This is a genomic window from Saccharothrix ecbatanensis (assembly GCF_014205015.1).
Classification (GTDB): domain Bacteria; phylum Actinomycetota; class Actinomycetes; order Mycobacteriales; family Pseudonocardiaceae; genus Actinosynnema; species Actinosynnema ecbatanense.
Window position 1 is genome coordinate 1,431,609 of sequence record NZ_JACHMO010000001.1, and the last position, 57,671, is coordinate 1,489,279.

The 57,671-nt window shown below is 70.4% G+C and carries 47 protein-coding genes (2 of these 47 cut by a window edge); 33 read left to right on the forward strand and 14 right to left on the reverse strand.

The features are described from left to right. A protein-coding gene (locus F4560_RS06330) for an ABC transporter permease (RefSeq protein WP_184917466.1) crosses the window boundary here: on the forward strand, positions 1 to 1,927 show its 3' portion. Its footprint begins 413 nt before the window's first position; the window shows 1,927 of its 2,340 coding nt (coding positions 414–2,340); its start codon lies off the left edge, out of view; the stop codon is at positions 1,925 to 1,927. Between the two features lie 22 nt (positions 1,928 to 1,949). On the opposite strand, the gene F4560_RS06335 is transcribed toward F4560_RS06330, so the two are convergent. Further along, positions 1,950 to 3,122, reverse strand: a complete 1,173-nt coding sequence (locus F4560_RS06335) for an MFS transporter (RefSeq protein WP_184917469.1) — start codon at positions 3,120 to 3,122, stop codon at positions 1,950 to 1,952. Positions 3,123 to 3,198: 76 nt separating this feature from the next. On the opposite strand from F4560_RS06335, the gene F4560_RS06340 reads away from it, so the two are divergent. From F4560_RS06340 to argG, 3 genes are read left to right on the forward strand one after another with little or no spacing between them, the layout of a single operon-like run. Beyond that, a complete protein-coding gene (locus tag F4560_RS06340; RefSeq protein ID WP_184917472.1) occupies positions 3,199 to 4,173 on the forward strand; it encodes a LacI family DNA-binding transcriptional regulator in 975 nt (324 codons plus the stop codon). Between the two features lie 3 nt (positions 4,174 to 4,176). Then, complete coding sequence (locus F4560_RS06345) at positions 4,177 to 5,301, forward strand: phosphotransferase family protein (RefSeq protein ID WP_184917474.1); 1,125 nt, start codon at positions 4,177 to 4,179, stop codon at positions 5,299 to 5,301. A 49-nt stretch (positions 5,302 to 5,350) separates the two neighbouring features. Next, complete coding sequence (argG, locus tag F4560_RS06350) at positions 5,351 to 6,796, forward strand: argininosuccinate synthase (protein ID WP_184917477.1); 1,446 nt, start codon at positions 5,351 to 5,353, stop codon at positions 6,794 to 6,796. Positions 6,797 to 6,898: 102 nt separating this feature from the next. Here the strand turns inward: argG and F4560_RS06355 are convergent, their stop codons facing one another. The 6 genes from F4560_RS06355 to F4560_RS06380 form a co-directional block, all read right to left on the reverse strand. After that, positions 6,899 to 7,462, reverse strand: coding sequence for a hypothetical protein (locus F4560_RS06355; RefSeq protein WP_184917480.1), 564 nt, complete (start codon positions 7,460 to 7,462; stop codon positions 6,899 to 6,901). A 4-nt stretch (positions 7,463 to 7,466) separates the two neighbouring features. Continuing rightward, positions 7,467 to 8,339 (reverse strand): carbohydrate ABC transporter permease, encoded by an 873-nt coding sequence (locus F4560_RS06360; protein WP_184917482.1) that lies wholly within the window; start codon positions 8,337 to 8,339, stop codon positions 7,467 to 7,469. Further along, positions 8,336 to 9,307 (reverse strand): carbohydrate ABC transporter permease, encoded by a 972-nt coding sequence (locus F4560_RS06365; protein ID WP_312868614.1) that lies wholly within the window; start codon positions 9,305 to 9,307, stop codon positions 8,336 to 8,338. The genes F4560_RS06360 and F4560_RS06365 overlap by 4 nt, the downstream gene beginning before the upstream one ends. Beyond that, positions 9,304 to 10,563, reverse strand: a complete 1,260-nt coding sequence (locus F4560_RS06370; RefSeq protein WP_184917484.1) for an ABC transporter substrate-binding protein — start codon at positions 10,561 to 10,563, stop codon at positions 9,304 to 9,306. Before F4560_RS06370 ends, F4560_RS06365 begins: the two co-directional genes overlap by 4 nt. A gap of 240 nt (positions 10,564 to 10,803) precedes the next feature. Continuing rightward, positions 10,804 to 11,724: an arabinan endo-1,5-alpha-L-arabinosidase gene (locus F4560_RS06375; protein ID WP_184928935.1), complete on the reverse strand. Its 921-nt coding sequence runs from the start codon at positions 11,722 to 11,724 to the stop codon at positions 10,804 to 10,806. A 320-nt stretch (positions 11,725 to 12,044) separates the two neighbouring features. Beyond that, the gene (locus F4560_RS06380; RefSeq protein WP_184917486.1) at positions 12,045 to 12,905 is read right to left on the reverse strand and encodes an alpha/beta fold hydrolase; all 861 of its coding nucleotides are present in this window, start codon (positions 12,903 to 12,905) and stop codon (positions 12,045 to 12,047) included. A 127-nt stretch (positions 12,906 to 13,032) separates the two neighbouring features. On the opposite strand from F4560_RS06380, the gene F4560_RS46000 reads away from it, so the two are divergent. From F4560_RS46000 to F4560_RS06430, 10 genes are all read left to right on the forward strand, one after another. After that, complete coding sequence (locus F4560_RS46000) at positions 13,033 to 13,599, forward strand: CGNR zinc finger domain-containing protein (protein WP_221483364.1); 567 nt, start codon at positions 13,033 to 13,035, stop codon at positions 13,597 to 13,599. Positions 13,600 to 13,645: 46 nt separating this feature from the next. Then, the gene (locus tag F4560_RS06390; RefSeq protein WP_184917488.1) at positions 13,646 to 13,933 is read left to right on the forward strand and encodes a hypothetical protein; all 288 of its coding nucleotides are present in this window, start codon (positions 13,646 to 13,648) and stop codon (positions 13,931 to 13,933) included. Positions 13,934 to 14,242: 309 nt separating this feature from the next. After that, positions 14,243 to 14,548: a hypothetical protein gene (locus tag F4560_RS06395; protein WP_184917490.1), complete on the forward strand. Its 306-nt coding sequence runs from the start codon at positions 14,243 to 14,245 to the stop codon at positions 14,546 to 14,548. A 250-nt stretch (positions 14,549 to 14,798) separates the two neighbouring features. Beyond that, a complete protein-coding gene (locus F4560_RS46520) occupies positions 14,799 to 15,071 on the forward strand; it encodes a hypothetical protein (protein WP_221483365.1) in 273 nt (90 codons plus the stop codon). Continuing rightward, positions 15,064 to 16,467, forward strand: a complete 1,404-nt coding sequence (locus F4560_RS06405; RefSeq protein ID WP_184917494.1) for a transposase — start codon at positions 15,064 to 15,066, stop codon at positions 16,465 to 16,467. Before F4560_RS46520 ends, F4560_RS06405 begins: the two co-directional genes overlap by 8 nt. A 12-nt stretch (positions 16,468 to 16,479) precedes the next feature. Next, entirely contained in the window at positions 16,480 to 17,034 is a 555-nt protein-coding gene (locus F4560_RS06410) for a suppressor of fused domain protein (protein ID WP_184917496.1), read from the forward strand. A gap of 103 nt (positions 17,035 to 17,137) precedes the next feature. Then, positions 17,138 to 17,479, forward strand: a complete 342-nt coding sequence (locus F4560_RS06415; protein ID WP_184917498.1) for a YdeI/OmpD-associated family protein — start codon at positions 17,138 to 17,140, stop codon at positions 17,477 to 17,479. A 428-nt stretch (positions 17,480 to 17,907) separates the two neighbouring features. After that, complete coding sequence (locus F4560_RS06420; RefSeq protein ID WP_184917500.1) at positions 17,908 to 19,371, forward strand: family 43 glycosylhydrolase; 1,464 nt, start codon at positions 17,908 to 17,910, stop codon at positions 19,369 to 19,371. Between the two features lie 43 nt (positions 19,372 to 19,414). After that, the gene (locus F4560_RS06425) at positions 19,415 to 20,698 is read left to right on the forward strand and encodes an ABC transporter substrate-binding protein (RefSeq protein ID WP_184917503.1); all 1,284 of its coding nucleotides are present in this window, start codon (positions 19,415 to 19,417) and stop codon (positions 20,696 to 20,698) included. 52 nt (positions 20,699 to 20,750) lie between these two features. After that, positions 20,751 to 21,167 carry an RbsD/FucU domain-containing protein gene (locus F4560_RS06430; RefSeq protein ID WP_184917505.1) on the forward strand — a complete coding sequence of 139 codons (417 nt, stop codon included), beginning with the start codon at positions 20,751 to 20,753 and terminating at the stop codon, positions 21,165 to 21,167. A 62-nt stretch (positions 21,168 to 21,229) separates the two neighbouring features. On the opposite strand, the gene F4560_RS06435 is transcribed toward F4560_RS06430, so the two are convergent. Then, entirely contained in the window at positions 21,230 to 21,397 is a 168-nt protein-coding gene (locus F4560_RS06435) for a hypothetical protein (protein ID WP_184917507.1), read from the reverse strand. Positions 21,398 to 21,586: 189 nt separating this feature from the next. On the opposite strand from F4560_RS06435, the gene F4560_RS06440 reads away from it, so the two are divergent. The 3 genes from F4560_RS06440 (at position 21,587) to F4560_RS06450 (ending at position 33,074) form a co-directional block, all read left to right on the forward strand. Further along, complete coding sequence (locus F4560_RS06440) at positions 21,587 to 22,018, forward strand: Hsp20/alpha crystallin family protein (RefSeq protein WP_184917509.1); 432 nt, start codon at positions 21,587 to 21,589, stop codon at positions 22,016 to 22,018. Between the two features lie 63 nt (positions 22,019 to 22,081). After that, positions 22,082 to 22,291, forward strand: coding sequence for a DUF2795 domain-containing protein (locus F4560_RS06445; protein ID WP_184917512.1), 210 nt, complete (start codon positions 22,082 to 22,084; stop codon positions 22,289 to 22,291). 238 nt (positions 22,292 to 22,529) lie between these two features. Next, on the forward strand, positions 22,530 to 33,074 hold the full coding sequence (locus F4560_RS06450; protein ID WP_184917515.1) for a calcium-binding protein: 10,545 nt from the start codon (positions 22,530 to 22,532) through the stop codon (positions 33,072 to 33,074). 47 nt (positions 33,075 to 33,121) lie between these two features. Here the strand turns inward: F4560_RS06450 and F4560_RS06455 are convergent, their stop codons facing one another. Next, a complete protein-coding gene (locus F4560_RS06455; RefSeq protein ID WP_184917516.1) occupies positions 33,122 to 33,295 on the reverse strand; it encodes a hypothetical protein in 174 nt (57 codons plus the stop codon). Positions 33,296 to 33,442: 147 nt separating this feature from the next. Between F4560_RS06455 and F4560_RS06460 the strand changes: the two genes are divergently transcribed. Further along, positions 33,443 to 34,192 carry a hypothetical protein gene (locus tag F4560_RS06460; RefSeq protein ID WP_184917518.1) on the forward strand — a complete coding sequence of 250 codons (750 nt, stop codon included), beginning with the start codon at positions 33,443 to 33,445 and terminating at the stop codon, positions 34,190 to 34,192. 518 nt (positions 34,193 to 34,710) lie between these two features. Next, the gene (locus tag F4560_RS06465) at positions 34,711 to 35,391 is read left to right on the forward strand and encodes a TetR/AcrR family transcriptional regulator (RefSeq protein WP_184917520.1); all 681 of its coding nucleotides are present in this window, start codon (positions 34,711 to 34,713) and stop codon (positions 35,389 to 35,391) included. Between the two features lie 12 nt (positions 35,392 to 35,403). Here the strand turns inward: F4560_RS06465 and F4560_RS06470 are convergent, their stop codons facing one another. The 4 genes from F4560_RS06470 to F4560_RS46005 form a co-directional block, all read right to left on the reverse strand. Next, complete coding sequence (locus F4560_RS06470; RefSeq protein ID WP_184917523.1) at positions 35,404 to 36,234, reverse strand: class I SAM-dependent methyltransferase; 831 nt, start codon at positions 36,232 to 36,234, stop codon at positions 35,404 to 35,406. Between the two features lie 48 nt (positions 36,235 to 36,282). Beyond that, complete coding sequence (locus tag F4560_RS06475) at positions 36,283 to 37,263, reverse strand: hypothetical protein (RefSeq protein ID WP_184917526.1); 981 nt, start codon at positions 37,261 to 37,263, stop codon at positions 36,283 to 36,285. 273 nt (positions 37,264 to 37,536) lie between these two features. Then, complete coding sequence (locus tag F4560_RS06480; protein ID WP_184917530.1) at positions 37,537 to 38,649, reverse strand: zinc-binding dehydrogenase; 1,113 nt, start codon at positions 38,647 to 38,649, stop codon at positions 37,537 to 37,539. Next, on the reverse strand, positions 38,642 to 39,616 hold the full coding sequence (locus F4560_RS46005) for a Gfo/Idh/MocA family protein (RefSeq protein ID WP_184917533.1): 975 nt from the start codon (positions 39,614 to 39,616) through the stop codon (positions 38,642 to 38,644). The genes F4560_RS06480 and F4560_RS46005 overlap by 8 nt, the downstream gene beginning before the upstream one ends. A gap of 143 nt (positions 39,617 to 39,759) precedes the next feature. On the opposite strand from F4560_RS46005, the gene F4560_RS06490 reads away from it, so the two are divergent. The 9 genes from F4560_RS06490 (at position 39,760) to F4560_RS06530 (ending at position 50,821) form a co-directional block, all read left to right on the forward strand. Continuing rightward, complete coding sequence (locus F4560_RS06490; RefSeq protein ID WP_184917536.1) at positions 39,760 to 40,737, forward strand: glucosyl-3-phosphoglycerate synthase; 978 nt, start codon at positions 39,760 to 39,762, stop codon at positions 40,735 to 40,737. Continuing rightward, positions 40,728 to 41,867 (forward strand): glycosyltransferase, encoded by a 1,140-nt coding sequence (locus tag F4560_RS06495; protein WP_184917538.1) that lies wholly within the window; start codon positions 40,728 to 40,730, stop codon positions 41,865 to 41,867. The genes F4560_RS06490 and F4560_RS06495 overlap by 10 nt, the downstream gene beginning before the upstream one ends. A 214-nt stretch (positions 41,868 to 42,081) precedes the next feature. Then, entirely contained in the window at positions 42,082 to 42,477 is a 396-nt protein-coding gene (locus tag F4560_RS06500) for an ATP-binding protein (RefSeq protein ID WP_184917541.1), read from the forward strand. A 134-nt stretch (positions 42,478 to 42,611) separates the two neighbouring features. Further along, the gene (locus F4560_RS06505) at positions 42,612 to 43,016 is read left to right on the forward strand and encodes an ATP-binding protein (protein WP_184917543.1); all 405 of its coding nucleotides are present in this window, start codon (positions 42,612 to 42,614) and stop codon (positions 43,014 to 43,016) included. Positions 43,017 to 43,727: 711 nt separating this feature from the next. Beyond that, positions 43,728 to 46,490: an AAA family ATPase gene (locus F4560_RS06510; RefSeq protein WP_184917546.1), complete on the forward strand. Its 2,763-nt coding sequence runs from the start codon at positions 43,728 to 43,730 to the stop codon at positions 46,488 to 46,490. Positions 46,491 to 46,555: 65 nt separating this feature from the next. Beyond that, a complete protein-coding gene (locus F4560_RS06515; RefSeq protein WP_184917549.1) occupies positions 46,556 to 47,782 on the forward strand; it encodes a class I SAM-dependent methyltransferase in 1,227 nt (408 codons plus the stop codon). Positions 47,783 to 47,784: 2 nt separating this feature from the next. After that, on the forward strand, positions 47,785 to 48,750 hold the full coding sequence (locus F4560_RS06520) for an NAD-dependent epimerase/dehydratase family protein (RefSeq protein WP_312868627.1): 966 nt from the start codon (positions 47,785 to 47,787) through the stop codon (positions 48,748 to 48,750). Positions 48,751 to 48,841: 91 nt separating this feature from the next. Next, entirely contained in the window at positions 48,842 to 49,408 is a 567-nt protein-coding gene (locus F4560_RS06525) for a dTDP-4-dehydrorhamnose 3,5-epimerase family protein (protein WP_184917555.1), read from the forward strand. A gap of 18 nt (positions 49,409 to 49,426) precedes the next feature. Next, positions 49,427 to 50,821 (forward strand): NDP-hexose 2,3-dehydratase family protein, encoded by a 1,395-nt coding sequence (locus F4560_RS06530; protein WP_312868629.1) that lies wholly within the window; start codon positions 49,427 to 49,429, stop codon positions 50,819 to 50,821. Positions 50,822 to 50,877: 56 nt separating this feature from the next. Here F4560_RS06530 and F4560_RS06535 read toward each other — a convergent pair whose 3' ends face one another. Next, entirely contained in the window at positions 50,878 to 51,987 is a 1,110-nt protein-coding gene (locus F4560_RS06535) for a DegT/DnrJ/EryC1/StrS family aminotransferase (RefSeq protein ID WP_184917558.1), read from the reverse strand. Between the two features lie 254 nt (positions 51,988 to 52,241). Here F4560_RS06535 and F4560_RS06540 point away from each other — a divergent pair, with 254 nt between their 5' ends. The 5 genes from F4560_RS06540 to F4560_RS06560 all read left to right on the forward strand — a co-directional run. Beyond that, on the forward strand, positions 52,242 to 53,459 hold the full coding sequence (locus F4560_RS06540) for a macrolide family glycosyltransferase (protein WP_184917561.1): 1,218 nt from the start codon (positions 52,242 to 52,244) through the stop codon (positions 53,457 to 53,459). Positions 53,460 to 53,473: 14 nt separating this feature from the next. Beyond that, a complete protein-coding gene (locus F4560_RS06545; RefSeq protein WP_184917564.1) occupies positions 53,474 to 54,949 on the forward strand; it encodes an AfsR/SARP family transcriptional regulator in 1,476 nt (491 codons plus the stop codon). A 191-nt stretch (positions 54,950 to 55,140) separates the two neighbouring features. Beyond that, on the forward strand, positions 55,141 to 55,332 hold the full coding sequence (locus F4560_RS06550; protein WP_184917567.1) for a hypothetical protein: 192 nt from the start codon (positions 55,141 to 55,143) through the stop codon (positions 55,330 to 55,332). Between the two features lie 144 nt (positions 55,333 to 55,476). Continuing rightward, positions 55,477 to 56,925, forward strand: a complete 1,449-nt coding sequence (locus tag F4560_RS06555; RefSeq protein WP_184917570.1) for a DHA2 family efflux MFS transporter permease subunit — start codon at positions 55,477 to 55,479, stop codon at positions 56,923 to 56,925. A gap of 105 nt (positions 56,926 to 57,030) precedes the next feature. Next, positions 57,031 to 57,671 carry the 5' end (the start) of a DUF2264 domain-containing protein gene (locus F4560_RS06560; protein WP_312868633.1) on the forward strand. 1,297 nt of this gene lie beyond the right edge of the window, so only the first 641 of its 1,938 coding nucleotides appear in the window; the start codon lies at positions 57,031 to 57,033; its stop codon lies off the right edge, out of view.

Sequence of the window (57,671 nt, forward strand, 5' to 3'; positions counted from 1 at the left end):
GTCGGCCGACGGTCCGTTCGCACACCACCGCGACGGCTCCGGCGTCGGCCGCCGCTTCACCTTCGCCGACCTGCCCGGCAGCCCCACGTTGACCGTCGTGGGCGTGGCCCGGTCCGTCAGCCGCACGGCCGACGGCTGGGTGATCCCCTCGCTGCTCACCTCACCCGCCGGGTACCAGATGCTCTACCGCCTCGCCGCCGCCGACACCGCCGAACAGGTCGACGCCGGCCGTGCCGCGGTGGCGGCGCTGGTCCCGGAAGGGGCGTTGAGCGGGTCGCAGTCATGGCTGGTGCTCAAGAAGGCGGCCGATCGCGCGGTCGCGGTGTTCGTGCCGTTCCTCGTCGCGTTCGGGTTGTTGGGGCTCGTCATGTCGTTGCTGGTGGTCGGCAACGTGGTCGCGGGCGCGGTCGGCGCGGGGACGCGGCGGATCGGCATCCTGAAGGCGCTCGGGTTCACCCCGGCGCAGGTGGTGTGGGCGTACATGGCGCAGGCCCTGATCCCGGCTGCCGTCGGCATCGCCATCGGCGTCGTCGCGGGCAACCTGCTGGCCATCCCGGTGCTCGCGGAGACCGAGGAGGTCTACGGCACGGTGACGTTGGCCGTTTCGCCCGTCGTAAACATCGTGGTGATCGCCGGTGCGCTCGGGATGGTGGCGCTGACGGCCTTGATCAGCTCGTTGCGTGCCGGTCGGTTGCGCACGGTGGACGCCATCGCGGTCGGTCACACGCCGCGTCTCGGCCGTGGCCGATGGGCGGCCCGCCTGACCGCGCGGCTGCCGCTGCCGCGACCGGTCAGCCTCGGCCTGGCCCGTCCGTTCGCCCGTCCGGCCCGCGCGATTGCGATGGGCGCGGCGGTGCTGTTCGGCGCCACGGCCGTCACGTTCGCCATGGGCCTGGCGGCGTCGCTCAACCAGGTGGAGATCGCGCGCAACCACGACAACGCCGACGTCAAGGTCGGCGCCTTCGGCAACGGCTCCGTTCGGTTCGGGTCCGGCCCACCACCGAACGTCGACTCGGCGGCCGTGACCGCCGCGATCGAAGCCCAATCCGGGACCCGTGCGCACTACAGCACCACCAGGACCCGGGTGAGCGTCGCCGGGGTGGCCGGCACCACCACGATCGTCTCGTTCAGCGGTGACGCCGCCTGGGACGGCTACCAGATGGTCGCCGGCAGGTGGTTCCAGGCGCCCGGCGAAGCCGTCGCCGCCAGACCGTTCCTGACCGCCACCGGCACGAAGGTCGGTGACACGGTCACGCTGGACGACGGCGAGAAGACGGTGACCGTGCGGATCGTCGGCGACGTCTTCGAGATGTCGAGCGAAGGCATGGTGGTCCTGACCGACGAGGCCACGTTCGCCGCCGCTCCCGGGCCGATGGGCGCCAGTCACCACATCACGGTCCAGCCGGGCGCCGACGTCACGTCCTACATCACCACCCTGAACACGGCGCTGAAGCCGCTCGGGACGTCCGCCGCACCCGGTGGGACCGATGGGTCCAGCGACACCATCGTGCTGATCAACAGCCTGGCGGCGACGCTCACGCTGATGCTCGTCGCGGTCGCGGCCTTGGGCGTGCTGAACTCCGTCGTGCTCGACACCCGCGAACGCATCCGCGATCTCGGCGTCCACAAAGCACTGGGCATGACGCCGAGGCAGACCATCGCCATGGTCATCTCGTCGGTCGTGGTGACGGGCGTGATAGGCGGTGCGATCGGCGTGCCGGTGGGGGTCGCCCTTCACGAAGCGGTCCTGCCCGCGATGGAGGAGAGCGCCGGGATCGGCCTGCCCGCCGCGGCCTTCACCGTCCACGACCTGTCCGAACTGCTCCTGCTGGGCGTCGGCGGCCTGCTGATCGCCATCGTCGGCGCGCTGCTGCCGGCGACCTGGGCCGCCAAGACGTCCACCGCCACGGCGTTGCGCACGGAATAGGGCCCTCCCGAAGAAACACCGCCTACCTCGGCCGGAGCACCGGGACGAGGGCGAGCGCAGGCACCAACAGCAGCGGCACGATCAGCAGCGCCCGCAGGACACCCACCTGATCACCGAGCAACCCGACCACCGGAGGTCCGGCCAGGAACGCCGTGTACCCGATAAGCGCCACCACGCTCACCCGCGCAGCCGCCCGACTCTTCTCGTCGGCGGCTGCGCTCATCCCCACCGGGAACCCCAGCGACGTGCCGAGGCCCCACAACGCCACCCCGGCCACGGCCACCAGCGGCGACCCGCCCAGCACAGCCATCGCCACACCGCCGATCGCCAGCAGCATGGTCGTGACCAGCACCGGCACCCGTCCCCAGCGGTCGAGCGCGACCGTGCCCACCACCCGGCCGAACGTCATCGTGGCCACGAACACGCCGAACACCACCGCACCCGCCGCCGGTCCGAACGAGTAGCCGTCCACGAACGCCACCGCCACCCAGTCGTTCGCGGTGCCCTCGGTGAACGCCAACACCAGCACCAGCAACCCGATCAGCAGCGTGCGCGGCTCACGCCAAGCCGCCAGCACACCGCTCTTCTCACCGACCGCGCCACCGCCGTACCGGAACGAACGCGTCGCGATGAGCGTGCCGACCAACACCACCACCGCGACGCCCACCAGGTGCACGGTCACCGGCAGCCCCGCCCACACCGCCACCGCGGTCGACCCGGCGGCGGCCACCGTGCCCAGGCTCCAGACCGCGTGGAACCGGGGCATCACGGTCCGCCCGATGACCCGCTCGACCGCCGCCGCCTCGACGTTCATCGCCACGTTGCAGGTGCCCGATCCGTAGCCGAGCACGAACAGCCCGGCCGCCGCCGCCACCGCCGAGGGCCACGCGCCGACGGCGACACCGGTGACCACCAGCCCGATCGACACCGCCACCGTGGACGCGACCGCCGTCCGCCGCGGCCCGAGCCGGTGCGTCACCTCACCGCCGGTGAGCATCGCCAACGTCGCCCCCGCCGCCCCGGCGAGCAGCAACAGCCCGAGCGCGCCCGCGTCGAGCCCCAACGCGTCCCGGGCGCCCGGGACGCGGGCGAACCACGACGCCACGGCCACGCCGTTGAGCCCGAACGCCGCGGCCACCCCGATCGCGGTGACCCGGACGGCGGTCGGACCGGACGTCACCTCGGTGGTCGACATACGGGCTCCTCTCTCCAGATGTGTTGACTCCACTGGTGGAAGCGCTTCCACCACAAGAGCCGGCAGACTCGTCGCCGTGGTCGGGAAGCAGTCGACGTTGGCGGACGTGGCACGCGCCGCCGGCGTGTCGTTGGCGACGGCCTCCCGCGTGCTCAGCGGCAGAGGGCCGGCGTCGAACGCCGCACGCCAACGGGTCGCCGCGGCCGCGAGCGAACTCCACTACGTCCCGCACGCCGCCGCACGCGCCCTGGCCACGCGCATCGGCACGCGCATCGCGGTAGTCGTCGGCGGCCAGACCGCGCACGTGCTGAACGACCCGTACGTGGGCCGCGTGGTCACCGCGACCGCCGAAGTGGCCGCCGCCCGTGAGGTCGGCGTGTCCCTGCACTGGCTGCCGCTGCACGACCCGGCCGAACTGGGGCGGCTCGCGGAGCACCGGGGCATCGGCGGCATCATCCTGATCAACCCCACGAAACCGGCGCTGGACGTGGTGCCGAGATCCGTCCGCGGCCGGATCGCGGCCATCGGCATCGGCTCCCGTGACGTCCCGTCCTTCGACGTCGACAACGCCGCCGGCACCGCCAACGTGGTCGCCCACCTGGTCGCCGGCGGCCGACGCAAGGTCGCCATGATCACCGGCGCGCCGTGGCTGCCGTGCACCGAACGTGCCGTCGCGGCCTACCACCGGGTGGTGGACGCGGCAGGCACACCACCCCGGCTGGTGCCGGGCGACTTCACCGCCGCGCGGGGCGAGGCCGCCGCGGTCGAGATCATGACCCGCTGGCCGGACACCGACGCGGTGTACGCGTTGGGCGACCTGTCCGCCCTCGGAGCCTTGAACGCCCTCCGCCGCGCGGGCGTGGACGTGCCGGGCGATGTCGCGGTCGCGGGCTTCGACGACATCGCGTTCGCCGCCCTGAGCCGCCTGACCACGACCACCCACCCGGTCGAGGACATCGCCGCCGGAGCCGCCACGGCGGTGCTGGACCGCCGCAACCCCGGCCCGCTCACCCGCTACCCGTCCACGCTGGTCCTCCGCGAAAGCGCGTGAACCGTGCGGTCGGACCTGGCCGAACGGGTCGGCGAACTCCTCCGTGAGCAGTCGGGTGAGCCGGCGACAGTCCGGTCGACCGCTCCGGTGACCGAGGGGTGGTCCGCCCGGCACGGCAGCTACCCGTGGGTGCTGAGGTGCGAGGTCGAGGGTGTCGGGTCGGTCGTCGCGAAGACCAGGCGTCCGGACGACCACTTCCGGTCGGGTGACACGACCGGCCGCGAGTCGGCGGCGTTGGCGTTCCTGGAGGAGATCGGGTCCGACGCGGGACCGCGCCTGCCGGCGCACGACGACGGGCTCGTGGTGCTGGAGGACCTGGGCAGCGGGAGTGCGCTGGAAGACCTGCTCGTCGGTGATGATCCGCACGCGGCGACCCGGGCGTTCGTCATGCTGGCCCGTGCGGTCGGGCGGATGCAGGCCGTGACGCGGCGGCGGCAGGAGTCGTTCTACGCGCGCCTCCCGGAGGTGGACCCGCTGCGGGACCGGGTGAGCCTGGCGACCGTGCCGGTGGACCGGCGTTGGACCACCTTGCGCGCGGTGGTCGCGGACTGCGGCCTGCCGGAGCCGACGGCGTCCGCCGTGGACGACGTCGCCGAGGTGGTGGCGTGGATGGCCGAGCCGGGCGACCTGCTGGTGCTGACCAACGGCGACCTCGCCCCGCAGAACTGCCGCTTCCACGGCGACCGCGCCCGGTTGCTCGACTTCGAGGGCGCCCAGTTCCAGCACGCCCTGATCGACGCCGCCCAGTTGCGACTGCCGTTCCACGGTGGCCCGTGCTGGTCGCGGATCCCGCCTGAGGTCGCTGACCAGGTCGAATCCGCCTACCGCGAGGAAGCCTGCGTGCTCGACGACGTGGCCTACCTGACGGGCATGGCCGCTGCGACAGCCGCGTGGACGGTGACGAGGCTCGTGCGGCTGCCCAAGCTCCTGGCCCGCGACGACCCGCACCCGCTGGGCTTCTCCCGGCGAGGACAGCTGCTCGACACCCTCCGGACGGCCGTGGACGCCTCGGTCGCGTCGGACACCCTGCCCGGCCTCCGCGCCTGGTTCGAGCAGACCATCACCGCACTACAAACCCGGTGGCCGCACCTGCCGCCGAGCCAGGACGTGTACCCGGTCCACCGGTGAACGACGCCCGGGTTTGTATGGTCATTCATAACCGTGCATAATCAGCGGCGTGTCCAAGGTGCTCACTTCCCTGCCCGCCGGCGAGCGCGTCGGCATTGCCTTCTCCGGTGGACTCGACACCTCGGTGGCGGTCGCGTGGATGCGTGAGAAGGGCGCGGTGCCGTGCACGTACACGGCCGACATCGGCCAGTACGACGAGCCCGAGATCGACACGGTCCCGGAACGCGCCCACGTCTACGGCGCGGAGATCGCCCGGCTGGTCGACTGCCGGGCCGCACTGGTCGAGGAAGGGCTCGCGGCGCTGGCCTGCGGGGCGTTCCACATCCGGTCGGGCAGCCGTGCATATTTCAACACCACTCCGCTCGGGCGTGCGGTCACCGGCACCATGCTGGTCCGCGCCATGCTCGAAGACGACGTGCAGATCTGGGGCGACGGCTCGACCTACAAGGGCAACGACATCGAGCGGTTCTACCGCTACGGCCTGCTGGCCAACCCCTCGCTGCGGATCTACAAGCCGTGGCTGGACGCCGCCTTCGTGGACGAGCTCGGTGGCCGCACCGAGATGTCCGAGTGGCTGATCGCCCGCGAGCTGCCGTACCGGGCCAGCACCGAGAAGGCGTACTCCACCGACGCGAACATCTGGGGCGCGACGCACGAGGCCAAGGCGCTGGAAAGCCTGGACGTCGGCATCGAGCTGGTCGAGCCGATCATGGGCGTGCGGTTCTGGGACCCGGCGGTCGAGATCGCCCCCGAGGACGTCTCGATCGGCTTCGAGCAGGGCCGCCCGGTGACGATCAACGGCAAGGAGTTCGGCTCGTCGGTCGACCTCGTGCTGGAGGCCAACGCCATCGGCGGCCGGCACGGCATGGGCATGTCCGACCAGATCGAGAACCGGATCATCGAGGCCAAGAGCCGGGGCATCTACGAGGCGCCCGGCATGGCGCTGCTGCACGCCGCCTACGAGCGGCTGGTCAACGCGATCCACAACGAGGACACGCTGGCCGCCTACCACAACGACGGCCGCAAGCTCGGCCGACTGCTGTACGAGGGCCGCTGGCTGGACCCTCAGGCGCTGATGATCCGCGAGTCGCTCCAGCGGTGGGTCGGCACGGCCGTGACCGGCGAGGTGACGCTGCGCCTGCGTCGCGGTGACGACTACTCCGTCATGGACACCACCGGCCCCGCGTTCAGCTACCACCCCGACAAGCTGTCGATGGAGCGGACCGAGGACTCGGCGTTCGGCCCGGTCGACCGCATCGGCCAGCTGACCATGCGCAACCTCGACATCGCCGACTCCCGCGCCAAGCTGGAGCTGTACGCCGGGTTCGGCATGGTCGGCAGCCGCCAGTCGGCGTTGATCAGCGCCGCGCAGGTCTCCCCGACCGAGCTGATCGGCGCGATGCCCGAGGGCGGCGCCGAGGTGATCGCCTCTCGCGGCGAGGTCGCGGACGACGAGCTGCTGGACCACGTCGCCCTGGAATCCGGCAACGACTGACCGGCCGACGACTGACCGGCCGACGACTGACCGGCCGACAACTGACTGAACGACAACTGACTGAACGGCCCGAAGAGGCCCGCCGAGCTGGGAAACCCCAGGTCAGCGGGCCTCTTCGGTGAGCCGTTCACGGCGGCGGTCCACCGCGACGGCCGCCATCAGCACGCACCCCACCATCGGCAGCAGCAGGGGAGGCAGCTGCCAGGTCACGATCAGCAGCACGCCGAACGACATGACGAGCAGCAGCGACCCGCCCAGGTCCGCGAACGCACGACGCGTCGCCTCCCGCATCAGGTCCGCCCACCGCACGTCCGGCGACCAGGCCGCCGCCGCGCGCAGCACCACCACCGCGAGCCCGATGCCCGCGACCACGCACACGACGGCCACGAACCCGCCGCCGGCGACCCGGGTCCGCAGGAACACCACGTCGACCGCCAGCACCGCGAAGCCGACGAGCACCCCGATCGACACCGGCCAACTGCCCGGGAGCGCGGCCCGCACCCGTTCGAAGAACACCCGCATCGCCGTGGTCTCCCCGTCGACGTGCGCCTTGATGTGCGCGCACCCGGCGGCCAGCGCCGGCAGCAACGTCACCACCGGCAGCGCCACGAGCAGCACCAGCAGGCCCGCGGTCAGGCATTCCCCGAACAAGGTGAACCGCTTCATCCCGTCATCCCTTCAGCCCCTGCGTCGACACACCCTCCACCAGGAAGCGCTGGAAGAACAGGAAGAACAGGATCACCGGCACCAGCGCCAGCATCGACATCGCCATCAGCGCGCCGAAGTCGGACCCGCTCGTCTCGTCGATGAACAGCTGCAACGCGAGCGGCAGCGGGTACTTGTCCGGCGTGCTGAGGTAGATCAGCGGGCCGAAGAAGTCGTTCCAGCTCCAGATGAACGTGAAGATGGCCGTGGTGATGAGCGCCGGGCGGCACAGCGGCAGGATGATGTCCCAGAACACCCGCCAGTGGTTCGCGCCGTCGATCTTCGCCGACTCGTCCAGCTCACGCGGCAGGTTCCGGATGAACTGCACGATCAGGAAGATGAAGAACGCCTCCGACGCCAGGAACTTCCCCGCCAGCAGCGGCACGTAGGTGTCCACCAGGTCGAGGTTCTGGAACACGATGTACTGCGGGATGATCAACACGTGGAACGGCAGCAGCAGCGTGCTGATCATGATGCCGAACATCACCGTCCGCCCGCGGAAGCGCAGCCTGCCGAACGCGTAGGCCGCCAACGCCGACGACGCGACCGTGCCCACGACGGACAGCACCGCCAGCACGGCCGAGTTCCAGAAGAACTGGCCGATGCCGACGCCCATGACATCGTCGAACAAGCGGTCGTAGTTCGCCGTCGTCACCTCGCTCGGCAGCAGTTCCAGGCTGCCGACGATGTCGTCGGACGGCTTGAACGTCGCCGCCAAGACCCACACGATCGGGTACAGCACCACCGCGAGCAGCAGCAGCACGCCGACGTGCCACGCCACACTGCGCACCCGGTCGGTCCCACTCGCCTTGCCGGGGGCGGCCACTCGTTGCCTCATCGCTTGTCCCCCGAGTCCCCGGAGTAGAAGACCCACCCGCGCGCGGTGCGGAACAGGAACACCGTCACCAGGCCCACGCCGAGCAGCAGCATCCACGCCATCGCCGACGCGTAGCCCATGCGGTAGTCGCCGAAGCCCCGGTCGAACAGGTAGATGGTGTAGAACAGCGTGCTACCGGCCGGCTGCCCGTTGGGCCCGCCGACCACGTACGCCGACGTGAACACCTGGAACGAGTTGATCGTCTCCAGCAGCAGGTTGAAGAACACCACCGACGAGATCATCGGCAGGGTGATCGACCGGAACCGCCGCCACCGGCCGGCTCCGTCGACCTCTGCCGCCTCGTACAGCTCGCGCGGCACCTGCTTGAGCCCCGCCAGGAAGATCACCATCGGCGCGCCGAGCTGCCACACGGCCAGCAGCACCAACATCATCACCGAGTAGTCGGGGTTGCCCGCCCAGCCGCCGGTGTCGATGCCGACGCCCAGCAGCAGCTTGTCGACCACCGAGTCGTCGCTGAACATCATCTTCCACACGATCGCGACGCTGACGCTGCCGCCGATCAGCGACGGACCGTAGAACGCCGCCCGGTAGAAGCCCTGCCCGCGCCGCTTGCTGTTGAGCAGCATCGCCACCGCGAGCGCGGCGGCCAGCTTGATCGGCACAGCCAGCACCACGTACACCGCCGTCACCTGCACCGACCTGAGCCAGCGCGGATCGGAGAACATCTTCTCGTAGTTCTCGAGGCCGATCCACGTCGGGCTGTTGAAGAGGTCGTAGTCGGTGAACGACAGGTACAGCGAGGTCACCATCGGCCCGAGGGTCAGCAGGAGGATCCCGATGAGCCAGGGGGAGAGGAACAGGTAACCCGCCATGCCGTCGCCGGGCAGACGGGCCCGCTTGCGCGGACCCGTCGACCCCGTCGTGCGGACCGCGGCGTCGCGGTCCGCCGTCATCGTCGCCTTGCTCACGACCCGAGGGTTTCCTCAGCCTCGGTGAAGAACTGGTTGACGGCTTCATCCACCGAGATGCGGCCGTACTGGAGCTCTTCGGCGATCCGGATGAACGCCTGTTCCAGGGTGCCGGCGCCCTTCGGCGGTGCGGGCGGCGTCTTGCCGAACTTGTCCTTCAGGCCTTCCTCGTACGCGGCCACCGCGGCGAGCGGGCCTTCCAGCTGCGCCGCGGCACGCTGGGCGTTCGTGGGCGGCAGGCCCCGGTTCGCGCCGAAGATCTTGCCGACCTCCGGGTCGTTCACCATGAACGAGACCAGCTTGGCCGCCGCCGCCGGGTGCTCGGACTTCTGCGACACGCTGAGCAGCATGGACGGCTTCAGGTACTGACCCTGCTTGTCCGCGTGGTCGTTCGGCACCGGACCGAGCTTCAACTCCGCCTTGGCGCCCTTGTCGTAGCGGGCCATGAAGTTGTCCCAGCCGAGGTCACCGGCGATCAGGTCGCTCTCGAGCGCGTGCGCGGGCTTGATCTGCACGCCCTTCTCGACGGGCAGCGCCGACTTCGCGTCGACCAGCTGCTTGCCCTCGCCGAAGAACTTCGCCAGCCGGGCCTTGTCGAAGCCGAGCTTGCCGTCCTCCGTGTAGAGGAGGCCGCCTTCCTGGCGCAGCTGGAGCTCCAGGTTGTAGTAGCTGCCGACGTAGTTGCCGCCGCCGTGCACCCCGGTCTTCTCCGTGATGGTGGCCATGGCCTTGCGGTAGTCGTCCCAGGTCCAGCCTTCCTTGGGCTCCGCGATGCCCGCCTGGGTGAACAGCGCCGGGTTGTAGATGTAGCCCCAGGTGTTGCCGCCGACCGGCACGCCGTACAGCTTGCCGTCGATCTCACCCGCGCCCTTGAGGCCCGGCAGCAGGTCCCCGAGGTCGAGGTTCTTGCCGTCCTGCTTCTTCAGGTCGTAAAGGGCTTTGCGGTCCGAGTACTCCCGGATGTACGCGAAGTCCATCTGGAGCACGTCGGGCGCGTTGCCACCGGCGGTCTCGGTGGCCATCTTCTGCCAGTACGCCTCGAACTCCTGGAAGCTCGGGGTGACCTTGATTTCCGGGTTCTTCTGCTGGAAGAGGTCGATCGCCTTCTGCATCAGCTCGGCGCGCTCGGCGTTGCCCCACCACGAGAACCGCAGGGTGGCGGGACCGACCTTCGTCTCGTCACCGCTGCCAGTACCGCTGTCACCGCAAGCTGCGGCCGTGGTGACCGCCAGCGCGGCGACCAGTGTGGCAGCCACACCCTTGAAACGTTTCAGTGCACCCATTCGAGATTCCTCCGGTTATGACCGCTGGGGAGCGTGCCGCCCGATGCAAGGGGAAAGCGCTTTCCGGGAGGCTACGAGCACATTGCGCCAACGTCAATGCCCACTTTGGCAGCCGCGCGGCGGCCAATCGGAGGTTTACGGGTGCCGGCCGCGGTCCCCCGCCGCCGGACCACCGCTGTTCGCGGTGGTCCGGGGCGATGGCCGAGCTCGTTTTCATCGGAGGTACGGCCAGCCCGCCGAGTCGAAGGTGAGCAAATTGATGCCGAGTAGAGATGCGCCGCTATTCGCGTAGTAGTGGTAGACGATGATGTCGCTGTCGCTGTCGCCGAACACGTCCTGGTGGCCGGGGCCGTGGACGCTGCCCTGCCCGGCGAGGATCTCCGTGCCGCCGCCGGACGTCATGGCGACGCCGTTGCGGTCGCGGTACGGGCCGGTCACGCTGGTGGAGCGGCCGACCATCACCCGGTACGTGCTGGACGCACCCTGGCAGCACCGGTCGAACGAGACGAACAGGTAGTAGTACGAGCCGCGCTTGACGATGTTCGGCGCCTCGATCGCGCCGCCGTTGCGCCCGGCGATGGACCGGATCGTGGTGTCGGACCGCTTGCCCGTCGACGGGTTCAGGGCGACCATCTTGATCCCGGACCAGAACGAGCCGAAGCTCAGCCACCAGCGGCCCTGGTCGTCCACGACGAGGTCGGGGTCGATGGCGTTGAAGTTGTCCGACGTGCGTGACTCGACCACCAGGCCCTGGTTCGTCCACGTGCCCGAGTTGCCGCTGGAGCTGGTGGCCAGGAAGATGGCCGACCGGTTCGAGCCGAACGTCGACGCGGAGTAGTACAGGTAGTACTGACCGTTCTGGTACGACAGGTCCGGCGCCCACAGGTTCCGGCTGCCGCCGGTGTACGTGGTGGTCCAGGACGCGCCGTTGGGGAACACCGCGCCGGCGTTGCGGAACGCGGTCCGGTCGGTGGAGGTCTTCAGCGCGACGTTGTCGCCGGTGTGCGCGACGAGGTAGCCGCCATCCGGTCGTTTGACGACGCTCGGGTCGTGCACGCCGATGTCGCCGGTCACCAGGCCGGGACCGGGGTAGGCGGAAGCCTGCGGCACGACCGTGACGGACACGGCCGTCATGGCGAGCGCGGCGAACAGGGTCAGGGTGCGTTTCCTCAGTGCAGCCACGTATTCCTCGATGTCTCGGGGGGAGCGGGTGCGGCGGCGAGGGTTGTCCGAAGTGGACGGAGGCGGACTCGTGCGTCGCCTCCTTGCGAGCAGGAATCGTCACGCGCCTCCGGTCTTGCTGCCGGGGCATTGCCCCTGACTGGGAGCGCTTCCGGGAACGGTAACGCAGCACGCCGAGGCGGGCAAGCCTCCCTGTTATCGCTAACACGAGGACCTGCCCGCCCTGATGTGGTCTGGTCAGCGGCGACGAGGGTGGGTTGTTAGCGCAGCCATCACTGGTTCAGCACTCGGCCGAGGAAGCCCCGGATGTAGCCGGTGACGGTGTCCAGGCTGTCCTCCAGGGCGAAGTGGCCGGTGTCCAGGAGGTGGATCTCGGCGTCGGGCAGGTCGCGCCGGAACGCCCGCGCGCCGTCCGGGCCGAAGATCTCGTCGTGCCGCCCCCACACCGCGAGCAGCGGCACCTGCGTGTCCCGGAAGTACTGCTGGAACGCCGGGTACGCGTCGAGGTTGTGGCGGTAGTCCCGGAAGAGGGCGAGCTGGACGTCGGCGTTGCCGGGGCGGTCCAGCAGGGCCTGGTCGTGGGTCCAGGTGTCGGGGCTGATCCGGCTCGGGTCCTTGACGCCGTGGGTGTACTGCCAGTGCGTGGCGTCCAGCGTGAGCAGGGCGCGGACCGCCGGTTCGGTGTCGGGGCCCGGGTTGGTGGCGTAGGCGAAGAGCGGTTCCCAGAACGGCGTGAAGCCCTCGGTGTAGGCGTTGCCGGACTGCGTGATGATCGCGGTGACGCGGTCCGGGTGGCGTGACGCGATCTTGAGCCCGATGGGCGCCCCGTAGTCCTGGATGTACAGGGCGTGTTCGCGGACGCCGAGCCGGTCAAGCAGCGCCAGCGTGATGTCGGTGAGCGCGTCGAAGGTGTAGTCGAACTCGTCCACCGACGGGGCCGAGCTGTGCCCGAAGCCGATGTGGTCGGGCGCGATGACGCGGTAGCGGTCGGCCAGTTCCGGGATCAGCTCGCGGAACATGTGCGAGCTGGTGGGGAAGCCGTGCAGCAGCACCAGGACGGGGGCGTCGGCGGGCCCGGCCTCCCGGTAGAACACGCGCTGCCCGTTGATGTCGGCGTGGCGGTACGAGGTCATCGTCTTCTCCTGGCTCGGACGATCTAACCGTTCAAATGCTTTTGAAGGGTTAGAGGGCGCCGCCAGGTTAGGCACATGCGTGTTAACCTGTCAAGCCAGTCTCAACGGTTAGGTGGGCGGTGATCCCGTGCTTGGCGCAGACGACGCGGTGACCGCCGCCCTGGTGACCAGGGGTTGGCCCTCCCGTCCGCTCGTGGACCAGCCGCTGGGCATCGACCTGCTGAACACGCGTTGGGTGGCGGGCGGTGTCGCCTACGACCTGCTCGACCACGACGACTTGACCGAGGCGTGGCTGGCGGACCGGGAGCTCGAGTCCGCTCGACCCGTCCCGCGGCAGCAGCTCCGCGAGGCACGTGACGCGGTCGCGGCGGTGATCGCGGACCCGGCCGACTGCGCCGCGGTGAACGCCCTGCTCGGGCACGGCAGGGTGCGGCTGACGGTGGACGAGCGGGGGAGGGTCGAGCACGACGACGTCGCCGACCCGCGGTGGCGTGCGGCTTGGGCCTGTCTGCACGACTACGTCCGGTTGCGGGCGGCGACGCCGGATCGGCTCCGGAAGTGCGCGAACCCCGACTGCGTGCTGCACTTCCAGGACACTTCGCGCACGGGCAGGCGCCTGTGGTGCTCGATGACCGGCTGCGGCAACCGCTTCAAGGCCCGCCGCCACCACAGCAGGTCCCGCGCCAACTCGTGATCAGGATCGGGGCGTCAAATCGGCGCCGGCTGGGTATGGCAAGCACATGACGGACCAGGAACCGCTCGACCTCGGCACGACCGAACTGTCGGCGGACGAGGAAGCGCGCATCAGGCGTGCGCACGACCTCGACCGGCCGGAGGTGTTCGACGAGCGCAACGACGTCGACCGCCGGGCGCGGACGCGGGCCAACCTGCTCCCGGAGGAACTCGGCGCCGGTAGCGCCGACCCGGAGGCCCAGGCGCGTGAGGTGCTGCGCGACTCGGACGTGCGCACCGAGATCCCGGAGTCCGCGCCCGACACGATGGTCGAACGGCGCGAGTCCGACGCTTGACCGGGCTGCGGCAGGTCGAGCGCGACGGGTGAGACGTCGAGTTCCGCCAACGAGTACACCGGCGTCGGTGCCGCCTCCGACGCTTGACCGGGCTCAGGCGGTCGCGCGGTCGAACGGCGGGACCAGCGGCCACGACGTCGTCGCCGACCCGGCCCCGGTCACGGGTCACGGCGACGGCGAGCCGCAGCACGGCGGCCTCCTTCGGGTCGGCGCTCTCACCCCGGCGGGCCGCCTCGATGTCGTCGTCGGACAGCTTCACCACGGTGCGCGACACCTGCGTGTGCGCCGATAGGCACGGTCGGCCTCGCGTTGGCCGTGTTCGAGGTCTTCGACGAACTGCTGTCGAAGTCCCACTACCGGGGCTGCCCCTTTGTCAACGCCGCCGCCGAGTACCCGCACCACGAGGGCATCCGCGACGTGATCGCCCACCACCGCGCCTGGCTGCCCGACCTGTTCGCCCGGCTCCTCGAGCCACTGGACCCGCCCGCGAACCTGATCACCGCGCTGGTCCAGCTCACCGACGGCGCCATCACCACCGCCCACCTGGACCGCGCCGAATCCGCCGCCCTCACCGCACGGGCGACGGCGGAACTGCTGCTGGCGCACCAATCCTGAGCGTCCGGTCGGTCCAGTCGTCCGGGGCCGGCCGGGCGGGCGGGCTCGGCCTGGCCGCCGTGCCGGGTGACCGGGACGCCGGAGGGTGTGGCTGCTGGTACCTGAGTGTCCATGGCAGTCCTTTGTCGACCGAGAGCGGTGTAGGGTCTTTCCTGTGAATCTCACGGATTGGGCGTGGGCGCAGGGATTGCTCCTCGAACCGCGTACCGCTGGGTTCCGGGAGGGCACGTTGCCTGTCCCTGGGGAGCGGGTGGGGTCACGCACGATCCTGGTCGACATCGACGCGAACACCTCCCCATCGGTCATGGCAGGCGTGGGGTTGTATGCCAGTGTGTCGACTTATGATCAGAAGTCCGATCCGGAGCGGCAGGTCGCGCGCTTGTCGGAGTGGTCGGCGAAGGCGAGTCACCGGGTGATGCGCGTCGAGTCGGAGATCGCCTCGTTTCACGCTCGCCTGTACGGCCGCCACACGGCGAGGAACCGGGCGGAGAAGGCCCCGGAAGCCGCTGCGACCGATGACTGAGCCGAAGAAGAAGCCGCTACGGACCATCGACGCCCCGTTCGTGGCACTCGGCCTGTCGGGTGTGTCGATACGCGACCGACTCAAGGGCCTCACCGCCGAAGACGAGAACGTGCTTCGCCTGGTCGGTGAGCACCTTGGGTCGCTGGCGTCGCGTGACCTCAAGGTCCGCTGCGCGGCCGGCCTGGATCACTGCACCGACACGTGGGCCGGGCGTAAGCGCGATCTGACGGCCGAGTCGTCGTCGCGGTGGGCCGGGAGCATCACGAAGGCGACGCATGATCAGTGGGCGTTGGCGCGCCGTGGTCAGGCCGCGCACCTGGCCTCCCTCGACGCCGGTATCCGCACGGTGCGGCACCGCCTCTCGTTGCCGCTTGGGGAGAAGGGCGACAGGAAGGGATCGGGCGGGTACCGCTCCAGGCATGAGTGGTTCGTCAAGTCCCGCCGCCTCGCGGCGTTGGAGCAGCGGCACGCGGCTGTCCTCGCGGATCGTGAGGCCGGTCGGGTGCGGGTGGTGCGCGGTGGCCGGAAACACTTGAACACCCGGCACAACCTCGCAGCGGCGAACCTGACCGAAGCCGATTGGCGTCAGCGCTGGGAAGCGTCCCGCTGGTACCTCGACGCGGCATGGACCCGCCCCGTCGTGCAGACGATCCCGCTGGACACCGCCCGCGCGAACGGCATGGTGGGCGTGGACACGAACGCCGACCACTTCGCCGCCTACCGTCTCGACTCGCACGGCAACCCGGTGGGCAAGCCGCACCGCTTCTTCTACGACCTGTCCGGCACCGCGCGGCATCGTGACGCCCAGGTCCGGCATGCCATCACCCGCCTGCTGCACCGGACCACGCGGTGCGGCGTCGCCGCGATCGGTCTGGAGAACCTCGACTTCACCGACGAGAAGACCCGCGAGAAGCACGGCCGGAAGAGGAAATTCCGACAGCTCGTCTCCGGCATCCCCACGGGGAACCTGAAGGCTCGGCTCGTGTCCATGGCCGCTGAGCACGGCCTTGCGGTCGTCGCCGTCGACCCGGCCTACACCAGCATGTGGGGCGCGCAGCACTGGCAGAAGCCACTCGCGACCCCGCGTCGCACAATCACCCGGCACGATGCCGCGAGCATCGCGATTGGACGACGCGCCCTCGGACACCCGATCAGGCGACGGACGGCACCGCCCCCGCATCACCGGAGTGATGATGCGGGACATCGGACCGCCCAGGCCGGACCAGGTGACCGGGGGCGTGAGGAAACCCGCCGCCCCGTCACGGACCGCGCACACGATGCGCGTAGCCGGACAGGGACCACCAGTAGAACGCGGGCAACCAGCGCATCCACAACCGTTCGGGATGCGCGCAGTGCCGGGCAGTGGGTCCAACACTCACTCCTGACCACTGACTAGGAACGGTTTGTAGTGGCGGGTACCACCGACCTGGTCCGGCGGCACGTCGCCGAGTTCTGGCGGGGGCGGGAGCAGGAGGAGTTCGAGTGGACGGCCGGCCCCATCGGCGCCCGGCTGCCCGACTTCCGGGTGCGGCGGATCGCGCCCGCGGCGAAGAACGAGCCGTGGGTGTACGCCTCGGTGGGCGCGTGGCGGGCGCGTGACTCGGACGCCAAGGAGTTCGTCCTCCTGACCCCGGCCGAGTCGCCGGCCCACGTCGAGACCCTCGCCATGATCACCTTCTTCCACGCCGACCGGCCGCTGGACGTCGGCTCCACGGTCCGGATCGGCCGGCCGTGGACGGACGACGGCGTCGCCGACCACCTGCTGGTCTCGCTGCCGTACCCGTTCGGCCCGGCGCTGGAACACCTGGACGCGTCCGGCACCCACGTCCGCTTCCTGTGGCTCGTGCCGATCACGGCGGCCGAGGCGGACTACTGCCGTGAGCGCGGGCTGGAGGCGCTGGAGCAGCTGATGGAAGCCGAGAACGTCAACGTCGTGAACCCACTGCGCCGGTCGCTGGTCTGACCGCGAAACCCAGCCGAGAAAGTGCCCACTCAAAAGTGCTCACTCGGTGAGCACTTTGCCTCCGCATGATGGGTCCAGTCGTCACCGGACCCTGGAGGACCTGATGGAAACGCTGGATCGAGTGAAGGCCGTCGACTTCGCGGACGCCGCCGAGTGGGAGGCCTGGCTGGCCGGGCACCACGGCTCGGCGACCGAAGTCTGGATCAAGATCGCCAAGAAGGGGTCGGGCCGGACGTCGGTCACGATCACCGAAGCCCTCGACGTCGCCCTCTGCTACGGCTGGATCGACAGCCACCGCAAGGCCCTCGACGAGGACTACTACCTGCAACGGTATTCGCCGCGCCGGCCGACCAGCTCGTGGTCGCGGATCAACGTCGGGAAGGTCGAGGCGCTGATCGCCGCCGGGCGGATGCGGGAGCCGGGCCTCGCCGCGTTCCGCCCGTAGTCCGCTGTCCGAACAGGACATCGGTGGACCGGTGGCGCGGTTGGACGCCGGGTGGACGGACGGGGGGAGAGTCGCGTCCGCCCACCTGGCAAGTCGGTTGCCGTCGGTGCGACGGAGGTTGTTCCCGGCGAAGGTAGCGCACGCTTTTCCTCGGCGGCAAGTACTCGGGCCAATAATCTTGTTATCGCTAACAGCGCTAGGCGTGGCGACGTTGTGGCCAAAGTCGAAAAGCTCAAGCCGGAGGCGTCACCACCGCCGGGGGCGCTGAACTGGGCCGGCGGGGGTGATCGAGTGGCGGACAGGACCAATGAGCGGATGTCTGTGCCATTGGGGTCGCAACTGTCTTGTAACGGGGTATTGAGCTGGGGTAAGCCACGCTGTTAGCGTTAACAGACGCGTATGACCCGACCCACGATGGAGTGGAACCGATGAACAGTGCTGTTCCCCGGTGGCTCGCCCGCAAGCTCGCCGTGGTGGCGGTGGCCATCGCCACCGTTCTCGCCGGCCTGGTGGTGGTGACGCCCGCCGCGCACGCATCCCCCGCGGTGCAGTACACGAATCCGCTGGCCAACCAGCGGGCGGATCCGCACATCTTCAAGCACACCGACGGCTACTACTACTTCACCGCGACCGTCCCGGAGTACGACCGGCTCGTGCTGCGCCGTGCGACCACGATCCAGGGCCTGGCAAGCGCGCCGGAGTCGGTGATCTGGCGCAAGCACAGCTCCGGTGAGATGGGCGCGCACATCTGGGCGCCGGAGATCCACTTCGTCAACGGCAAGTGGTACATCTACTTCGCGGCCGGGCGCACTGACGACGTGTGGCGCATCCGGCCCTACGTGCTGGAGAACAGCAGCGCCAACCCGCTCACCGGCACGTGGGTCGAGCGTGGCCGCGTGAACGTTCCGTGGGACACCTTCTCCCTGGACATGTCCACCTTCGTGGTCAACGGCGTGCGGTACCTGACCTGGGCGCAGTCCGAACCGGGCATCGCCACCAACTCCAACGTCTACCTGGCCCGCATGGGCTCCACCCCGTGGAGCATTACCGGGCCGACGACCCGGCTGACCGTGCCGACGCTGGCGTGGGAGATGCGCGGCGGCGTGAAGGTCGCCGAAGGGCCGACGGTGATCCAGCGCGACGGCCGGGTCTTCCTCACCTACTCGGCCAGCGCCACCGACGCGAACTACTGCCTCGGCATGCTGACCGCGTCGGCGTCGGCGGACCTGCTCAACGCGTCGTCCTGGACGAAGAGCCCGAACCCGGTGTTCCAGAGCAACACCTCGACCGGGCAGTACGGGCCGGGCCACAACTCGTTCACCGTGTCCGAGGACGGGCAGAGCGACATCCTCGTCTACCACGACCGCAACTACCGCGACATCAGCGGCGACCCGCTGCGCGACCCGAACCGCCGCACCCGCGTGCAGAAGGTCTACTGGAACGCCGACGGCACGCCGAACTTCGGCATCCCCGTCGCGGACGGCGTCACGCCGGTCCGGCTCAAGTCGCACAACTTCCCGGACCGGTTCGTCCGGCACTGGGAGTACCGGGCCAGGGTCGAGGCGAACGTCAACCCGCTGGCCGACTCGCAGTTCCGGGTCGTGCCGGGGCTCAACGGTTCGGGCACGGTCTCGTTGGAGTCGACCAACTTCCCCGGCTACTTCCTGCGGCACCGCAACTACGAGTTCTGGGTCGACCGCAACGACGGCTCGGCCGGCTTCCGCGCCGACGCCGGCTTCTTCCGCCGGGCCGGGCTCGCGTCCAGTTCCGGGGTGTCCTTCGAGGCGCAGAACTTCCCCGGCCAGTACCTGCGCCACAACGGCACGAACGTCAACCTGACCACGGCGTCCGACACGGTCGCCCGCGCCGACGCCACGTTCGTCCTGGAATGACGTCCGCTTTACCAGCCACCACCGGATAGCGGAGAGGAACGTCATGAGGTCGACCACGTCGAGATTACGTCCGAGATGGGCGGTTCTCGCCATCGCGGCGGTCGTCGGCCTGGTCGGGGCGGTGGGGTGCGGCACGGGTGACACGTCGTCGAGCCGCGTGGTCCGGCTGTCGTTCTGGAGCGGCTACGCCGGACCCGTCCCGACCGCGATGGAAGCGGTCGTCGCCGAGTTCAACGCCGCCAACCCCGACATCCGGGTCGACGTGAACTTCATGCCGTGGGACGTCTTCTTCGGCAAGCTCCTGCCCGCGTACGGGTCGGCGGGCGGTCCGGACCTGGCCGCCTTCGACAGCACGCACGTCGCGCAGTACGCGAAGAAGGGCGTCCTGGCGCCGATGGACGACTGGTTCGCGGCGGACCCGGCGTCGGACGTCCTCATCACGGCGGCCACCGAGGCCGTGACGTACGACGGTGTGAAGTACGCCGTGCCGATGACGTTCAGCAGCCTCAAGCTGTTCTACCACCGCCCCATGTTCGAGGCGGCCGGGCTCGACCCGGACCGGCCGCCGACGACGTGGGACGAGTGGCGCGACGCCATGGTGAAACTGACGACGGACCACGACCGCGACGGCACGCCCGAGCAGTACGGCATGGCGTTGCCCGACCACGACGCGATCCCGGTGTGGCCGATCCTGCTGTGGGGCCACGGTGGCGACGTGCTGGAGCCCGACGGTTCGAAGTCCGCGCTCACCCGCCCCGAGACGGTCGCGGCGGTGCGGACGTGGGCGGACCTGCTGCACCGGAAGAAGGTGTCGCCGGTCGGTCTCGCGGGCGCGGAGGCGGAACAGCTGTTCCAGATCGGCGACGCGGCGATGACGGTCGCCGGCCCGTGGCTGACCGCCGGTCTGGAAGGCGTCGACTACGACGTGGCGCCGGTCCCGTCCGGTCCGGTCCGGCAGGCGACCCTGGGCTCGACCACGTCGGTCGCGCTCAACGCCAAGGCGAGCCCGGAGAAGAAGCAGGCCGCGCACCGGTTCCTGTCGTACTGGGTCAGCGAGCAGGCGCAGGAGTCGTGGATGAAGGGCTCGGGCTATCCTTCGATCCGGGTCGACCAGAACGCTTTGGCGGACAACCCGTTCGTCGCCGAGTTCGCCGCCGACGTCCGCATCGCCCAGCCGCTCATGCCCGGCGTGGTCGAGTTCGACAAGCTCTACAACGACGTGTTCGAGAAGGCGATCCGGAACATCGGTGACGGCGATGTCACCGTGGAGGACGGCCTGGCGGCCGCGGCGGCACGGATGGACGAGATCCTGGCCGGGTCACCCTAGACACCCCCACGACGTGGGTTTTACCGCCGTCACACGAGAGGTCGTCAGAAAAGTGCTGCGCTACCCCCTGTTGCACCCGCCGTTGCTCCACGCCCTGGCCACGGCGGGCCACGGGTCCAAGGTCCTGCTCGCCGATTCCAACTACGCGCACCGGACCAACATCCACGACCGGGCCACGCTGATCCACCTCAACCTGCGGCCCGGTCTCGTCACGATCGACGAGGTGCTGGAACCGGTGCTGTCGGCGATTCCGGTGGAGGCCGTGCACACCATGCTCCCGGACGACGGGTCGACGCCGGACGCGTGGACCGACTACGAACGGGCACTGGGCGCGGATCTGCCGTTGCAGCCGTTGGCGCGTCAGGACTTCTACGCGGCGTGCCGTTCGCACGAGCTCGCCGTCTGCGTGGCCACCGGTGACGTCCGGCACTACGCGAACGTGTTGCTGACAGTCGGCGCCGTCGGCTGACCAGACCTCCGGCCCGCACACGTCCCCCGTGTGCGGGCCGGAGTCGTTGGTAGGTGGACGGGTCAGCGGGGTTCGTCGATACCGGGTGCGGTCACGTCGTCGTCCGCCGGCGGCTCGGGATCACGCCATTCCTCGGCCCGGCTGGGCCGGTTCCCGCGCAGCGTTCCTTCCAGCTCGTGCTTCATTTCGTCGTCCTTGATGGGGCCGTGCTTGTTGCTCTCGCGGTGCATGGGCCGGTCCTCCTCCATGCTCCTTGGGGCTGTTGGTCGCGTGCGCGGGTGGAGTACCCGTCGCGCGTTCGGCCGAATCGCCCGCTACCCGGCGCGCAACGCACGCGTTCACCCGTTCGTCCGAGCGTGAACACCCTTCCGTCGGGGTATTTCCCGATCAGACGTCGGGGTAAACGGGAAGGTGACGTCGTGGTCGAGCGGCTGACAGTCCGGCGGCGGAATCCCTGTGCGGGCGCGGAGTCCGGTCCCTGGCCGGACCCGATGGGCGACATGGACGTGTGGTGGGACCGGATAGGGCGGAACCTGGGTCTCGACTGGGACGTGAGCATCGCCGACGACCGGCCCCTGCCGGTGGACGTCGCCGTGACCGACCAGGCCTACTTCTTCGCCACGCTGCTCGAAGACGTGCACCGCGAGGACGTGCGGGTGGAGGTCCGGGACCACGACCTGCGCGCGGACGGCACACCGGTCCGGCGCGACCGGGTCGGCATCACGGTGCGCCCGACCGCCTCCCGGCGGACGTTCTACTACTGCGCGACCGTTCCGGCCGTGGTGGACGTGGAGCGGATCGACGCGTGGCTGTTCGACGGCATGGTCGTGGTGCGGGTACCCATCGGGTAGTCCGGCGTTTTCACGGCCGGAGGCGCGGGTACCGCACGGACAGCCGAGAGAACAGGAGGAGTCATGGCGGCAACGCTGACCCGCGACCACCTCAAGGAGTGCCTGAACGAGATCGACTTCCCGGCGACCAAGGACGACCTGCTGGACGAGGCGATCCGCAAGGGCGACGCCACGGCGGTCCAGGCGCTGCGGGCGATCCCGCTGGCCGACTACTCGAACCTCAAGGAGGTCTTCGGCGCGGTCAAGTTCGTCGACGACAACAAGCCTGGGTAGTCGGTGACACAGAGAGACGGATCGATACAGAGAGTAGGAATGCTGCTCCGTTAGGGGTAAGACTGTGCGTCATTCGGGTGTTGCGTAGCGCAGGTGTGAAGTCCGCGTAACGAGATCCGCGATCGTGCCGACTCCCAGTGTGCCGGTACGTCTGAGGGTCGCGCCGGACACCTGAGCTGGAGCCAACACATCCGGCAAGTGGCGCGGGGGCCATTCGCCGTCGAGAGGCGGTCTGGTCATGCGGTCGTACCCTGCGCGGTCGTTTCCTGCGCGTCCGTACTCCGGGCGTCGTCGTGTCACGCCCATCCGGCGGTTCACCGCCGCGTTCACCGCTTTCGCCCTGGGCCTGCTCGGGCTGGTCGCGTTCACGCCTCCCGCCGTGGCGCAGGACGCCGTGGTGACGAGGATCGTCAACGGGCTGAAAGCCTTCGGCGACTTCAGCAGAGCCCTCGGCACGGTGGGCAGACTGGGTGAAGCGCTGCCGCTGTTGGGCGTCAGCCCCGGCGCGGCCCTCGGGTTCGAGGACCTGATCGCGAAGACCGTCCACGATCCGTTGAAGGACAAGGAGAAGTTCGCCGACCTCGCGGGCACGTACCCGCTCGCCGGTGACCGTCCGGGCACGCTGACCGTGCAGACCAGCGACATCGGCGGTGTCAAGCGCGTCGACGTGACCCTGCACGTCGCCAAGGTCGCCGACCGGCAGCCGGTGTCGGTGGCCGGCGCGTCACCCGCCATCACCTTCACCACGTCTGGCGCGGTCGACGTGTCGTTGACGCTCGACGCGACCCTGCGGTTCGCCTACGACACCGCGAAAGACTGGTTCTACCTGGTCAAGGATGACGCGTCACCGAAGTTCACGGTCGGCGCCAAGGGCGAACTCGACCTGGGCGCCACCCCCACCGCCGGGTTCGGCATCCTGGGCGTCGACCTCGACAAGAACTCCTCGCACGTCCTGGTCGAAGCGAACATCTCGGCCACCGCCGACGACCCGGACGGTGACGGCAGGCTCGCCGTCGAACCGCCCGTCAACGGCACGGGCACCGCCGAACTCGCCGCCGCGGGCGCTGCCGCCGGGTTGTTCCACATCGGGCTCGCCGCACCCGCGGGCAAGGTGGACGCCGCCCTGACCTTCACCGCGCAGCCGTTGGCCGGCGCGTCGGTCGCCGGGGTCACCGGCAAGGTCGAGGTGAAGTGGCCGGACATCGCCACCGGCGCGCCCGCCGTCACGGTCACCGGACCGGACCTGGCCCAGCTGACCCGGTTCACCACGCTCAGCCCGCGCGACCTCATCGAAGGCCTGAGCCACCTGGTGAACTCGATCGAGGCCGTGCAGCGCGCCCAGTGGGGCGACCCGGCCAAGCCGACCGGCAACGTGAACCTGCCCTTCATGCGCGGCACGCTGGCCGACGCGGTCAAGGCGGGCTCGGTGCTGGCGCAGTTCGTGGACGACAACGTGTTCGACCCGGACCGGGACAACGTCGACAAGGCCAAGGCGGGCCTGCCGAAGTTCAGCTCGATCCAGGAGATGTTCGGCAAGCTCAACGTCGGCCCCATCGCGGTGTCGGACGTCGGGTTCGACGACACGAGCAAGAAGCTCAAGTTCACCCTGACGATGACGCAGAACGCGCCGGCCACCGGCACCGCGCTGGACGTCGCCGCCGAGTTGACCTCCGGCCACGGCACGAACGTCTCCTACCAGTCGGACAAGCTCAAGCACGCGAACAAGAGCAAGCCGTGGACCGTGGACGGGTTCGTCGGGCGGATCGTGTCCGGCGGCACGTCCCAAGGCGTGGTGAAGTCCAACACCGCCGACGAGATCACGCTGGAAGAGCCGTGGATCGGCGGCACGCCGGCACCCGAAGCGCCGTACAAGGTCACGTCACCGGACCCGATGACCGGCCAGGTCACGTTCGGCGACACCTTCGCGGCCAAGGGACTGCGTGACGCCAACGCGCTCAACGCGACCGCCACCGTCAAACCCGGCTACGTCGCCACCGCCACCCTCGTGCTCGACCTGCGCGACCCGATCACCGGTGACGCGTGCAAGCCGCTCGACCCGGACGCCGCCGCGGTCGGCTGCCCGTTCGCGGACAAGAACCCGGACGGCACAACGACTCTCGTCACCAGCCTGCCCCGCACGCCGGACCGGTTCCTCCTGCGCACCGGCGGCGACCTGGTCAAGGCGGACGCGCCGGTGGACACCCTCGTGGACGTCAACGGCAGCGTCGGCTACCTCAAGGTGCACATGACCGGCAGCCTCGCCATGTCCAAGAAGGACGGTTCGGCGAACATGCTGACGGTGGGCCTGAAGAAGGTCGGCGACGCGGACGGCGACCTGCCGCTGTCGCAGGTGTTCCCGAAGCTCGTGGACGACCTCTCCACACCGGCCAAGGAACCCGAGAACCTGCTCAGCGTCGCGGTGGGTGTGAAGGCCGCCGCCACCGTCAAGCTGGACGTCCCGGGCATCACCGACTTCTTCGGCGGACCGGTCAGCGTCGACGTCACCATGCCGGACGTCACCGACCCGACGAACGTCCAGTTCAGCGGTCTGGACGCGCTCGACCGGGCCAAGGCGTTCGACTTCGACCCGGACAACCCGCGCGCCATGTTCGGCCAGATCATCAAGGCGTTGCAGGTGCTCAACGCGTCGCTGCGGGCCGTGGACGGCGACGGCCAGGTGAAGTCCGCCCTGACCACGCCGTTGCCGGTGGTCGGCAAGTCGCTGACCGAGTTGCTCGGCAGCGCCGACACCGGCTCCGGCCCGACCGTGGAGTACGGGAACGTCACGCTCAGCGGCACGACGTTCGGCTACATCAAGGACACCAACCGGACCGGGCCCACGGCGTTCGGCGGCGACCTGGAAGGCCGGGCCGTGCTGGTCGGCACGCAGGTCGCCCTCGTCGGACTGGCCGACCCCGGCGGCAACCGGCTGCTGCTGAGCAAGCAGTGGGACCAGGTGCCCGCGAAGGGCACCGCGTACGCGTTCCGCAGCCCTCTCGAGGACGCGGTCGACAAGCTGACCGCCGCACCGCCCGACTACCTCCAGGACCTCGTCGCCACGCTGAACGAGGCGTTGCCGGACGGCAGCGGGATCTCGTTCGCCTACAAGGACGTCGACGGCACGCCGTCCATCGTGCTCAACGTGGACGTGAAGCGGAACGTCGCCACCGCGCAGCCGGTCAGGTTCTCGTTCACCGACGAGAAGGGCGCCGGCCGCTCCCTGGTCGGCGCCGAGGGCGAGGCCACCGCGAACCTGTCGCTCACCGGCTCCACCAAGATCGGCTTCGTGCTGCCGCTCGCGGCGGGCGACGGACCGGCGAACGCGACGGCGTTGAAGGTGCTGCCTGGGTCCACAGTGGACATCACCGCGCACGGCGGGATCAGCGGCGTGGTGCGGTCCTCGATCGGCCCGCTGTCCATCGCGCTGGGCAACCCCGGCGGTCCGGAACGCGCCGTGGCGAACGCGCACTACAACGCGCACCTCGGCTACGGCCCCGGTGGCACCGCGCCGGTGCCGCTGGCCGACTTCGTCAAGAACGTGTCGCTGACGCTCAACGGCGACAACCAGCCCGTCACCTGCGCCGGCGACCCGGCTGCGAACACCGACCTCGCGCTGTGCGCGGTCATGCCCGTGTTCGTCAGCTCCGACAACACCAACTGGACCAAGCTGGCCGGACCGGGCGACTCGTTCATCGTCCGGCTGCCCCGCACCGCCGCCAACCTCGGTGAGGCGTTCTCGTTCAGCCCGGACCTGCCCGGCGGCGTCAAGCGGTTCGAGATGCCGCCGGACATCGGCCAGCAGATCCTGGACGCGCTGCTCGACTTCTCCCAGTTCGGCGACGGGATCGAGAAGTACCTGGCGATGGTCGAACGCGCGCTGCGCACGGCCGCGTTCGACGGCAAGCTCCCGCTGGTCGGCGACGACCTCCAGCAGGGCGCGGACCGGTTCGGCGCGTTGCGGACCAAGATCCAGGCGGCGATGGCGCAACTGCCCGGCGGTGGGCGCGTCAACAACACCACCGAGCTGACCGACTGGGTGAACAACCACCTCAAGCCCGCCGTGGGCAGCGCCGTCACCATCGGCTTCACGTGTGACGCGACGCTGCAACCGGCGACCTCGCCGACCGCGTCCGTCCAGGGCACGACCGGCTCGACCAGGTACGTCTACGGCATCGTGGCGTCGGCGCAGGGCAAGGACGCGCCGCCCGCGATCGTCGAGGTGACGGACGGCCACACCACCACCGACGTCCGGCTCGGCTGGACCAAGTCCGGGTACGCCACCAGCTACAAGATCATCCGCAAGACCGACCCGAACCAGGACAACTGGGTGCTGCTGGCCGAAGGGCTGAGCGGCGCGACGGTGGCCTACGAGGACAAGGGCGGGGCGCCCGGCGCGGCCTACGTCCCGGCGACGACCAACCCGAAGCTGGCCGACTGCCCGGACGGCGCGGCGTTGCAGGACATCACCGGCGCCACGTTCACGTTCGACCTGTGCGACGGCAAGGTCGACCCGAGCGACACGTGCGCGACCGACGCGTTGAGCCTGAACCGGCCGCTCGACCTGGGCATTCCGGGTCTGTCCCTGCGTGAGGCGGCTGATCCGGCCAAGCGCACGGGCGTCACCGCCGGCCTGTCCTACCGCCTGCACGTGAAGGTCGGTGTGGACAAGAGCAGCGGCTTCTTCGTCGCCACGCAGGACATCGACCGACCGGAGCTGGGCCTCAAGCTCGGCTTCACCCTGCCCGCGGACATGAAGGCCCAGCTGGCGTTCCTGGAGGTCGGGCTCAAGCAGCACGCGGGCGGCGCGACCGACCTGTTCTCCGGCACGTTCTTCGTGGACCTGCACAAGAAGGGCCAGGCCGCGTGCTTCACCGGCTGCGCCGTGGACGTCGACGCGCGCATCACGCTCGCCGACCTCGCCGACGTGGACCAGGTCGTGGGCGTCTCGCTGGTCGCGCAGGTCGGCATCGACTGGGACTTCGACGTCACGGCCGGTCCGCTGCCGGGCGTGTCCGGGTGGTTCCACCTGGCGTGGAAGTTCGAGCTGGGCAAGGACCCCGGCGCGCTGGACATCGCGTTCAAGGACGTGAAGCTGAACGCGGGCGAGTTCCTCGGCTCGGTGCTGAAGCCGATCGTGGACAAGGTGGCGCTGTTCACCAAACCCGTCCAGCCGATCCTGGACCAGCTGTACGCGCCGATCCCGGTGCTGTCCGACCTCTCGCGCGCGGTCGGCGGCGGTGACGTCAACCTGGTCACCATCGCCAAGTCGTTCAGCACCATCGCGGGCGGGCCGGACCTGGAGTTCGTGGACAAGATCCTGCGGACGATCAAGCTGGTCAGCCAGATCGCCGCGAACGGCGGCGCGATCGACGTCGGCTCGTTCACGATCTCGGGCGACCGGGCGCTGAACACCCAGAACTCGCCGGACACCGCGGCGTCGCTGATCGAGTCGAAGACGTTGACGCACACCGACCTGCGCGGCGCGATGGACCAGGAGTCCGGCCAGCAGCTCCTGTCCGACGGTGCCGCGGGCAGCGCGGCGGGCTTCACGTTCCCGATCCTGAAGGACCCGGCGAAGCTGTTCGGCCTGATCATGGGCCAGGACGTGGACCTGATCAAGTTCGACTCGGGTCCGCTGCGCCTGGCGTTCTCCTACAGCCAGTCCTTCGGCCCGGTGTACGCGCCGCCGCCGGTGCTGGTGTCGATCTCCGGCAGCGCCTCGGTCGAGGCCAGGTTCCGGGCGGGCTTCGACACGTTCGGCATCCGCAAGGCGATCGAGTCCAAGAAGGCCGCCGACATCCTCGACAGCATCTACCTGGACACGGTGGACGACGCCGGCAAGCCGCTGCCCGTGGTGACCTTCCGCGGTGAACTGGCCGCGGGTGCCGCGGTGAGCGTGGTGCTCATCGAGGTGGGCATCAAGGGCGGCGTGGCGCTGACCATCAACCTGAGCTGGGCGGACCCGAACAACGACGGCAAGTTCCGGTTCTCGGAGTTCGCCAAGGTCGCACTCCAGAACCCGATGTGCCTGTTCAACATGGACGGCAGGCTCAGCCTGTTCCTGAAGGTGTACATCACCATCGGGTTCTCGCCGTTCAGCGTGTCGTTCGACTTCACGCTGGCCGACATCACCCTGCTCGACTTCTCCGTCAAACCGAACTGCGCGCCACCGCCGCCGACGCTCGCCCACGTGGACGGCACCACGCTGGTGCTGCACGTCGGTGACGGCGGCACCCCGCTGCGCGGCGACGCGGCGTGGAAGGCACGGGACGACGACGAGACCTGGACCGTCACGCAGATGGTCGAGGGCGACCAGTTCGTCGGGTTCGCGGTCAGCGGCATCGGGTTCCGGGAGGAGCACCGCGACCCGAACCTGACCAAGGTGGCCGCCAACGCCACGAACGACGTCGGCAAGCGGGTGTTCGTCTTCCAGGGTGACGGCGACAAGAGCGGCGCCGGCAACGACCAGGCGTCCGCCGCGAAGCCGTTCGACAAGGCCGTGGAGGTGACCGGCGGCAACAACGACGACTCGGTCAAGACCGGCATCGGCCCGTCGACCGTCAACGGCGGTCCCGGGAACGACCAGCTGACCACCGGCGACTTGGCGGCGGCGTTCGGCGGCAAGGGTTCCGCGACCGTGACCGGCGGGGACGGCGACGACACCATCACCGTCGGCGGCGCGGGCGACACCGTCAACGGCGGCGCGGGCAACGACCGGATCGCGGCGGGCCTCGGCGCGAACACGATCGACGGCGGCGACGGTGACGACACCATCGGCATCGCCTCCGACAGCCCGCTCGCCGCGAACAACGCCGGCAAGGCGGAGTACGTGGCGCAGAAGAACACCATCATCGGTGGCCACGGCAGCGACAAGATCTCCGGTGGCTCCGGTGACGACGAGATCTACACCAGCTTCCTGATCGGCAACCCGGTCGACAAGACCGGCGAGGACGAGCCGGGCCACCCGGACAAGACCGTCGTCGACGCCGTGACGGTGGACGCCACGAACATCGTGGACACCGGCACCGGCTCGGACACCGTGTTCGGCAGCCAGGCGTTCGACTTCGTGACCGGGCGCTCGCGGCCCGACCAGGTGGACGACATCCGCGGCGGCGGCAACAACGACGTGCTGACCGGCGGGTTCGGCAAGGACAAGGTGTTCGGCGGACCGGGTGACGACTACGTGATCGCGGAGCCGTCGGACGTCGGCGGCGAGACCGGCCCGAGCGCCTTCGGCCCGGTGCGCCCGGTCAACCACCGGACGCTGCCGGCGGGCGTGGCGCCGTCGTCCAAGCTGCTCGTGGGCGGCTACGGCAACGACCACGTCGTCGGTGGCGACGGCGGTGCGGAGATTTTCGGCGACAAGTACGCGAACCCGTGCGCGCCGCCGGGCGACCCCGCTTCCAAGCCGCCGGCCGAGCCGTTCGACGCGGCGGACGGGCGTGACCTGATCACCGGCGGGACCGGGATCGAGGTCGTGGCCGCCGGTGGCGCGGCGGACAACGTCGACGTCAAGGCCAACGCGGACGTCGCGTGCGGTCAACTCGGCGACGACGTCATCGCCGGTGGCAACGACGACGACGTGCTCTACGGCGGCGGGGGCAAGGACCTCGCCTACGGTGACGCGGGTCTGGATCACGTGTACGGCAACGACGACAACGACACCCTGTACGGCGGCACGCTGAACGACGTCATCGAGGGCAACAACGGCTCCGACACCGCGTTCGGCGGGGCGGACGCGGACGTGGTCGTCGGTGGCACGCGCAAGGCGGGCGAGCCGGACGCGGGCGACACCCTGTACGGCGACTCCGGGACCGACCTGGTCATCGGCGACAACGGCTCCGGTGACGCGTTCGCGGCGACCGGTGGGCCGTTCGACCTGGACGGCGCGAACGCGGCGGCGGGTGGGCCGGACTTCGTGTTCGGCGGCGGCGCCGACGACCGGGCGTTCGGCGGTCTCGCGCACGACGAGATGTCCGGTGGCGCCGGTGACGACTACCTGGAGGGCAACAACGCCGACGACGTCGTGCACGGCGATTCGGGCGAGGACCGGGTGGTCGGCGGCAGCGCCGAAGTGGCGTCCACTGTGGACGGCCACCAGGTCGGTCGGCCGGACACCGGTGACATGCTGTTCGGCGACGCCGGTCCGGACGTCGTGACGGGTGACAACGCGATCCTGTCGCTCGGCGACGCTTCACCGGTGACGCTGGGCCGCCAGTTCACCAAGGCGCACAAGATCACCCTGCTCGACCTCGGCTACGCGCCCACTCCCGGCACGTCCGGTGACGACGTGATCAGCGGTGGCGGTGAGCAGGACGTGTTGTCCGCACAGGGCGGCGCGGACACGGTCACCGGCGACGACGCCGACGACTACGCGGAGGGCGGGCCGGGCGCCGACACCATCTCCGGCAACGCCGACCAGGACGACCTGGTGGGCGGCAGCTTCACCGAGGAAGCCCCGGGCGTCGGCCAACCCGACGTCGGCGACACGATCCACGGTGACGGCGGCCAGGACGTGGCGATCGGTGACAACGGCTCGCTGCTGCGGACCGGACCGCCGAGCAGGCTCACCCAGGAACGCGGCATGACCGCACGCGGGATCGTGCTGCTCGACCTGGGCCTCACCCCGCACGCCGACTCCTCCGGCGGCGACCAGGTCTGGGGTGACGACGGCGCCGACGTGCTGCTCGGCCAAGGCGCGGCCGACCGCCTCAAGGGCAACGCGGCGGACGACTACGTGGAAGGCAACCAGGGCGTCGACTGGATCGAGGGCAACGGCGACAACGACGACTTGGTCGGCGGCAGCAGCACGCCGTTGACCGGGTCCTCCGGCCAGCCCGACGCCGCGGACGCGTTGTTCGGCGGACCGGGTGACGATGTCGGCATCGGCGACAACGGCGTCGTGCAGCGGCCGGCGGCGGGGGAGACCCCGACCAGGGCGACCCAGCGGCTGGCCACGTCCGGCGGCAACGCGATCACCGGGCGGACCGTCGTGCGGCACGACCTGGACAACGGCGGTGTGCTCACCGCGCCGCCCGCCGACCGGTTCGGCGACGACCGGGTCTCCGGCGGCTCCGGGGTGGACGTGCTCTGGGGCCAGGACGGCGGCGACTTCCTGTCCGGTGGCGGCCAGGCCGACTACATCGAGGGCAACGGCGGCGGTGACGTGCTGCGCGGCGACCTCATGCTGGGCGAGCCGTCCACCGAGACGACCGTCGTGCCGATGACCGACCCGGGGTGGCCCGGCACGCCGAGCGAGCTGCCCGAGTTGGAGGGCGCCGAGCCCGGTCACGGCCAGGACGACATGATCGGCGGCAGCTCGGCGGCCGGGTTCCGCGACGGCGGCGACGCCTTCGAGGGCAACGGCGCCGACGACGTCCAGCTCGGCGACAACGGTTCGCTCGTGCGCACCTTGCAGGGGCAGCCGGGGTCGATGACCGAGAAGGTCTACGCCGAGCGGTACGCGGCGGGCCTCGTGCCCGACAACGCCACCGTGTCCCGCACGCACGACCCGGACCTGCCCGGACCGTCCACCCGGTTCTGCACCACCGCGCAGGCCACGTGCGAGCCCGTCGGTGCGTTCGGCGACGACACCATGTTCGGCGACGACGGCAACGACGGTATGTGGGGTCAGGACGGCAACGACACCATGACCGGCTCGACCGGCGACGACGACATGTTCGGCGAGTTGGGCGACGACACGATGTTCGGCAACGACGGCGAGGACGCCATGCTCGGCGACCGCGGCGGCGTGGTGAACGAACGCCTCAACCCGGACGACGTGGCCGCTCGCGGGTTCACCGTCCAGCTGAACTCGGTGCCGCAGGAGTCCTACACCGGGTTCCGGGCCGGTGCTTACGACCGGCGGGTCGACCTGCTGCACGACGTGGACGGCGACGCGTTCGTCGGCGGCCCGTCGTCGGCGTCCATGCCGCACAACGGCATCGCCGAAGGTGGCGACGACCGCATCCGCGGCGGGCTCGGCGCGGACAACATCCACGCCGGGTTCGGTGACGACCTCGCCAACGGCGACAGCGGCGGCGACCAGGTCTTCGGCGGCGACGGCGCGGACGTGCTGTGGGGTGGCAAGGGTTGCGATCCCGCCTTCCCGACGCCCGACTGCCTGACCAACGGCGCGTTCAACCCCGACTCGCGCGGCACGGACGACCGGTACGTCGACCACATCTTCGGTGGTGTCGGCGGCACGTCGGCGGCGTCGCAGGCCGGTGTGGTCGGGTCGGACGTGCTCGACTTCAACCCGCGCGGCAGCTACCCGGCGGGCTGTGCGGCCGGGCCGTGGCCGGAGACCCTGGGCAGCGGCGCGATCGACCCGTGCCGGTGGTTCGAGATGACGGAGAAGACCAACGACGATCCGACCGCGCCGGCGACCATGGCGGACAACCAGCACCACCACGGCACCGACTGGATCTACGGCGGCTGGGACCGCGACGTGCTGCAAGGTGACGTCTCGGGCAACGGGCCGAACCCCGGTGACCGGCTGATCGACTGGGCCGGCGCGTACAACCTCTACACCCACTGCAATGCCGCTTACGGCGGGTACAACGACATCCGCCAGTTCAGCCCCGGGATGCAGGACTTGTTGCAGAAGCTGGCTTGGGGCAGCGGCGCCGGTCAGACGGTGGGTGACGCGGTCACCAGCGGCACGTCGGCTTTCCGTGAACTGGCGCTGGTGTACCCGGCGGACAACAAGGATCACGGGAACGGCAAGGCGTACCCGACGACCCCGGGCCACTTCGACGACCCGGTGTCCTGCACCGACTGACCCGACGGTTCCGGTCGCCCCTGTGGCGTGGGGGCGACCGGAACCGTTCAGTCGCGTTCGAGCCAGGTGGCCACGTCGAGCAGGACGGTCTGCACGGCTGACGGGTCGGCGGCGAAGCCCAGTTCACGAACCACCGCGGAAATCCGCCGGGCTGCCGCGACATCGCGTTCGGCCAACCCGCAGGCCTCGTGAAACCGACGCGGCGAGATCCGCTCACTCATGCCGGCCAACGTACTGACCCGAGCCCGCCGCCGCCGGCGGGCCGCGGCGATCACGTCGACCCTCAGGTGGAGTTCGGGGTCGGGTCCGGGTGATCCCAGGGGTTCACCTGATCATCCGCGCGGCCCGGCGGGGAAGTCTCTTCAGGCATGACGAGATCGAAGACCTCCCGCCGCGGCTCCGTGGTGGCGCTGGCGTGCACGGCCCTGATCGGGTTCGCTTCAGTCGTGGCCCAACCGGCATCCGCCGACCCGGCGAGCGATCCGCTGCCCACCTTCGACTTCGCCGACTGCCCGTCCATCCCGGCCGGCGCGGATCCAGGGCTGTGGCGGTGTGAGGTGCTGATGTCCAGCGGCACGTTCAGGTTCGGCGACCTGCCCGAGCAGCCGACCGGAGCGATGCGGATGACGTTCGCCGAAGGGCAGCTGGACGGGAAATTCGCCCAGGTCTTCGGCGCGTTGAGGGCCGACCCGACCCCGGTGCCGGGAGGGCTGCTCGGAATTCCCGCAACCGACGCGCACAACCCGAAGCTGCGCCTGGACCTGCGCATCGAGTACGCGGGTTACTCCGATTTCCTCTCCGTCGGGGACCGGATGGGGGAGCAGCACCTCAAGCTCCGCGTCATCTCCCCGCTGCTGCCGGGCACCTGCGCGATCGGCAGCGACGATGACCCGATCAAGTTCAAGCCCGTCCGGATCGGCAGGCCCGAGGTGATCTCCACCGACCCGCAGGTGCTCAAGTTCACCATCGAGGACAAGGAGTTCGCCGTGCCGGAAGCACGCGGTTGCGGCGGTCTGGACCGGCTGGTGAACCGGCGATTCGGCCTGCCCGCCCCCGCCGGCGCGAACAGGATGACGTTCACGACGCTCGTTGGGCTCAAGAGCTACACGCAGCTGTGAAGGCGGATTAGCCGGCCCACGCCGCCAGGCCCGACCTCGACGGCGCCGCACTTGTCCTGGCGTGTGTTGAGCGAACCTCCGGCGGAGTGGGACTGGGACGTAAGCAGAGCATTACTTCCTCCTGGTGCGATCGCCTCACCCGATCGGTTGCATCACAACGTTATTCAACCAAGCATCAGTAGATCTATAACGCCTTCCGGCGCACTTTCCCGTGCTCACGTACGGTTTTGTGCGAATGGGCGCACCCGGTCGAGTGACGCGTATCCCGCACAACTTGGTTGCTTGTCAGGACTGACCGCTAGTAGGGTTTCGATCACGGTGTCGAAGCGGGATCGAATTCCGCCCCGGGCCGCGTTTCGGCTCCGCCGTGGGACCCCCAGCCCGCAGGAGTCGTGCGCGCGGGCGGCGTTCATGTCCATTGAGGACTGAACGGCCGTCCCCGCCGCGCGGATGGGTCGGTTTCGGCCCATCCGCGCGGTTCCACGCCCCTCATAACGGCGTTGTGCAACACTGCCGGGGTGAGCCCGCGGAAGCTGGATCCGGAGACGCGAACCAGGCTCGTCGACATCGCGGCGAGGCTCTTGGCCGAGCACGGCGCCGAGGCGCTGTCCACCAGGAAGATCACGGCCGAGGCCGGCACCTCGACCATGGCGGTCTACACCTACTTCGGCAGCATGAGCGGCCTGGTCCGCGAGATGGCGCACGAGGGCTTCGCCCGGCTGGAACGCCAGTTCGCCAGGGTGCGGCAGACCGACGACCCGGTGGCCGACATGGCAGTGCTCGGCCACGCCTACCGTTACAACGCGAGGGTGAACTCCCACCTGTACGCGGTGATGTTCGGCGGCCAGTCGCTCGCCGGCTTCTCGCTCACCGAGGACGACCGCCAGTACGGCCGGTACACCCTGGGCACGGTGGTCGAGTGCGCCGGTCGCTGCATCGCCGCCGGCCGGTTCGCGGACGCGGACCCGCTGCTGATCGCCCACGAGATGTGGATCACCACGCACGGACTGGTGAACCTCGAACTCGGCCGGTACCTGATCGAACCGGTCGGCGCGGACCGGGCCTACGAGGCGATGCTGACCAGCCTCCTGGTCGGTGTCGGCGACGACGTGAAGTCCGCGACGGCGTCGTTGGCCGCGTCGAAGAAGCGCCGCCACCGCGAAGTGGAGGCGCCGGAGCCGGTCACGGGCCGAGGCTGACGTCTCCGGCGCCTACTCCGTCCGTGCCGGGCGGGCGGGGTCGGTGGTGCCGGTGCCGATCAGGGTGGTGGCGTCGAGTTCGGTCACGCCGTCCGCGCGGAGCGAGTCGAGGTAGTGCCAGCGCACCGCGTCGACGGTGTCGGGTTCCAGCCCGGCGAGACCGCGTCGGAACCCGGAACCGGTGATCACCAGCCAGGCGACCTCGGGCGTCATGGGCAGCCGCAGCTCGTGCACCGCGACCTCGACGTCGACCAAGCCGCGTCCGGTCAGCCAGTCGGCGTAGCTGTCCGCCTGGTTGATCCGGTCGATGAGGTGCGGGTCGCGCTCCTTCGCCGGCGGGGTGTCGGTGGCCGCCGCGACGGCACGGCCGAGGTGCCGGCCGGCGAGCTGCATCGACTCGCCGCGCCAGATGGTGAACACGACCCGGCCGCCGGGGCGGGTCAGGCTGATCAACCGGTCGGTGCCGGCCGTCATGTCGGGGAAGAAGAAGATGCCGAGCGCGCACAGCACCGCGTCGTAGGCGTCGGCCTCCCACTTCGTCACGTCGGCGGTGTGGGCGTGCACCTGCGGCACGTCGGTCGACAGCCGTGACAGCTCCGCGACCATCGGGCCCGACAGGTCGACGGCGTCCACCACACCGTGCGCGCCGACCAGGCGTGCCGCGGGGATCGCGGAAGCGCCGGTGCCGCAACAGGCGTCGAGGACGCGGTCGCCCGGACGGAGTCGGGCGGCGGCCGCGGTCGCCGCGCCGATCGGTTCCCACAGGTGACGCCCGAGTGCGGTGAAATCCGCCGCGGCGGCGTCGAAGGCGCGCAGGGTCTCTTCTCTCGGCGTATCAGACACCTCGTGATGGTAATCGTTGCCAACGGCCGGTGCTGCCGTTCGGCACGATCAGGACCACGGCGCCATCGGGTACCACGGGATGATCTCCCGCCGGGCCAGCAACCTGACGTCCCAGTACAGGAACGTGAAGACACCCGCGACGATCAGCGCGGCGGCCGTGATGGCGGCGACCCGCGCCGGGTTCGCCGAGAGCCACCCCTGCAACCGGCCGCCGGTGAAGTAGGCCAGCGCGAGGAAGATCAGGGCCATCACCACGATGTTGCCCACCGACTGGAGGGTGAACGCGGCGGCCCCGTACAGCGGGTTGTGGCTCTCGGCGGCGTCCCGGAACATCTGCCGGAACAGGGCGAACGGGCGGCCGATGAGGAACCCGGCGATCAGCACGCCCATGAACACCATCGGCGCGTTCGGGAACCTCCGCGCGATCCGGCGGAACGGGTCGCGCACCAGGCCGAGCGCGGCGAGCCCCATGTAGATCATCACGAGCCCGATCACGCCGAACACGATCAACGTCTGGATGCTGCGGCTGTTCAGCGTGCCGGGCGTCGACGCCGCGGTGGCGAACTGCGGCATCCGCGTGCCGACGATCCCGACCAGCACCCCGTACAGCGCGGACACCGGGATGATGCCGACCGCCAGCCACCCGATCGGCTTCAGCACGCCGCGCAGTCGTGCCCAGCGGGTCTCGGCCGCACCGAGCATGGGCGCGACTGCGCCGAACGCCGCGATGTTGCACGCCGTGAACGTGCCCGCGATGCCACTGACGAACGCGAACGCGATGCCCGACAGGATGCCCTCGATCGGGGTCTCCTTGGCGTTGTGGCCCAAGAGCGTGTTGGCGACGTTGTCGCCAATCGTGGAGTCGACGAAGTGCGCCGACCAGACCACGGTGAGCATGAAGCCGGCCAGCGCGCTGAGCGCGACGACGAGCCAACGTCGGTTCGGGAAGTGGCCGTTGACGAACGAGGACGTGCCGGAAATCGTCGTGGACGGCCGCTGGTGGATCTTGTCGGTGCCGCTGAGTGCCATCGGTCCCTCTCCGGAGCAATGCCGTTGAAGCCGCTTTCGGCGGCGGGAACTGGAGTTCGTCCAGCATCGCAGGGTGAAAGGCGGATTACGTTCTCCAGAAGTGCGAATTTCGATCGGCCGAACGGTCGCGGTGGGGTAACTCCGCAGGCAGGAGGGTCGCGCGGGACACTTCGAGCCAATTCGGTGATTTCTTCGACAGGTTGAATCACACTGTTATGGAATATTGCTGGTCAGCGGGCTGAACCGGGAATCAATGCGCCGTGAAAGCACCGGTCAAAACCGACCATGAGGCTCTCGGAACGTGAGTACGGCCTGGAGCACGTGCGTCCGACGGGCGGCGAGGTCGGCCAGCAGGCCGGGCGCTTCCTCGAACGGCACCCGCGTGGTGATCATGTGCCGGGTGATGGCCTCGTGCGCCGAGAGGAGCAGGTCGACGGTCTCGGCGGACAGCCGTTCCCGGTCCCAGGCGTGGGCCGTGCCGCGCGGCACCCGGCCGATCTGGGCGCACCGGACGGTCAGGCCGTTGTGGTGGAACTCCTCGCCCAGCCGCACGTCCCCCGCGCCGTCCGGGTAGAACGCCAGGTCGATCACCGCTCCCTGCGGCCGGAGCAGTCTCAGCGCCAGTGCGAGCCCCGACGACCGCCCGCGGCACTGGAAGACGACGTCCGCGCCGCGATCACCGGGGCCGTGCCGCCACCGCGACTTCAGCTCGACCGCCAAGTCCGTGGCGTCCGGGTCGGCGGCGGTGAGGCCCAACGCCGTCGCCGCCGCACGCCGCTGCGGAGTGGGGTCGACGACGACGACCTCCGCGGCGCCGTGGTGCCGGGCGAACAGCCCGGTGAGCAGCCCGACGACCCCGCCGCCCGTCACCACGACCCGTCGGCCGCGCACTCCGTCCGCAAGCGAGCGCACATCGGTGCCGTGCAGTTCCGCCGCGGCGTGCAGCAAGCCGTTGGCACAGATGGGTCCCATGTGCGCGACGTACACGCCGAGCAACGGATCCAGCGCCTCCGGCAGCACGATCACCCGATCGCGCAAGGGATTCCCGCGATACCCCGTCCGGTGGCCGTAGGTCATGGCCACCACGCTGCCCGCCGTTACACCGGCGGCCCGGCTCTCGGTGACCGTGCCGACCTCCATGTAGCCGAGCTTGCGCACCGGGTAGCCCGAACCGGTCGCCACCGGGCGGAACAGGCCGAGTTCCGTGTCCCACTGCGCGTGAAGCGCGGGATTCGTGCCTTTGAAGAACGACAGCTCGGTGCCCGCCGACAGTCCACTGTAGAGCGTCTGGACGTGGAACTCGCCGTCCGCCAACGGCTCCGGTTCCTGCTCGTCACACACCACCGCACGTCCGGGAGCCTCTACCACCAGCACCCGTTCACCCATCGGACGTCACCCGAACCGGTCGCCGGGTCGCCGCCGACTCCGCGATGAGGCACGCCAGCCGGTGCGTGCGGCAGGCCTCCTCGTAGGGCACGAGCGGTTCGGCCGGCCTGCCCAGCACCGCGTCCACGAACGCCCGGTCGGCCGCGCGCTTGGCGACGTCCGGGTCCACCTCGATCCGCCACGGTTCGCCGTCGTCGAGTTGGACGACCGCGCCGTCCTCCGCCAGCGTCACCACGAGCCCGTCCGCGCACACTTCGAGACTCGCACGGTGCTTGCGCCGCAGCAGGCACGTCGCGTTGAGAGTGCCGACCGCCCCGCTCGCGAACCGCAGCACCGCGGCCGTGGCACCGTCGACGTCCCCTTCGGCGATGGTCGGCGCCACCCCGTCGGCCATCGCGTGCACCTCCACCACCTCGCCCGCCAGCAGTCGCGCCACGTCCAGCACGTGCACCGCCTGCTCGACCACCTGCCCACCGGACTGGTCGCGCCGCGTCCACCACGACACCGGCGGCACCTTGTCCAGCCAGGAACCCGTGACCAGCCGCACCTGGCGGTCGGCGAGCACCCGTGCCGCCTGCCGCAGGGGAGCGGCATAGCGCCAGTGGTGGCCGACGGAGGTCAGCAGCCCTCGTTCGGCGACCGAGGCCGCGATCCGGTCCGCGACCTCCAGGTCCAGCCCGAGCGGCTTCTCCACGAACATCGGCACCCCGGCCGCGATCACCGCCTCCTCGACGGGACCGTGCGCGAACGGCGGCACGCACACGTAGACCGCGTCGAGCCCGAGGGCGAGAAGTTCCGGCACGTCGGCCACCGCGCGAGCGCCGAACTCCGCGGCGAACCGCTCCGCCCGGTCGGCGAGCGGGTCCGTCACCGCCACCACCGCGGCGTCCGGCAGCCCGGCCAGCATCCGGGCGTGCCGCAGGGCGACACCGCCCGCGCCGACGAACCCGATCCGGCAGTCGCTCACCGTGCCTCCGAAAGTCGTGTCGGGTGAGCAGTCGAGTACCGCCGGTGGCTACGCCCAAACCCGCGGGTCCGAGCACGCGGTGTGGGCGTTTCAAACGACTTCCAGCGGGAACGTCACCTCCGCGACCGAAGAGGGGCCGATGGATGAACGAGCCGACCCGATCCGCCACTGTCCGTGACTGGCTCACCCGACGCACCTACCACCACGGCCGGTGGCTTCCGCGAGAGCTGAGCGCCCGCAAGGACGGTCGGCAGGTCAGCGTGGTCATCCCGGCCCGGGACGAGCAGGCGACGATCGGCTCCATCGTGACCACCGTCCGGCGGCGCCTGGTGCACGACGTGCCGTTGGTGGACGAGATCATCGTGGTGGACTCCCGGTCCCGCGACCGGACCGCCGAGGTGGCCGCGGCGGCGGGCGCGACCGTGGTCGGCCAGGACGACGTGCTGCCCGCGCTGGAGCCGTTGTCCGGCAAGGGCGACGCGCTGTGGAAGGGCCTGGCGGCGAGCAGCGGGGACGTGGTCGCGTTCGTGGACGGCGACCTGCGCGACTTCTCCGCGCACTTCGTCACCGGGCTGCTCGGTCCGCTGCTCACCGACCCGGAAGTCTGCTACGTCAAGGGTTTCTACCGCCGTGCGCTGGAGTACGGAGACAAGGTCGAGGCCGACGGCGGCGGGCGGGTCACCGAACTCGTCGCCCGACCGCTGCTGAACCTGTTCTGGCCGGAACTGGCCGGGTTCGTCCAGCCGCTCGCGGGCGAGTACGCGGGGCGGCGCTCGGTGCTCACCCGGCTGCCGTTCGTGGCCGACTACGGCGTCGAGGTGGGCCACCTCATCGACCTGCTGTCGCTGTACGGGCTGGACGGGCTGGCGCAGGTCGACCTGGACGTGCGCCGGCACTCGCACCAGACGACGCACCGCCTCGGCGTGATGGCGGCGCAGATCATGCAGACCGTCTTCGACCGGCTGGGGCGCGCGGGGCGACTGCCCGGCGGCACGCGCGGCGCCATGACGCTGACCCAGTTCCACCACTCGACCGGCCCCGACCTGGATCCGGTCGACATCGGCGTGTCGTTCCGCGAACGCCCGCCGTTGGCCTTCACGGAGGTCGCGCGATGGGCGTGACCGTGCTGATGAACGCCGGTCCGTGGCTGCCCGTGCCGCCGAACGGCTACGGCGGCATCGAGAACATCGTCGCCACGCTGGTGCCCGAGCTGCGCAAGCGCGGTGTGCGGGTCGTCCTCGCCACCGTCGGCACGAGCACGCTGCCGGTGGACGAGCAAGTGTCGTTGTTCCCGGACGGTCAGTTCGAACACCTGCTCAAGCCCTACAACAGGGTGTCCGGCATCGCCCCTGCCCACTTGCACCGCGTGCTGGCCGAGCTCCGTGCCCGCGACGACATCGACCTCGTCCACGACCACGTCGAGGTGATCGGCCTGAGCACCCTCGCGGCGGCCGGTGTGCCGGCGCTGCACACACTGCACTGGGACCTCGCCAAGAACCGGGACTTCTACGCCACCGTCGACCTCGGCCCGCGGCAGTTCGTCAACGGGGTGTCGGCCGACCAGTTGCGGGCCGCGCCACCGTCGTTGCTCCGGCACAGCCTCGGGCACGTGCACCTGGCCACCCCGCTCGCCGACACCGCCGCCTCCCGGACGCTGCCGGCGAAGGCCGAGCACGTGGTGGTCCTCGGCCGGGTGACGCGGTGCAAGGGCCAGCACATCGCCGTGCGGGTGGCCCGTGAGCTGGGATGGCCGTTGATCCTCGCCGGGCCGGTCGGGCCTTTCCACACCCCGGAGGACTTGGAACGGGCGCCGGCCACCGATCCCGCCGTGCGGTCCAACCCCGATGTCCGCTACTGGTGCGACGAGGTCGCGCCGCACGTCGACGGACGGCGGGTGAGCTGGCTGGGGACGGTGCACGGGCGTGAGCGGGAACGACTCCTGGCCACCGCCACCGCCGCCCTGTTCCCGATCACGTGGGCGGAACCGGGCGGGACCGCCGTGGTCGAGGCGCTCGCACTCGGCTGCCCGGTGGTCGGTTTCCGCCGCGGCTGCCTGCCCGAACTCCTCGACCACGGCCGCACCGGCCTGCTGGCCGAGCCGGACGACGAGACCGACCTCCTGGAACAGCTGGTCGGCAGCAAGCGGATCGACCCGGCGGAGTGCGCGCGCGAGGCGGTGCGGCGGTTCCGGCCCGGCACGATGGCAGACCGCTACCTGGAGCTGTACCGGCACGTGCTGGGTGCGTCGTGATCTGGATCACGTCCGCGATCGTCCTTTTCGGACCGCTCGTGGCGGCTCGTGGAGCACACCTGACCTGGTGGTCCGGTCGGATCGGGAACGCGTGGCGCGGCCGGACGCCGTGACTTTCCGACGAGCCGTCGGTTTCGGTGTTTGCCCGGACGTGCCGCCGGGTAACTGGGGGATTGTTTCTGCCTTGAGAACACAGGGCACTGGAGGGCGGACCGTGAGCACTGTCGAAGTCCCTCGGGACGGGGTCGATCTCGACCTGCCCGACACGCCTCCCACACCGGCCGCGCTGTCGGGACTCGTGGCCGGCACGTTCCCGGGAACCGGCGACGACCGGCTGGTGGACATCCTGGTGGTCGCCGGGCAACTGGTGGGCAACGCCTATCTGCACGCCCACGCGCCACGCCGGCTGCGGTTGACCCGGTCGGGCGACGGCGAACTGGTCCGGGTCGAAGTGGACGACGCCAGCCCGAGCCGACTCCCGGTCCTGGGCCGGCTCGACACCCCCGAGCACGGCCGGGGCCTGCTCATGGTCAACCGGCTGTCGGTCAACTGGGGGCATCGGCCCCGGCGTGACCACAAGACGGTCTGGGCCGAGGTCCGACTGGTCTGAATCGTTCCCGCCACCGCGTTCACCACCGGCCCGCGACCCGCCTCGGATCACAGTTTGCGGATGTCGCGGTGGGGAAACCCGACCGATACGCCCGAAGACCGCCCCGGGAGTGACAGCAGCTGGAAGGCACGAGTGTGGACGTCGTCGAACGGTCCCCTGACCACATCGACTTCGACTTGGAGGACAACGTTCCGCCGATGCGCCGTGCGCGGACGTGGATCACCGAGAACCTGCCCGACCTGGACCGGTCGCAACTGCTCGACCTGTTGGTTATCGCCGACGCCCTGTTGACCAACGCCTTCGAGCACGCCAGCGCGCCGCGACGGCTGCGGCTGCGGCGGCTGCGGCGGCCGCGTGGCGGGCGGGTGGTCCGGGTGGAAGTGGACGACGCCAGCCCTGAACTGCTGCCCGTGCTGGGCAAGCCTGGCGCGCGTGGACTGCACAACCGAGGTCTGCTGCTGGTGAACCGGTTGTCGTCCGGGTGGGGCGTGGACCCCCATGAGCGTCACAAGACGGTGTGGGGAGAGGTCGGGGCCTGAATTCGCGGCCGGGCCCCGACCTCCGTCCCGCTGTCCAAATTGGATCGACTTTGTTCCCAATCCGGGCGATATGCCCGATCTTTGTGAACGTCTAACCAACTATAGGACTGTTCAGTCAATTGCCTCGTCCGTTCGGCGTGCTCAGGGCGGCGGGGACGCGCTCCGGGGGCAGCGGGGAGGCGCTCGGGGTGGCGGGGGACGTGCGATGGCCCTCCGGGTGGCCGGCGGATCGCCCTCGCGGAGGGCCGTGCAGTACGGTCGACCGTGACGGACCGTGCGGAGTCCCGCACCCTTCGTCAGGGATTCCGGTATGACGTTCGGCCCGCCCGGCAGAGTCGACGGGGGATGGTGCCGGCCGCAGGTGTGCTCCGGAGCACGGTTTCGACACGACTGCCTACCGAATTCCGGTCGACGTGCGAGTCGTCGTGGTGATCATGCTATGTCGGACGCCCCCGGACCGCGGTTGGGCCGGATGGGTCAATGTCTCATTTCGCACGTTGCGCCGTTTGAGGCTACCGACCCCGGTGCAAAATGAATTGTTCGTTTCGTGGATCCGAAGCTTGGATGACCGGAACCGCTCCCGGAACCGCCTATGTGCGGGTGTGGCTAAATCCTCGTGGGCCGGCCCGGGTTGCTTCGCGTGCTATAAAACGCCAGTCTGCATCCGTCGTGAAAAGGCCGTCGGTCGCCCAACTTGGAAGGGAGCTGGTGATGGTGCTTTCGGACCACCGTGGTGCCCTCGCCGAGTTGACCGCCCTGCTCGCCGAATGCACGCTGGGCGCGGGGCGTTTCGCTCTCGTCAGCGGGGGTCTGGCCAGCGGAAAGACCGAGCTGTTGCAGCAGTTCCAGCGCCGTGCCGCGGACGCCGGGGCCCTCCTGCTGACGGCGGCGGGCGCGCCCGCCGAGCGCGCCCTCCAGGCCGGGATCGTCGACCAGTTGTTCCACGGCGCCGGTCTGCCGCCGGAGATCGCGGACCGCATTTCGCACCTGATCATGCCGTTTGCGGCGACCGTAGATGAGTCAGATTCGGATGTCCGCGCTATTCGGCACGGCAGTGTGCGCGCGGTGCACGAGATGTGCGGAATTGTCCTCGAATTAACCCGCGAGCGGCCCGTGGTGATCTGCGTGGACGACGTTCAATTCGCGGACAGTTCGTCATTGCAATTCCTGCTCTACCTCCGCCGGCGGATGGGCTCCGGGCGCGTGCTCGTGGTGCTGACCGAGTGGGAACAGCCCCAGCTGACCCTGCCGCTGTTCCACGGCGAGATGACGCGCCGGCCGCACCACCGCATCCGGCTCGCCCCGCTGTCCGAAGCCGGCATCGCCGACCTGCTGCGCGAGCGCGCCGGCCAGGACGACGCCGACGCGGCCGACGAAGCCGCCGAGTCGGCCCCGGTGCTGCACCGGATCACCGGCGGCAACCCGATGCTGGTCCGGGCCATGATCGAGGACGTGGACGCCGGCCGGCCGGCCGGACCGGAACGGGTCGGCCCGGCGTTCGGGCGCGCGGTGCTGGAGTGCCTGCACCGCTGGGAAGCGGGCCTGCTGGACGTGGCCCGTGCGGTCGCCGTGCTCGGCGAGGACCGCACGCCCCTCCTGGTCGGGCGGCTGGCGGGCACCACGCCCGAGGCCGCCGAGCAGGTGGCCGACATCCTCACCGCCGCCGGCCTGCTGGTCGACGGCCGGTTCCGGCACCCCGGCGCCGAGGCCGCCGTCCTGGACAGCATGCCGGGCGCGGAGCGTTCACGGCTGCACGCGCACGCCGCCGAGTTGCTCTACCAGCGCGGCGCGGCCACCGCCGTCGTCGCCGATCACCTGGTGGCGGCGGACCGCGTGTCGGCCGGGTGGCCGGTGGCCGTGCTGCGGATCGCCGCCGAGCAGGCGCTGATGGGCGACGACGTGGCCGCCGCCGTGCGGTACCTCGAACCGGCGCTGCCCGCGGCCGACGAAGACGAACGCCTTGGCATCACGTGCGTGCTCGTGCACGCGCTGTGGCGGGTCAACCCCGCCGCCGCCGTCGTGCACGCCGCACCCCTGCGCGAAGCGATGTGGGACGGGCGCTTACGCGGCCGGGACGCGATGAGCGTCGTGCAGCACGCCCTGTGGAACGGCGACGAGGCCACCGCGATCCGCGCGCTCGACATCCTCAAGGCCAAGCCGGAGCTGTTGGACGCGCAGAGCGCCGCCGAACTGCGGATCATCTGCCAGTGGGTCCACGGCCTGGGCGCGGCGACCTCGATGGCGTCGAACGCCGCGTCCGACGCGGACCCGTGGGTAGCCGCGGCAGAGGCGTTGGGCACGTTCTGGACCGCCGAGTTCTGCGCGGACGCCACCGACAGCGCCGAGCACATCCTCCAGAGCTGCCACCCCGGCGACATGGCCTTGGAGGTCGTGCTCACCGCACTGCTGATCCTCGTGCACGGCGGGCACACCGAACACGCCGAGCGCTGGTGCGAGCGGCTTGCCGCCGAAGCCGCCCGCAGCGGCGCGGTGACCTGGCAGGCGCTCATCGAGGTGATCAGGGCGGACATCGCGTTGCGCCGCGGCGAGGTCGTGGTGGCGGTCGCCCGCGCGGAGACCGCGTTAGGGCTGCTGCCGCACCAGGGCTGGGGCGTGTCGATCGGCTACCCGCTCGCGGTGCTGCTGCAAGCCAACAGCGTCCTGGGCCGGCACCGCGTGGTCGGCGAGCTGATGCGGCTGCGCGTGCCGGACGCCATGTTCTCCACCGTCTGCGGCCTGCGCTACCTCAACGCGCGCGGTCACGCCAACCTCACCGCCGGCCGCGTGCTGGCCGCCATCAGCGATTTCCAGAACTGCGGCACCCGGATGCGCGACTGGGGCATCGACCTGCCGGTGCTGGCGTCGTGGCGCTGCGGCCTGGCCGAGGCGAACCTCCTGCTCGGCCGCCCGGAAGTGGCCCGCGAGCTCATCCGCGAACAGATGCGGCTCCCCGCCGGCGACCGGCGCACGCGCGGGACGTCGCTGCGGGTGATGGCCGCGGCCGGTGAACCGGAAGAGCGGCCCGCGCTGCTCCGCGAAGCCGTGCACCACCTCCGTCAGGCGGGCGACCGGGTCGAGCTGGCCCGCGCGCTGTCGGACCTCAGCGAGGCCCTGGCCGACATCGGCGAGCACGGGCAGTCCAGGGAACTGGCCAGGATCGCGGCCGAGGAGACGAAGGCGTCCTACTCCGGCGCGCTGCCCATCCCGATCGACTGGGCGGTCGGCGACGCGGCGGACCCGCCCGACGAGCCGCCCGCGCTCAGCGACTCCGAACGCCGGGTCGCCGAACTCGCCGCGCAGGGCCACACGAACCGGGAGATCAGCGGGCTGCTCTACATCACGGTGAGCACCGTGGAGCAGCACCTCACCAGGGTGTACCGCAAGCTCGGCCTCAAAAGCCGGGCGGACCTTCCCCGTCGACTCGCGCACCTCACCGGCACGACGAGCACCCGGGCGTTCGAAGCGCGCGGGTGACACGACACCCACCACCAGCACCACCTGCGCCGGACCGACCGGCGCCTGAGCGGAAAGAGCTGCCCATGTCAACCGACTCCACCTGCCGGATCTGCACGGGGACGGTCGCCGAGTTCGTCGATCTCGGCACCCAGCCGCTGTCGGACGCCTTCCGGCTGCCGGAGGACACCTCCGAGGAGTTCTTCTACCGGCTCGCCGTGGGCGTGTGCGGCACCTGCGGCATGGTGCAGCTGATGGAGGAGGTGCCGCGGGAGAAGATGTTCCACGAGGACTACCCGTACATCTCGCAGGGCTCCGCGGTGATGCGCAAGCACTTCCGGGCGTTGGCCGAGCGGTTCCTGGCCACCGAACTCGCCGGGACCGACCCGTTCGTGGTGGAGCTGGGCTGCAACGACGGCACGATGCTGCGCGCGGTGGCCGATGCGGGCGTGCGGCACCTGGGCGTCGAGCCGTCCGGCGCGGTCGCCGACATGGCCGCGGCGGCCGGTGTCCGGGTGCGCAAGGACTTCTTCGAGGAGTCCACCGCGCTGTCCATCCGCGATCAGGACGGCCCGGCCGACGTGATCTACGCGGCGAACACGCTGTGCCACATCCCTTACATGGGCTCGATCCTGCAGGGCGTCGAGGCGCTGCTCGCGCCCGCCGGCGTGTTCGTGTTCGAGGACCCCTACCTGGGCGACATCATCGAGCGGACGTCGTTCGACCAGATCTACGACGAGCACTTCTTCCTGTTCAGCGCCGGTTCGGTGGACGAGATGGCCCGCCGGCACGGCCTGGAGCTGGTCGACGTCGAACGCCTTGAGGTGCACGGCGGCGAGGTCCGCTACACGTTGGCCCGGCCGGGCGCGCGCACGCGGTCCGACGCGGTCACCGAGCTGCTGGCCGAGGAGAAGGAGCGCGGGCTGGCGGAGCGGGCGACGCTGGACGCCTTCGGGGACCGCATCCGCGCCATCCGCGACGACCTGGTGGCGTTGCTGCGTCAGCTGAAGGCCGAGGGCAAGCGGGTGGTCGGCTACGGCGCGACCGCCAAGAGCGCCACCGTGACCAACCTCTGCGGCATCGGCCCGGACCTGGTCGAGTTCATCGGCGACACCACGCCCGCCAAGCAGCACCGGCTCGCGCCCGGCTCCCACATCCCGGTGCGCCCGGCGGCGGAGTTCGCCAACCCGTACCCGGACTACGCGCTGCTCTTCGCCTGGAACCACGCTGCGGAGATCATGGCCAAGGAACAGGCGTTCCGGGAGGCGGGCGGCAAGTGGATCCTGTACGTCCCCGAAGTGCACGTGGTCTGACGGTGAAGGCTTTGCGCGCGGGTACCAAGGTCGCGGTGCTCGGCGGCTCGGGGTTCGTCGGTTCGGCGGTGGCCGCGCGGTTGGCCGCCGCCGGGGCAGCGGTGCGGGTGGTCGCCCGCAACCCCGGCGTGCCGCCGTTCCGGGCCGAGTCGGTCGCCGCCGACCTGACCGAGCCCGGCCGGGTCGCCGCCGCCGTCGCCGGGGCGGATGTCGTGCTGCCACTGGTGTTGTTCACCGGCAGCGGCACCTGGCGGGTCGAGGAGGGCGGCGCGGACGACGCCGCCAGGGTCAACGTGGGCGTGATCGCCGACGTGGTGGCCGCGGTCGGTGCGGCGGTGGTGTTCCCCGGCTCCACCTCACAAGTCGGACCCGGTGCGCCGGAACGGATCGACGGCGCCGAACCGGACCGGCCGGACAGCGAGTACGACCGGCAGAAGTGCGCGGCCGAACGCCTCGTGCTGGACGCGGGCGGCTGCGGTCTGCGGCTGCCCACGGTGTTCGGTCCCTCGTCGGGCTCACCGGACCGGGGCGTGGTGGCCGCGATGGCGCGCCGCGCGTTGACCGGACAGCCGTTGACCGTGTGGGGCAGCGGGGAGATGGAACGGGACCTGCTGTTCGTCGAGGACGTGGCCGAGGCGTTCGTGGTCGCGGTCGCGCACGTCGACGAGCTCGCCGGACGCGCGTGGCTGATCGGCTCCGGCGCCGGGACCTCGGTGCGGCGCCTGTTCGAAGCGGTGTCCGAAGCGGTGGCCGCGCACACCGGGCTGCCGCCGGTGCCGGTGCGGTCGGTGCCACCGCCGGAACATGCCACACCGATGGACTTCCGGAGCCTGGTGGCGGATCCGGCGGCGTTCAGCGGGGTCACCGGGTGGCGTGCCCGCGTGCCGTTGGCCGACGCGGTCGCCCGGACGGTCGCCGCCGTGGCCGACGAACTCCACAGTGGACGGACCGAGCCGGCGCACCCCTAACCCCTGTCTAGGGGTGCCCCTAGTGGTTGACCACGCAGTCCGGACCGCATCAAGCTGGTGCGGAAATCGGGCCGTCGGACGGAAGGTGCTGATGAAAGCGCGTGAGCTCGCCGTCAGCGGCGCCTGGGAGTTCGAGCCCGAGGTCTTCCCCGACGACCGCGGTCTGTTCGTCTCCCAGTTCCAGGAATCGGTGTACGTGGAGGCCGTCGGCGCGCCGCTGTTCGCGGTGGCGCAGGCCAGCACCAGCGTTTCCCGCCGCGGTGTCGCCCGGGGCGTGCACTACGCCCGCACCTCGCCCGGCTGCGCCAAATACGTGCACTGCTCACGTGGCCGGGTGCTGGACTTCGTGATCGACCTGCGGGTCGGCTCACCGACGTTCGGCGTCTGGGACTCCGTCGAACTGTCCGCGGACAGCTTCCGCGCCGTCCACATCCCGGCCGGGCTCGGGCACGCGTTCCTGGCGCTGGAGGACGATTCCACCGTCTGCTACCTGATGTCCCGCGGCTACCAGCCGGACGACGAGCTGGCGGTGTCCCTGTTGGACCCGGACCTGGCGCTGCCCATGCCCGCCGACGCGGTCCAGTCCCACCGCGACCTCGTCGCACCCACCCTCGACAAGGCTCGTGCCGCCGGGCTGCTGCCCGCGTACTCGGCCTGAGGAAAGGAAGTCCACCAGGTGTCAGCGCCCACTCGCCCGCCGACCGGGCCGCGCCTGGCCGAGTCGATGCTCATCGGCGGCGGCACCGAAGCCGTGCACGCCTGGCTCGCCCGGACCGCCGAGCACTGCTGGATGCGCGTCGACCGCGTGCCGCTCGACGAGGTGGCGGGCTGGCGGACCGAACCGGACACCGGCAACATCCGGCACCACACCGGACGGTTCTTCAGCGTCGAGTCGCTGGCGGTGGACCTGCCCGGCGCGGCCGTGCCGCACTGGCGCCAGCCGATCATCAACCAGCCGGAGATCGGCATCCTCGGCATCCTGGCCCGCGAGGTCGACGGCGTCCTGCACTTCCTCATGCAGGCCAAGCACGAACCCGGCAACCCCAACGGGCTGCAACTGTCGCCGACCGTGCAGGCCACCCGCAGCAACTACACGCGCGTGCACCAGGGCAAGGCGATCCCGTACCTGGAGCACTTCCGCGACACCTCCGGCCACCGCGTCGTCGTGGACATCCGCCAGTCCGAGCAGGGCGCCTGGTTCTACCGCAAGCGCAACCGGAACATGGTGGTCGAGGTCGACGGCGACATCGAGGTGCACGACGGGTTCCGCTGGCTGACGTTGGGCGAGGTGGCCGACCTGATGGCGGTGCCGGACCTGGTCAACATGGACGCCCGCACGGTGCTGGCCTGCTTGCCTTCGGGCGGTGCGGGGCTGGCGGGTGCGGCGACCGACGCGTTCACCACCGCGCTCGTCCGCTCCCTCGATCCGGCGACGCCCGGCGTGCACACGATCGGCGACGTGCTGAGCTGGATCACGGAGGTGCGCACGCGCACCGACCTGCACGTCGCCCTCGGCCCGCTGGCCGGCCTGACCGACTGGACCCGCGTCGACGGGCGCATCGCGCACCGCAGCGGCGGGTTCTTCACCGTGGTCGGCGTGGACGTGGAAGCCGGTGGGCGCGAGGTCGCGGCCTGGTCCCAGCCCATGATCGAACCGGTCGGCACCGGCGTGATCGCGTTCCTGGTCAAGGAGATCGGCGGCACGCTGCACGTGCTGACCCACGCCCGCACCGAACCCGGCTACGCGGACGTGACCGAGCTGGCGCCGACCGTCCAGTGTGTGCCGGAGACGTACGACCACCTGCCCGCCCGGCCCCGGTTCCTGGACGAGGTGCTGACGTCCTCGAGGGTCCGGTTCGACACCGTGCTGTCGGAGGAGGGCGGCCGGTTCCTGGGCGCCCGCAACCGGTACATGATCGTGGAGACCGACGCCGACGTCGCCGCGGACGACCCCGAGTACCGGTGGCTCACCCCGCACCAGTACGAGGAGCTGTTACGGCACAGCTTCTACGTGAACATCCAGGCCCGCAGCCTGCTGCTCTGCCTGCGCAGCCTCGTCCCCCGCGGCTGACGGTGTCCCGACGCACGAGCCCCGGTCCGCTGTGGACCGGGGCTCGTGCGTCGCGGTCACAGCGCGGCGAGCACTTCCCGCAGCGAGGTGATGACGTGCTGCTGGGTCTCCTCGGGCAGCGACGGGTACATCGGCAGCGAGAAGATCTCGCCGGCCAGCCGTTCAGTGACCGGCAGGCTGCCCTTCTCATAGCCGAGGTGCGCGAAACCGGTCATCGTGTGCACCGGCCACGGGTAGCTGATGTTGAGCTGGATGTCGTACGCCTTCAAGGCTTCCATGATGTCGTCACGGCGCGGGTGGCGCACCACGTAGACGTAGTACACGTGGGTGTTGCCGGGCGCGGTCACGGGCAGCACGAGGTCCGTGTCGGCCAACCCCTCGACGTAACGCGCGGCGATGGCCTGCCGTCCGGCGACGTACTGGTCGAGCCGGCCGAGCTTGCGGCGCAGGATCTCGGCCTGCACCTCGTCCAGCCGGCAGTTGTGGCCGGGGGTCTCGACCACGTAGTAGGTCTTCTCCATCCCGTAGTAGCGGTGCCGGCGCAGGTTCGCGTCGATGGTCGGGTCGTTGGTGATCGTCGCGCCGCCGTCGCCGTACGCGCCGAGCACCTTGGTGGGGTAGAAGGAGAACGCGGCGGCGGCGCCCATGGACCCGGCGATCTTGCCGTGGTGGAGCGCGCCGTGTGCCTGCGCGCAGTCCTCCAGCAGCACCAGGCCGTGCTCGTCGGCGATCGCGCGCAGCGGCGCCATGTCGACGCACTGCCCGTAGAGGTGCACCGGCAGCAGGCACTTGGTGCGCGGGGTGATCGCGGCGACGACCTGGTCCACGTCCATCAGGTACGTGTCGGGGTGCACGTCGACGAACACCGGGGTCGCGCCCGCCGCGTCGATCGCCAGCACGGTCGGGGCGGCGGTGTTGGACACCGTGATGACCTCGTCACCCGCGCCGACCCCGACCGCCTGCAACGCGAGGCGGATGGCGTTCGTGCCGTTGTCCACGCCGACGCAGTGCGACACGCCGTGGTAGCCGGCGAACTCCGCCTCGAACGACGACACGCTGGGACCGAGGACGAGCCTGCCGGACGAGAACACCGTCTCGACCGCGTCGAGTATGTCCTTCCGCTCCGATTCGTATTCACGCGAGTAGTCCCAGACAAGTGTGGTCATAGCTGCCCTTTCGACAATCGGAGGTCGAGGGTCAGCCTAGGCGCGCCCCTGGATAGGGGGTAACCCCTAACATGCAGGTCAAGCCAGTCGCTGTGGTGCGAACGCAGCAGCGCCGGCTGGGCCGTTCGCGTGCGCTCCGGGTTGCGTTTCAATAGGGGATTAGGGGTGTCCAGGCCAGTTCCGGCCGCTTTACGGTGGCGACGCTCCCGGCACGGGTGCCGGATTCCACGACGTCCTGGGGATGGGATCAACTAATGTCGCGGCATTTCCTGTTCATGTGCCACCCCGACCACGGCCACATCATTCCCAACCTGGCGATGGTCACCGAGTTGGCCGCCCGCGGCCACCGGGTCACCTACCTGACCGCGCCGAGCATGGCCGATGTCGTGACCGAGGCCGGCGCCACCGCCGTGGCCTATGACTCCCGCTACCGCGACGCGGATTTCGCCCTGGTCGCCAACGACCCCGGTTACCTGATGGGCGTGCTGCTCGACGAGAGCGCCGCCATGCTGGCCACCGCGACCGCCGACCTCGACGGCGACCGGCCCGGCATGATCGTCTACGACACGTCGATCCTGTACGCGGCCCGTGTCCTCGCCCGCCGCTGGGGCGTCCCGGCCGCGCAGGTCATCCCGGTGTTCGCGTCGAACGAGCACTTCTCGTTCCTCAACGCCATGTACAACCCCGAGTCCTCCGGCGCGACGCCCGCCGTCGAGAAGCCCAAGGAGATGCCGGAGTGGGTCGGCGCGACGATGGCGCGGATCGCCGCGCTGTGCGCCGAGCACGAGGTCTCCGCCCCGCCGCACGAGGTGTGGTTCGAGGTGCCGCCGCTGAGCCTGGTCACCGTGCCGCGCGAGTTCCAGTACGCCGGTGAGACGTTCGACGAGCGGTTCGTGTTCGTCGGGCCTTGCGTCGGCGACCGCGGGTTCCTCGGGTCCTGGTCACCGCCCGCCAGTGGGCTGCCGGTGGTGCTGGTGTCGTTGGGCGCGGTGTTCAACGAGCACCAGGACTTCTTCCGCACGTGCGTCGAGGCGTTCCGCGGCCGGCCGTGGCACGCGGTGATGACGATGGGCGACGGCGTGGACCCGGCGTCGCTCGGCGAGCTGCCGCCGAACGTCGAGGTGCACCGCTGGGTGCCGCACGTGACGGTGCTGGAGCACGCCTCGCTGTGCGTGACGCACGGTGGCATGGGCACGGTGATGGAGGCGCTGCGCGCCGGTACGCCGATGGTGTGCGTGCCGGGGTCCGCGCTGGACCGGCCGACCGGGTGGCGGCTGCGTGAACTGGGGCTGGGCACCATGCTCGACCCGGACGCCCTCACCGCGGACGCGCTGGTCGGCGCCGTCACGTCGGTGCTCGGCGACCCCGAGGTCGCGTCCCGTTCGGACCTGATGCGCAAGGCGGTCGCCGACTCGGGTGGCGCTTCCCGTGCGGCGGACGAGATCGAGCGGCACCTGGCGCGGTCGCGTTGACGCCGACAGCGCTGATGGCGGAACCGATGGAGTTCGGCATCCTGGGGCCGATCCGGGCGGTGCGCGGCGCCGACGAGCTGCGGGTCGGCGGGCCGCGTGAGCGCGCGGTGCTGGCCAGCCTGGTGTTCGACGCCAACCGGGTGGTCAGCGTGGACCGGCTGATCGAGGCGGTCTGGCACGGTGACCCGCCCGCCAGCGCACGCGGTCAGATCGCGATCTGCGTGTCGCGGCTGCGGCGGGCGCTCGGCGACACGGGCGCGGGGCGGATCATCGCCACCGCCAGCCCCGGGTACGTGGTGCGGGTGGACGATGACGGCGCGGACTGGTCGCGGTTCAACAGTCTGATCAGCCGGGCTCGGGCTTGCGTCGCCCGTGATGACCTGTCGGGTGCGGTGGCTTCCTTACGCGAGGCGTTGGGACTCTGGCGCGGGGTGCCGTTCGAGGACCTGCCGGGGCTGCGGGCCGAGGCGGTCTGGCTCCAGTCGGCGCGGCTCGACGCGGTGGAGACCTGCGCCGAGCTGGAGTTGCGGCTGGGGCTGCACTACCGGGTGGGCAAGGAGCTCGCGGCGATCGTGGCGGAGCACCCGTTGCGGGAGCGCGCTCGTGCCCAGCTGATGTTGGCCCAGTACCGGTCGGGTCGGCGGGCCGAGGCGTTGCGGACCTACCAGGACGCCCGGCGCACGTTGATCGAGCAGGTGGGCCTGGAGCCGGGGCCGGAACTGCGTGAGCTGCACGACAAGATCCTGCGCGACGCGCCGGTGCTGCTGCCGCAGCCTCGGGTGGAGGCCGTGCCGGTGGCCGTGCCTTCGCAGCTGCCGCGGCAGGCGCTGCCGTTCGCGGGCCGTGAAGCCGAGTTGGCGGAACTGGACGCCGCGCTGGGTGGTGGGCCCGACGTGCCCGGGACCGTGGTGCTGTCCGGTCCGGGTGAGGTGGGCAAGACGGCGCTGGCGTTGCGTTGGGCGCACCAGCGGATCGACCGGTTCCCCGACGGGCAGCTGTACGCCGACCTGGTGGACGACTTCGGGCGTCCGGTGTCGCCGATGGTGTTGCTGGACCGGTTCCTGCGGGCGCTCGGCGTGCCGGGGGGGTCCATTCCGGACGATCCGGGGGAGAAGGTCGCCCTGTACCGCAGCAGCGTGGCCCGCCGGCGGATCCTGGTGGTGTTGGACGACGCGGTGGACTTCGCCCAGGTGCGGCCGTTGCTGCCGGGCGGGCCGCACTCGCGGGTGATCGTCACCAGCCGTGGTCCGATGGCCGAGCTGGTCGCCCGCCAAGGGGCGTACCAGGCGCTCTTGACGCCGTTGCGGCCGGAGGAGTCCTGGCAGCTGCTGTCCATGCTGCTCGGCCCGCACTGGGTGGCCGAGGAACGCCACGAGGCCACCCGCCTCGTCGGCCTCTCCGACGGCTACCCGCTCCCGCTCCGAAGAGCCGCGGCCGAAGTCCGCTCCGAACCCCACCTCCCCGCCACCCGCCTCCGCGTCCCCGCGTGAGTCCTACGTTCAGGACGCGTGAGTCCTACGTTCACGCCCGGTGAGTCCTACGTTCAGGACCCCCGAATTCAACGTTCGGAACAGACCCGAACGTGGGCCGCACCTCCTGAGCGTTGAATTCGGGGGTTCCGAACGTAGGACACGGTGGTCGTGAACGTAGGACTCACGCGTTCCGAACGTAGGACTCACGGGTGGAGCTGTTGACCACCATCGGCTACCTGTTCCCGCACTCCTGGGCGATGGACGCCCTGCTCGCGCCCGCCCGTCCGGGCGCGAACCTGAGCGCGGTGTGGCTGGAGGTGGCCGTCCTGGCCGGCATGGCGGTCGTCGTGCCGGGCATCACGCTGACCGTCTTCCGCCGCCGGGCGCTGACCAACGTCTGACCAGGATCCCGTTTCGCGCCCGTCTGTTCCCGGGTACGCCCGAAGCGGAAATGAGTGCGGGCCTGCGGATCGCCGCAGGTAGTGTTCACGGCGATCAGGGCGCCGTTGCCCACTTCCCGTACATGTTTGCCCTGGGGGTCTTGCGTGACTGCCGCACGTCTGTCCGAGTCCGACGTCGAGACGTCGCCACCCGGGCTCAGCCGCAGCGACCGCGCCGTGATCGGCGTGTTGCTCGTGGCTACTTTCGTGGTCATCCTCAACGAGACGATCATGGGCGTCGCGCTCCCCGTGCTGCTGGTCGACCTCCAGGTCACGGCGGCGGTGGGCCAGTGGCTCACCGCGGGCTTCCTGTTGACGATGTCGGTGGTCATCCCGATCACCGGCTACCTGATCCAGCGGGTGCCGACGCGGGTGCTGTACGGCCTGGCGATGAGCCTGTTCAGCGCGGGCACCCTGCTCGCGGCGCTGGCTCCCGGCTTCACGGTGCTGCTCACGGCACGCGTCATCCAGGCGACCGGCACCGCGATCATGCTCCCGTTGCTGATGACGACCGTGATGACGCTCGTGCCGGCGGCCCGCCGAGGCGCTGTGATGGGCAACATCTCCATCGTCATCTCCGTCGCGCCGGCCATCGGCCCGACGGTGTCCGGTGTGGTGCTGAACCAGTTCGGCTGGCGGGCCATGTTCTGGGTGGTGCTGCCGATCTCGGTGGCGGCGCTGGTGCTGGGCCTGCGCTGGGTGACGCGCATCGGCGAGGCGAGCAGCGCGCCGATCGACGTGCTGTCGGTGGTGCTGTCCGTGTTCGGTTTCGGCGGGCTGGTCTACGGCCTGTCGAACATCGGGCACAGCGGCGGCGGCGCCGGTATGTGGGTGGCGCTCGCGGTGGGCGTGCTGGGCATCACGGCGTTCGTGCTGCGGCAGGTGTCGCTCCAGCGCCACGAGCGCGCGTTGCTGGACCTGCGCACGTTCGCCTTCCGCACGTTCACGCTGGCCAGCGCCCTGATGATGGTCCTGATGGCACTGCTCCTCGGCGCCGTCACGATCCTGCCGCTCTACACCCAGAACGTGCTCAAGCTCGACCCGCTCGACACGGGGCTCCTGCTGCTGCCCGGCGGTCTGCTGATGGGCCTGCTGTCGCCGGTCGTCGGCCGGCTCTACGACCGGGTGGGGCCGCGCGTCCTGCTCATCGTCGGCACGGTCGCCACCAGCGCGTCCTTGTGGTTCGCGACGACGTTCGACGCCTCGACGTCCACCGCGCTGGTGCTGGTGTTCCACCTGGTGCTGAGCGTGGGTCTGGCGTTCTCGTTCACGCCGCTGTTCTCCGCCGGTCTGGGCGCGTTGCCGGCTCGGCTGTACGCGCACGGCAGTGCCGTCTTCAGCACGACACAGCAGTTGGCCGCCGCGGCCGGGGTGGCGTTGCTGGTGAGCGTGATGAGCGCGCGTGCGGCGGAGTTGGCCGCGTCCGGTGAGTCGGCGATCGGCGCCGAGGTGGGCGGGTTGCGCACGGCGTTCCTGATGGCGGCGATCCTGTCGGTGGTGGCGGTGGTCGGTGCGTTCATGGTCCGCGGCGGGAAGGCCGAGACGCCTGCCTGATCGCTTTTGATCGGAACTGGTCGGAGTTGTGGGCTTGACCGGACAAATGGCGATCGCAGATGATCGGTCCACTGTTCGAGTTGTTCCGGCCGCAAAGGACTCCGCGTGACCCGATCTGAGGCGTTGTTGGCGGAGTCGATCACCGGCTGGGGTCGGGACAGGTGGGCTGAGCTGGCCGACCGGATGCTGCTCGCCGTCCGGGCCCACGCCTCACCGGGCCACGCCCGGATCACGCCGCCCGGGTCGCCCGGCGGGTACGGCACGGCGGTCGACGGGCTGGAGGGGTTCGCCCGCACGTTCCTGGTCGCGGGTTTCCGGCTCGCGGGCGAGGACGGCCGTGACCCGCTGGGCCTGGCCGAGTGGTACGCGAAGGGCCTGGACGCGGGCACGGACCCGGCGTCCCCCGAACGCTGGCCGCGTCCCGAGGAGCACGCGCAGGCCAAGGTCGAGGCGGCGTCGATCGCGTTGATCCTGGACATGACGCGGCCCTGGCTGTGGGACCGGCTGACGGACTCCGTGCGCGACCGGGTGGTCGACTACCTGTCCGCCGTGGTCGGCGACGACACCTACCCGCGGTGCAACTGGGTGTGGTTCCGGATCGTGGTGGAGACGTTCCTGCGGTCGGTCGGTGGACCGTGGCGGGCGGAGGACATCGCGTCCGACCTGGCGGCGCACGACTCCTTCTACCGGGGCGACGGGTGGTTCGCCGACGGCGAGGAGCGGTCGTTCGACCACTACGGAGGTTG

Bases quoted from the DNA above. Each gene is read 5' to 3' on its own strand.
- F4560_RS06510 (WP_184917546.1), top strand. From the start codon at position 43,728: ATGGTGCTTTCGGACCACCGTGGTGCCCTCGCCGAGTTGACCGCCCTG.
- F4560_RS06435 (WP_184917507.1), bottom strand. From the start codon at position 21,397: ATGCACCGCGAGAGCAACAAGCACGGCCCCATCAAGGACGACGAAATG.
- F4560_RS06425 (WP_184917503.1), top strand. From the start codon at position 19,415: ATGAGGTCGACCACGTCGAGATTACGTCCGAGATGGGCGGTTCTCGCC.
- F4560_RS06490 (WP_184917536.1), top strand. From the start codon at position 39,760: ATGAACGAGCCGACCCGATCCGCCACTGTCCGTGACTGGCTCACCCGA.
- F4560_RS06335 (WP_184917469.1), bottom strand. From the start codon at position 3,122: ATGTCGACCACCGAGGTGACGTCCGGTCCGACCGCCGTCCGGGTCACC.
- F4560_RS06480 (WP_184917530.1), bottom strand. From the start codon at position 38,649: ATGGGTGAACGGGTGCTGGTGGTAGAGGCTCCCGGACGTGCGGTGGTG.
- F4560_RS06405 (WP_184917494.1), top strand. From the start codon at position 15,064: ATGACTGAGCCGAAGAAGAAGCCGCTACGGACCATCGACGCCCCGTTC.
- F4560_RS06545 (WP_184917564.1), top strand. From the start codon at position 53,474: ATGGCGGAACCGATGGAGTTCGGCATCCTGGGGCCGATCCGGGCGGTG.
- F4560_RS06475 (WP_184917526.1), bottom strand. From the start codon at position 37,263: ATGGCACTCAGCGGCACCGACAAGATCCACCAGCGGCCGTCCACGACG.
- F4560_RS06380 (WP_184917486.1), bottom strand. From the start codon at position 12,905: ATGACCTCGTACCGCCACGCCGACATCAACGGGCAGCGCGTGTTCTAC.
- F4560_RS06390 (WP_184917488.1), top strand. From the start codon at position 13,646: ATGACGGACCAGGAACCGCTCGACCTCGGCACGACCGAACTGTCGGCG.
- F4560_RS06535 (WP_184917558.1), bottom strand. From the start codon at position 51,987: ATGACCACACTTGTCTGGGACTACTCGCGTGAATACGAATCGGAGCGG.
- F4560_RS06540 (WP_184917561.1), top strand. From the start codon at position 52,242: ATGTCGCGGCATTTCCTGTTCATGTGCCACCCCGACCACGGCCACATC.
- F4560_RS06450 (WP_184917515.1), top strand. From the start codon at position 22,530: ATGCGGTCGTACCCTGCGCGGTCGTTTCCTGCGCGTCCGTACTCCGGG.
- F4560_RS06455 (WP_184917516.1), bottom strand. From the start codon at position 33,295: ATGAGTGAGCGGATCTCGCCGCGTCGGTTTCACGAGGCCTGCGGGTTG.
- F4560_RS06515 (WP_184917549.1), top strand. From the start codon at position 46,556: ATGTCAACCGACTCCACCTGCCGGATCTGCACGGGGACGGTCGCCGAG.
- F4560_RS06525 (WP_184917555.1), top strand. From the start codon at position 48,842: ATGAAAGCGCGTGAGCTCGCCGTCAGCGGCGCCTGGGAGTTCGAGCCC.
- F4560_RS06460 (WP_184917518.1), top strand. From the start codon at position 33,443: ATGACGAGATCGAAGACCTCCCGCCGCGGCTCCGTGGTGGCGCTGGCG.
- F4560_RS06360 (WP_184917482.1), bottom strand. From the start codon at position 8,339: ATGAGGCAACGAGTGGCCGCCCCCGGCAAGGCGAGTGGGACCGACCGG.
- F4560_RS06445 (WP_184917512.1), top strand. From the start codon at position 22,082: ATGGCGGCAACGCTGACCCGCGACCACCTCAAGGAGTGCCTGAACGAG.
- F4560_RS06355 (WP_184917480.1), bottom strand. From the start codon at position 7,462: ATGAAGCGGTTCACCTTGTTCGGGGAATGCCTGACCGCGGGCCTGCTG.
- F4560_RS06415 (WP_184917498.1), top strand. From the start codon at position 17,138: ATGGAAACGCTGGATCGAGTGAAGGCCGTCGACTTCGCGGACGCCGCC.
- F4560_RS06495 (WP_184917538.1), top strand. From the start codon at position 40,728: ATGGGCGTGACCGTGCTGATGAACGCCGGTCCGTGGCTGCCCGTGCCG.
- F4560_RS06375 (WP_184928935.1), bottom strand. From the start codon at position 11,724: ATGACGGCCGTGTCCGTCACGGTCGTGCCGCAGGCTTCCGCCTACCCC.
- F4560_RS06420 (WP_184917500.1), top strand. From the start codon at position 17,908: ATGAACAGTGCTGTTCCCCGGTGGCTCGCCCGCAAGCTCGCCGTGGTG.